At 43.8% G+C, this 57,671-nt stretch carries 51 protein-coding genes and 2 pseudogenes (1 of these 53 running past the window's edge); 31 read left to right on the top strand and 22 right to left on the bottom strand.

Translation table 11 applies throughout. From position 1 onward, the window contains the following. The 3 genes from cobQ to F6K51_RS12985 form a co-directional block, all read left to right on the top strand. On the top strand, positions 1 to 446 hold the final stretch of the coding sequence (cobQ, locus tag F6K51_RS12995; protein ID WP_075895506.1) for a cobyric acid synthase CobQ. 1,045 nt of this gene lie to the left of the window's left edge; the window shows 446 of its 1,491 coding nt (coding positions 1,046-1,491); the start codon falls outside the window, past its left edge; the stop codon is at positions 444 to 446. A gap of 159 nt (positions 447 to 605) precedes the next feature. Further along, positions 606 to 845 (top strand): 2Fe-2S iron-sulfur cluster-binding protein, encoded by a 240-nt coding sequence (locus tag F6K51_RS12990; RefSeq protein WP_293020856.1) that lies wholly within the window; start codon positions 606 to 608, stop codon positions 843 to 845. A gap of 82 nt (positions 846 to 927) precedes the next feature. Further along, positions 928 to 1,140: a hypothetical protein gene (locus F6K51_RS12985; protein ID WP_293020855.1), complete on the top strand. Its 213-nt coding sequence runs from the start codon at positions 928 to 930 to the stop codon at positions 1,138 to 1,140. Here the strand turns inward: F6K51_RS12985 and mnmA are convergent. After that, positions 1,115 to 2,203 carry a tRNA 2-thiouridine(34) synthase MnmA gene (gene mnmA, locus F6K51_RS12980; protein WP_293020877.1) on the bottom strand — a complete coding sequence of 363 codons (1,089 nt, stop codon included), beginning with the start codon at positions 2,201 to 2,203 and terminating at the stop codon, positions 1,115 to 1,117. The genes F6K51_RS12985 and mnmA overlap by 26 nt on opposite strands. Positions 2,204 to 2,367: 164 nt before the next feature. On the opposite strand from mnmA, the gene F6K51_RS12975 reads away from it, so the two are divergent. The 3 genes from F6K51_RS12975 (at position 2,368) to queF (ending at position 3,673) form a co-directional block, all read left to right on the top strand. Continuing rightward, positions 2,368 to 2,733, top strand: a complete 366-nt coding sequence (locus F6K51_RS12975; RefSeq protein ID WP_293020854.1) for a hypothetical protein — start codon at positions 2,368 to 2,370, stop codon at positions 2,731 to 2,733. 83 nt (positions 2,734 to 2,816) lie between these two features. Continuing rightward, entirely contained in the window at positions 2,817 to 3,239 is a 423-nt protein-coding gene (locus tag F6K51_RS12970) for a hypothetical protein (protein WP_075895512.1), read from the top strand. Positions 3,240 to 3,253: 14 nt separating this feature from the next. Beyond that, the gene (queF, locus tag F6K51_RS12965; protein ID WP_075895514.1) at positions 3,254 to 3,673 is read left to right on the top strand and encodes a preQ(1) synthase; all 420 of its coding nucleotides are present in this window, start codon (positions 3,254 to 3,256) and stop codon (positions 3,671 to 3,673) included. A 76-nt stretch (positions 3,674 to 3,749) separates the two neighbouring features. Here the strand turns inward: queF and F6K51_RS12960 are convergent, their stop codons facing one another. Next, positions 3,750 to 4,517, bottom strand: coding sequence for a WecB/TagA/CpsF family glycosyltransferase (locus F6K51_RS12960; RefSeq protein WP_293020853.1), 768 nt, complete (start codon positions 4,515 to 4,517; stop codon positions 3,750 to 3,752). Positions 4,518 to 5,761: 1,244 nt separating this feature from the next. On the opposite strand from F6K51_RS12960, the gene F6K51_RS12955 reads away from it, so the two are divergent. The 10 genes from F6K51_RS12955 to F6K51_RS12910 all read left to right on the top strand — a co-directional run bounded on the left by F6K51_RS12955 (position 5,762) and on the right by F6K51_RS12910 (position 21,010). Continuing rightward, positions 5,762 to 7,429 carry an alkaline phosphatase family protein gene (locus tag F6K51_RS12955; RefSeq protein WP_293020852.1) on the top strand — a complete coding sequence of 556 codons (1,668 nt, stop codon included), beginning with the start codon at positions 5,762 to 5,764 and terminating at the stop codon, positions 7,427 to 7,429. Between the two features lie 203 nt (positions 7,430 to 7,632). Beyond that, complete coding sequence (locus F6K51_RS12950) at positions 7,633 to 8,694, top strand: polysaccharide biosynthesis/export family protein (protein ID WP_293020851.1); 1,062 nt, start codon at positions 7,633 to 7,635, stop codon at positions 8,692 to 8,694. A gap of 243 nt (positions 8,695 to 8,937) precedes the next feature. Then, a complete protein-coding gene (locus F6K51_RS12945; protein WP_293020850.1) occupies positions 8,938 to 10,467 on the top strand; it encodes a hypothetical protein in 1,530 nt (509 codons plus the stop codon). 75 nt (positions 10,468 to 10,542) lie between these two features. After that, a complete protein-coding gene (locus F6K51_RS12940) occupies positions 10,543 to 11,781 on the top strand; it encodes an O-antigen ligase domain-containing protein (protein WP_293020849.1) in 1,239 nt (412 codons plus the stop codon). 78 nt (positions 11,782 to 11,859) lie between these two features. Further along, entirely contained in the window at positions 11,860 to 12,843 is a 984-nt protein-coding gene (locus tag F6K51_RS12935) for a glycosyltransferase (RefSeq protein ID WP_293020848.1), read from the top strand. A gap of 76 nt (positions 12,844 to 12,919) precedes the next feature. Further along, positions 12,920 to 15,259: an oligosaccharide flippase family protein gene (locus tag F6K51_RS12930; RefSeq protein WP_293020847.1), complete on the top strand. Its 2,340-nt coding sequence runs from the start codon at positions 12,920 to 12,922 to the stop codon at positions 15,257 to 15,259. A gap of 148 nt (positions 15,260 to 15,407) precedes the next feature. Further along, a complete protein-coding gene (locus F6K51_RS12925; RefSeq protein WP_293020846.1) occupies positions 15,408 to 16,421 on the top strand; it encodes a glycosyltransferase family 2 protein in 1,014 nt (337 codons plus the stop codon). 138 nt (positions 16,422 to 16,559) lie between these two features. Next, positions 16,560 to 17,585, top strand: a complete 1,026-nt coding sequence (locus F6K51_RS12920; RefSeq protein ID WP_365939956.1) for a glycosyltransferase family 2 protein — start codon at positions 16,560 to 16,562, stop codon at positions 17,583 to 17,585. Between the two features lie 122 nt (positions 17,586 to 17,707). Continuing rightward, entirely contained in the window at positions 17,708 to 18,496 is a 789-nt protein-coding gene (locus F6K51_RS12915; RefSeq protein ID WP_293020845.1) for an FkbM family methyltransferase, read from the top strand. 165 nt (positions 18,497 to 18,661) lie between these two features. Then, positions 18,662 to 21,010, top strand: coding sequence for a hypothetical protein (locus F6K51_RS12910; protein WP_293020843.1), 2,349 nt, complete (start codon positions 18,662 to 18,664; stop codon positions 21,008 to 21,010). A gap of 268 nt (positions 21,011 to 21,278) precedes the next feature. Here the strand turns inward: F6K51_RS12910 and F6K51_RS12905 are convergent, their stop codons facing one another. The 3 genes from F6K51_RS12905 to dhaK form a co-directional block, all read right to left on the bottom strand. Further along, positions 21,279 to 21,530, bottom strand: coding sequence for a hypothetical protein (locus F6K51_RS12905; RefSeq protein WP_293020842.1), 252 nt, complete (start codon positions 21,528 to 21,530; stop codon positions 21,279 to 21,281). Positions 21,531 to 21,766: 236 nt separating this feature from the next. Further along, positions 21,767 to 22,414, bottom strand: a complete 648-nt coding sequence (gene dhaL / locus F6K51_RS12900; RefSeq protein WP_293020841.1) for a dihydroxyacetone kinase subunit DhaL — start codon at positions 22,412 to 22,414, stop codon at positions 21,767 to 21,769. Positions 22,415 to 22,514: 100 nt separating this feature from the next. Further along, positions 22,515 to 23,588, bottom strand: coding sequence for a dihydroxyacetone kinase subunit DhaK (gene dhaK, locus F6K51_RS12895; protein WP_293020840.1), 1,074 nt, complete (start codon positions 23,586 to 23,588; stop codon positions 22,515 to 22,517). A gap of 413 nt (positions 23,589 to 24,001) precedes the next feature. Between dhaK and F6K51_RS12890 the strand changes: the two genes are divergently transcribed. From F6K51_RS12890 to F6K51_RS12880, 3 genes are all read left to right on the top strand, one after another. Next, a complete protein-coding gene (locus F6K51_RS12890; RefSeq protein ID WP_293020839.1) occupies positions 24,002 to 24,361 on the top strand; it encodes an EF-hand domain-containing protein in 360 nt (119 codons plus the stop codon). Between the two features lie 12 nt (positions 24,362 to 24,373). Next, positions 24,374 to 25,510 carry an arginase family protein gene (locus F6K51_RS12885; RefSeq protein WP_293020875.1) on the top strand — a complete coding sequence of 379 codons (1,137 nt, stop codon included), beginning with the start codon at positions 24,374 to 24,376 and terminating at the stop codon, positions 25,508 to 25,510. Between the two features lie 64 nt (positions 25,511 to 25,574). After that, positions 25,575 to 26,513, top strand: a complete 939-nt coding sequence (locus F6K51_RS12880) for an urea transporter (RefSeq protein WP_293020838.1) — start codon at positions 25,575 to 25,577, stop codon at positions 26,511 to 26,513. Here F6K51_RS12880 and iscB read toward each other — a convergent pair. Then, positions 26,467 to 27,753, bottom strand: a pseudogene (gene iscB, locus F6K51_RS12875) (RNA-guided endonuclease IscB). The gene F6K51_RS12880 and the pseudogene iscB sit on opposite strands and share 47 nt — an antisense overlap. Positions 27,754 to 28,039: 286 nt before the next feature. On the opposite strand from iscB, the gene F6K51_RS12870 reads away from it, so the two are divergent. After that, a complete protein-coding gene (locus F6K51_RS12870; RefSeq protein ID WP_293020837.1) occupies positions 28,040 to 28,246 on the top strand; it encodes a hypothetical protein in 207 nt (68 codons plus the stop codon). Positions 28,247 to 28,557: 311 nt separating this feature from the next. On the opposite strand, the gene F6K51_RS12865 is transcribed toward F6K51_RS12870, so the two are convergent. Both F6K51_RS12865 and F6K51_RS12860 read right to left on the bottom strand, forming a co-directional pair. Beyond that, positions 28,558 to 28,923: a Lin0512 family protein gene (locus F6K51_RS12865; protein ID WP_293020836.1), complete on the bottom strand. Its 366-nt coding sequence runs from the start codon at positions 28,921 to 28,923 to the stop codon at positions 28,558 to 28,560. Then, complete coding sequence (locus F6K51_RS12860) at positions 28,913 to 29,596, bottom strand: class I SAM-dependent methyltransferase (RefSeq protein ID WP_293020835.1); 684 nt, start codon at positions 29,594 to 29,596, stop codon at positions 28,913 to 28,915. Before F6K51_RS12860 ends, F6K51_RS12865 begins: the two co-directional genes overlap by 11 nt. A gap of 213 nt (positions 29,597 to 29,809) precedes the next feature. Here F6K51_RS12860 and F6K51_RS12855 point away from each other — a divergent pair, with 213 nt between their 5' ends. Then, positions 29,810 to 30,001 carry a hypothetical protein gene (locus F6K51_RS12855; RefSeq protein ID WP_293020834.1) on the top strand — a complete coding sequence of 64 codons (192 nt, stop codon included), beginning with the start codon at positions 29,810 to 29,812 and terminating at the stop codon, positions 29,999 to 30,001. Between the two features lie 4 nt (positions 30,002 to 30,005). Here F6K51_RS12855 and ptsP read toward each other — a convergent pair whose 3' ends face one another. Then, positions 30,006 to 32,801 carry a phosphoenolpyruvate--protein phosphotransferase gene (gene ptsP, locus F6K51_RS12850; protein ID WP_293020833.1) on the bottom strand — a complete coding sequence of 932 codons (2,796 nt, stop codon included), beginning with the start codon at positions 32,799 to 32,801 and terminating at the stop codon, positions 30,006 to 30,008. Between the two features lie 372 nt (positions 32,802 to 33,173). Between ptsP and F6K51_RS12845 the strand changes: the two genes are divergently transcribed. Then, positions 33,174 to 33,491, top strand: a complete 318-nt coding sequence (locus F6K51_RS12845) for a hypothetical protein (protein WP_293020832.1) — start codon at positions 33,174 to 33,176, stop codon at positions 33,489 to 33,491. Continuing rightward, a complete protein-coding gene (locus F6K51_RS12840) occupies positions 33,488 to 33,853 on the top strand; it encodes an aspartyl protease (protein ID WP_293020831.1) in 366 nt (121 codons plus the stop codon). The genes F6K51_RS12845 and F6K51_RS12840 overlap by 4 nt, the downstream gene beginning before the upstream one ends. Positions 33,854 to 34,408: 555 nt before the next feature. Here the strand turns inward: F6K51_RS12840 and F6K51_RS12835 are convergent. Then, complete coding sequence (locus F6K51_RS12835) at positions 34,409 to 34,945, bottom strand: GrpB family protein (RefSeq protein WP_293020830.1); 537 nt, start codon at positions 34,943 to 34,945, stop codon at positions 34,409 to 34,411. A 210-nt stretch (positions 34,946 to 35,155) separates the two neighbouring features. On the opposite strand from F6K51_RS12835, the gene acs reads away from it, so the two are divergent. Beyond that, entirely contained in the window at positions 35,156 to 37,126 is a 1,971-nt protein-coding gene (gene acs, locus F6K51_RS12830) for an acetate--CoA ligase (protein WP_293020829.1), read from the top strand. A 142-nt stretch (positions 37,127 to 37,268) separates the two neighbouring features. Here the strand turns inward: acs and F6K51_RS12825 are convergent, their stop codons facing one another. Both F6K51_RS12825 and F6K51_RS12820 read right to left on the bottom strand, forming a co-directional pair. Further along, complete coding sequence (locus tag F6K51_RS12825; RefSeq protein ID WP_293020828.1) at positions 37,269 to 37,967, bottom strand: class I SAM-dependent methyltransferase; 699 nt, start codon at positions 37,965 to 37,967, stop codon at positions 37,269 to 37,271. A 48-nt stretch (positions 37,968 to 38,015) separates the two neighbouring features. Next, positions 38,016 to 39,161 (bottom strand): glycine amidinotransferase, encoded by a 1,146-nt coding sequence (locus F6K51_RS12820; RefSeq protein WP_293020827.1) that lies wholly within the window; start codon positions 39,159 to 39,161, stop codon positions 38,016 to 38,018. A gap of 58 nt (positions 39,162 to 39,219) precedes the next feature. On the opposite strand from F6K51_RS12820, the gene F6K51_RS12815 reads away from it, so the two are divergent. Further along, the gene (locus F6K51_RS12815) at positions 39,220 to 39,651 is read left to right on the top strand and encodes a hypothetical protein (RefSeq protein ID WP_293020826.1); all 432 of its coding nucleotides are present in this window, start codon (positions 39,220 to 39,222) and stop codon (positions 39,649 to 39,651) included. 938 nt (positions 39,652 to 40,589) lie between these two features. Here the strand turns inward: F6K51_RS12815 and F6K51_RS12810 are convergent. From F6K51_RS12810 to F6K51_RS12790, 5 genes and pseudogenes are all read right to left on the bottom strand, one after another. Further along, the gene (locus tag F6K51_RS12810; protein ID WP_365939955.1) at positions 40,590 to 41,063 is read right to left on the bottom strand and encodes an SDR family NAD(P)-dependent oxidoreductase; all 474 of its coding nucleotides are present in this window, start codon (positions 41,061 to 41,063) and stop codon (positions 40,590 to 40,592) included. Between the two features lie 617 nt (positions 41,064 to 41,680). Beyond that, on the bottom strand, positions 41,681 to 42,229 hold the full coding sequence (frr, locus tag F6K51_RS12805; protein ID WP_293020825.1) for a ribosome recycling factor: 549 nt from the start codon (positions 42,227 to 42,229) through the stop codon (positions 41,681 to 41,683). Next, positions 42,216 to 42,944, bottom strand: coding sequence for a UMP kinase (gene pyrH, locus F6K51_RS12800; RefSeq protein ID WP_293020874.1), 729 nt, complete (start codon positions 42,942 to 42,944; stop codon positions 42,216 to 42,218). Before pyrH ends, frr begins: the two co-directional genes overlap by 14 nt. A gap of 121 nt (positions 42,945 to 43,065) precedes the next feature. Then, positions 43,066 to 43,614, bottom strand: a pseudogene (locus F6K51_RS12795) (thioredoxin family protein). Positions 43,615 to 43,722: 108 nt separating this feature from the next. Then, entirely contained in the window at positions 43,723 to 43,944 is a 222-nt protein-coding gene (locus tag F6K51_RS12790; RefSeq protein WP_293020823.1) for a hypothetical protein, read from the bottom strand. Here F6K51_RS12790 and F6K51_RS12785 point away from each other — a divergent pair. Beyond that, on the top strand, positions 43,943 to 44,848 hold the full coding sequence (locus F6K51_RS12785) for an alpha/beta fold hydrolase (protein ID WP_293020822.1): 906 nt from the start codon (positions 43,943 to 43,945) through the stop codon (positions 44,846 to 44,848). The genes F6K51_RS12790 and F6K51_RS12785 overlap by 2 nt on opposite strands. 554 nt (positions 44,849 to 45,402) lie before the next feature. Further along, positions 45,403 to 45,567, top strand: coding sequence for a hypothetical protein (locus tag F6K51_RS12780; RefSeq protein WP_293020821.1), 165 nt, complete (start codon positions 45,403 to 45,405; stop codon positions 45,565 to 45,567). Here the strand turns inward: F6K51_RS12780 and F6K51_RS12775 are convergent. Next, positions 45,544 to 46,371: a DUF6816 family protein gene (locus F6K51_RS12775; protein ID WP_293020820.1), complete on the bottom strand. Its 828-nt coding sequence runs from the start codon at positions 46,369 to 46,371 to the stop codon at positions 45,544 to 45,546. The genes F6K51_RS12780 and F6K51_RS12775 overlap by 24 nt on opposite strands. A 707-nt stretch (positions 46,372 to 47,078) precedes the next feature. Here F6K51_RS12775 and F6K51_RS12770 point away from each other — a divergent pair. After that, positions 47,079 to 50,924 (top strand): CHAT domain-containing protein, encoded by a 3,846-nt coding sequence (locus tag F6K51_RS12770; RefSeq protein ID WP_293020818.1) that lies wholly within the window; start codon positions 47,079 to 47,081, stop codon positions 50,922 to 50,924. A 14-nt stretch (positions 50,925 to 50,938) separates the two neighbouring features. On the opposite strand, the gene F6K51_RS12765 is transcribed toward F6K51_RS12770, so the two are convergent. The 3 genes from F6K51_RS12765 to rpsP all read right to left on the bottom strand — a co-directional run bounded on the left by F6K51_RS12765 (position 50,939) and on the right by rpsP (position 52,745). After that, positions 50,939 to 51,895 carry a PhoH family protein gene (locus F6K51_RS12765; RefSeq protein WP_293020817.1) on the bottom strand — a complete coding sequence of 319 codons (957 nt, stop codon included), beginning with the start codon at positions 51,893 to 51,895 and terminating at the stop codon, positions 50,939 to 50,941. A 210-nt stretch (positions 51,896 to 52,105) separates the two neighbouring features. Beyond that, a complete protein-coding gene (locus tag F6K51_RS12760; RefSeq protein ID WP_075895580.1) occupies positions 52,106 to 52,522 on the bottom strand; it encodes a KH domain-containing protein in 417 nt (138 codons plus the stop codon). Continuing rightward, positions 52,497 to 52,745, bottom strand: a complete 249-nt coding sequence (gene rpsP / locus F6K51_RS12755; RefSeq protein ID WP_071102122.1) for a 30S ribosomal protein S16 — start codon at positions 52,743 to 52,745, stop codon at positions 52,497 to 52,499. The genes F6K51_RS12760 and rpsP overlap by 26 nt, the downstream gene beginning before the upstream one ends. Positions 52,746 to 52,814: 69 nt before the next feature. Here rpsP and F6K51_RS12750 point away from each other — a divergent pair, with 69 nt between their 5' ends. Then, positions 52,815 to 53,174: a hypothetical protein gene (locus tag F6K51_RS12750; protein WP_293020816.1), complete on the top strand. Its 360-nt coding sequence runs from the start codon at positions 52,815 to 52,817 to the stop codon at positions 53,172 to 53,174. Here the strand turns inward: F6K51_RS12750 and ffh are convergent. Further along, on the bottom strand, positions 53,169 to 54,608 hold the full coding sequence (gene ffh / locus F6K51_RS12745; protein WP_293020815.1) for a signal recognition particle protein: 1,440 nt from the start codon (positions 54,606 to 54,608) through the stop codon (positions 53,169 to 53,171). The genes F6K51_RS12750 and ffh overlap by 6 nt on opposite strands. A 226-nt stretch (positions 54,609 to 54,834) precedes the next feature. Between ffh and F6K51_RS12740 the strand changes: the two genes are divergently transcribed. Beyond that, entirely contained in the window at positions 54,835 to 55,764 is a 930-nt protein-coding gene (locus F6K51_RS12740; RefSeq protein ID WP_293020814.1) for an LD-carboxypeptidase, read from the top strand. A gap of 346 nt (positions 55,765 to 56,110) precedes the next feature. Beyond that, a complete protein-coding gene (gene hemE / locus F6K51_RS12735; protein ID WP_293020813.1) occupies positions 56,111 to 57,172 on the top strand; it encodes a uroporphyrinogen decarboxylase in 1,062 nt (353 codons plus the stop codon). Positions 57,173 to 57,671: the final 499 nt, after the last annotated feature.

Here is a 57,671-nt window from a genome sequence, read left to right as displayed (position 1 = left end):
AGGGTAAACAGGGACGTCATCCAGGATTAGGCTTGTTGCCCTTAAAAACCTTGATTACCAGTGGCAAAGTTGCCCGTCAGCGGATGGTGACCTCCAATTATCCCCAAGTTGGCTTACCCATTACCGGTTACGAAATTCATCAGGGGCGTTCGCGACTGCTTGAGGCGGAGATGGGAGATAATAAATCTGCTTATCGAGCGTTATTCGATGACCATGGTTTGGGCATTGTTGACGTGAATCAATCAATTTGGGGCAGCTATCTCCATGGCATGTTTGACAATAGTCCTTGGCGACGTTCCTGGTTGAATCAACTGCGCTCCAGACGAGGGCTACCTTCTCTCCCTACTGGGGTTGTCAACTATCGGGAACAACGAGAAGCGCTTTTGAATTCACTGGCTGATACTATCGAATCTCATCTTGATTTAACCCCGATTTTAAGGTCTTAGACCGTTAACTATCAGATTAGTTTTTTCAAAAGTAAAAAGTAAACTTGAGAAGGGAAAATGGAAACTGGAAAATCGTTAAGGGAAATTATAAATTAAAACTTAAACAATTAACTAAAAAATTAACAATAAAAAACTAACAGATGAAATGACTAATCAAACATGAGTGTAAGCGTTCGCTTTCTACCAGATGATGTGACAGTTGAGGCCGAAGTCGGAGAACCCATCCTTCTAGTGGCTGAACGTGCTGGTGTGTTCATTGCCACAGGTTGCCTGATGGGTTCTTGTCATGCCTGTGAGGTAGACATAGAAAATGGACCGACTGTCTGTTCTTGTATCACTGCTGTACCTGCAGGTTATGAACAGCTGACGATTAATCTCTACTCTGACACGAATTGGTAGTCTATAAATACCATGGCAATTGGCTTTGGTCAAGGTCACTATTAGAATTTAGAATTTAGAATTTAGAATTTAGAATGGTGAATTGGGAATTCTACATTATCAATTCACCATTCTGCATTCTGACAGACAACCTTGGCCAAAAGGCCACGCGCTTCGCAGCAAAGCGGGACGAAGTCCATCGCGTTCAACCTACCCTACACCGAATCGCCTTGGGTTAACAACCTTGAACCTTGGCCTTTGGCCACGCGATCGCGTTCAACCTCCAACCTTCAACCTTCAACCAATTTGCCATTAGCAATTTTCTCTGGTAACTGCTCAATAATGCCACCTCCAAGCACCAGCTCCCCGTCATACAGAACAGCAGCCTGTCCTGGGGTGATGCTGAATTGTGGTTCATCGAACACTAATTTGATCCGATTTCCTTCTAGAGGAATCACATTCACAGGTACAGCAGGTGAGCGATAGCGAACTTGCACAGAAGCTCGAATCGGAACAGTAGGTTCCTGAATCGATACCCAATTGACCCGATGAACCGTACATTCAGGTTGGGTGGCTTGGTGGCGTTCCCCTACAATTACCCGATTCCTGGCTGCATCCAGGGCAATCACATACAAGGGATTGGGAGCAGCTATACCTAGCCCTTTCCGTTGTCCAATGGTGTAGTGGTGAATTCCCTGATGTTGCCCTACCACATTTCCATCCAAGTCCACGATGTCACCTGTGGTTTGGGAAATATACTTGTCCAGGAACTTCTGCATAGAACCGTGGGATTCGATTAAACACAAGTCCTGACTTTCTGGTTTATCAGCAGTCTTGAGATTATACTCAGCAGCAAGGCGTCGCGTTTCTGTTTTCTTCAGTTCTCCCAAAGGAAATAGGGAAGCCGCCAGCAGGTCTTGAGTCAAGTCATACAGGAAGTATGACTGGTCTTTTGTCAAGTCTAGTGCTCGCCGCAATTGATAGCGATCGCATTCGGCATCATAAGTAATCCGGGCATAGTGACCTGTGGCTATTTTATCAATCCCCAATGTCTCATGGGCATAGGTCAGCATCGGACCAAACTTCACTGCCTTGTTGCACTGAGAACAAGGCAGTGGAGTAATCCCCGATTGGTAACCTGACACTAAGTAATCCACAATGTTTTCCTGAAAAACATCGCGACTGTCCACAATATGGTGGGGAATCCCTAATTGTTCACAGATAAACGCTGCATCGACCATTCCCTCAGAGCAGCATTGACCCTTCCCTTTCATTAACCAAAGGGTCAATCCTACAACTTCGTATCCTTTGTGATAGAGGGTGGCGGCAGCTACGGAACTGTCTACCCCACCAGACAAGCCAACGACAACTTTATTCATCAACTCAACAGATTTCTGCCTTAGGGAGGTATTGCATTGTATAGTATTATTGTAGTCCTCCTGACCCTTAAGTCCTTCTACCTTAAGTCGAGTGGGCAAAGTGGGATTTCACTCCTATCCTGGAATCATAGAGTATTAGGATAACTCTGGGAGTATCAGTGTTCATGGCTGGTTTTGGAAATTTGGTTCAAAAAGCGTTTTATCTAGGCGTCGGTATAGCTGCAGCAGCAGGGGAGAGAGCTGGGGGAACCTTGTCCGAAGTGCGAGGTCAAGCTCAGAAACTGGTAGATGAACTGGTAGAAAAAGGGGAGATGACTACCGAGGAAGCCCGTAAACTGGTTGAAGATTTAGTGCAACAGGGGCAACAGCAATCCTCTCAAGCTAACCCTAATGATCCTAAACCTGAGCCGCGCCGGATTGAGATTATTGCTGATGAAGAAGAATCAGCACCACCTGAAGAGCAGAATGTTGACAAACTACGCGAGCAGGTGCAAGCTATGCAAGAAGAATTACGTCGGCTCAAGCGCTAACTTATAGCACTTATCTAGCACTTATAATCAACTTGTCAACAACACTGGTTTAGCACATCATGGTGGTTGAGTAACTATTTACTATGGAAGATGATTGGTCTAAAAGTATTTATGAAACCCTGGAATCAGTGGCTAATATGGTCGATGAGTTCTTCGAGGGTGTCAGTGAGGTGGTTGAGGAGTTTGCCAATGAAGTTGAGGAGTTTGCCAATGAGGTAGACAATGCCATTGGTGCGGAAATTGACCAGTGTTTGCAAGAGATTGTTGAACCGTTTGTTGAGATTTATTTTGACTTTGAGGTTATGGTCAGTGAAACAGACGAGGATTTTCCTGATTCCGTGACACCATCCTCACAGAAACATCCCGCTTGCATAGGTTGCCGTCATTATCACGGTCAAGCCTACGGTGGAAATTTATTAGTCTGCGCTATGCATCCCTATGGTTGGGACACAGAAGATTGTCCTGACTGGGAATCCCATCCTAGAAATTCCTCAAATCGTTTCTAATCCTAGCAAAACCAATGAGTAATTCCTTTACCCAGGAACAAGCATCACCAGAAGTAGACACACCCCAGATTAAATACGGTGAACAGGAGATTGCCCAAGCAAAACTTATTACCTTTCCCAATCCCCGTATCGGTCGTCCCTATCACATAAACATCACCTTACCGGAATTTACTTGCAAGTGCCCGTTTTCTGGTTATCCGGACTTTGCCACGATTTACATCACCTACGTTCCCAATCAACTGGTGGTAGAACTAAAGGCCCTTAAGTTGTATATCAATACATACCGCGATCGCTACATCTCCCATGAAGAGAGTATCAACCAAATTTTAGATGACTTCGTAGCCGCCTGTAACCCGGAAGATGTCACCATCAAGGGGGATTTTAACCCACGGGGTAATGTTCACACCGTTGTAGAAGTGCGACACCAAAAGTAATCGGTACAAAGGTCATAGGTAATCTTGAGGATCCAGTAAACAATTCCGATATAAACGGAAAATATAGCACTTGCGATCAATTCAGATTGACCCTAGGTGGTGGCAACATAGAACTCTTGAGTTTTTGTTTCAACACTAACCAAAGGAAGACCGGAGCATCAAACAGGTATCGCCGCCACAACCGTCGGGGTTCAGATAATAGCCTGTGTAACCATTCCAATCCTACCTCACTCATCCATACAGGCGACCTTGGTTTAGTGCCTGCTTCAAAATCAAGGGTGGCACCTACTGCCATGAAGATTTTAATGTTTGGTAATTGATCTTTGTACTTGTGTATCCACTTTTCTTGTTTAGGCGAACCAACTCCCACAGCTAGTACTGTAGCTCCAGAGTTGTTAACCATTTCTATGATTTCTTGGCATTCAGCTTCATTCTTCTCAAATCCGAATGATGGGGAGTGCGCAGCGATAACAATTTCTCTGCCAACTCTAGCATTGACATTTTCTTGAGCTTGTTTAGCGACTCCTTCTCGTCCACCTAAGAGAAATATTTTAATAGTTTCATTGTTTCTGTGATAATCATAAAAAGCTGGAAAAAAGTCAGATCCAGAAATTTTTTCCTGTATGGGTGACCCCAAGAACCTCGACGCATAATACACAACTTTACTATCACATAATCTATAATCGGCAATTCGATATGCCTTCATGAATTCAGGGTCTTTTTGTAGCTTTACTAAGTGATCGACATTGGGAGTAAAAATAACCCCGCTATCGAGCCGCTTTAAAAGCTCTGACTTTGATATATTATCAATCTCTAAGTTTAGGATTTTGACTATTTCTCTCATGTTTAACCTTTTTACGATGTCTCTCCTAGCTAAGGGATAAGCACTAAAAACAGCCAAGCTTTTCCCAACAATCTTCAGTCTTGGAGCCGAACTCAGTCAATTGGCCATTTACCGATCGGCTAACCAAGTTAGCTTGATACTGTTTCGAGCAAGATTTTATTTGGGAAAGAATAAAATTACATTATCACAGTTTTAGTAATTTTATAGTAGCTCTGAAAAATTATTGGTAAATCCCCTTTTGTCTAGATAGCTGAACCTATAGATCTCCTCTAATTAAACAACAGTAATCCCTTGATGTAGATTACACCAGGGGTTGAAACTATCTCAGGAATTTGACAGAAATCTATTTTGGTATTAGCATTCAACTCTAGTTCACTGTTTTAAGAAGCGATGAATTATCGTTCATGACAGTGTTAATTATTTCACGAAATATTTAATCTAATTGTCACAGCATGAACTAGATCGTATCGAGGGGAGAATTGGTTACTAATCATAACATTCTAGATTAGAGTCAACTCTGATTGAATCAATCAGGCTGTCTGTCTGGGAATGATTCAATTTTCCATCCTCCTAGTAACTTTCGTTCTGCTTAGAGTTTAAAACCCTCAACTAATGTTATCTCTATAATCCTTAGAAAAGGTAGCCTTGTCTAGGCTTTATTTAGGCTTTATTTAAGCTTTATTTAGATGTTATGTATTAGGGAATTAATTTAATTGAAATTACTTGTTTTTACTGTTGCACAAGTCCTCCTTTATGGTTGATTGATGATTAGTTAATGGTGGATTTTACCATTAATATCATAGCCTATAGGCGAGTCCAGGCTAGTATTTTCTCTGAGCTTAATAAAATCTTTAAATAGTCTTCATCGACTCTACATAAATGAGCTAACGATGGTAATTTTTACTGATCGCGAGTCGTTGTGTTGATCAGGTAGTCTTGATCAGGTTTATGCTTTATTTTAAGAAGATTTTTTAGCAGGGAGGAGCTCGCCAGCCGAGTCTGAGAATTAGTCGAGCTAACAAATGCCTCAACTCTTTGCTACTTATAGAATGAGACTAAATAGTGTGATCGATAGCAGTAGTCTTTACAGAAACTTTATAAAAGTCTACTCTAAGATTCATCGATCCTTCAACCTTCATCTATGTGAAGCCGACTATCGTTATTTGTAAGGTTAGATGCTGAGCTAAACTAGGCAAACTAATTAACCTACCAGAAAACTATCCACACATCTACCAACCACAACAATGAGAAACCCAGTAATTGCCATTGGCTTGGATGCTGCCGACCCTGCCTTGATAGAGCAATGGATATCTCAAGGGCATCTGAAAAATCTGCGTCGCTTACGAGAACAGGGATCTTACGGACGTCTAAAGACATACGAATACTACCGGGCTGAGACTCCGTGGACAACATTCCTCACTGGTTGTACTCCTGAGCAAACAGGGTACTGGGCACCTCTGAAAATTAAGGAAGGCACTTACGAAGTAGAAGACATTCAAGCCTACGACTTTGCTGAGTATCAACCCTTCTATGCCTTGGGAGATGACTATCGGGTGGCAGTCTTTGATATACCTCAAGCTCCCCTGTCCAATCAGGTCAATGGGTTGCAAGTCCTTGCTTGGGGAGCTCACTCTCCTCAGACTCCCAGTCATTCCATACCCAAATCCTTGCTACAGGATTTGATTGATAAGCATGGTGAGCATCCTGTCTTACGCAAAGACCATGCCAGTATTATGGATGTGGAAGCACTCAAGGGTCTTCAGGCACAACTGGAGATTGGTATCGCCCGCCGGGGTGCCATTTGTCAAGACTTGTTGCAGCAGATGCCGTGGGATTTCTTCTTAACAATCTTTGGTGAAACCCATACTGCAGGGCATTACTTCTGGCACCTGAGTCAGCAGGATCATCCTCTCTACCCATCTGTAGGTGCTAAATGCCCTGGAGATCCCGTGTTAGAAATTTTTGAAGCTATTGACGAAGCCATTGGTGGAATTTTGAGCAAAGCCCCGGATAATGCCCAGGTCGTAGTATTTGCTGCCCATGGTATGGGGTCTAACGTCATGGATCTACCGAGTATGTTGTTCCTGCCAGAATTTCTCTATCGCTGGAGTTTCCCAGGTAAATATGGCATTGGTCGTGGCAACTATGGTCAACCCCCAGAACCCCTAGTCAATGATGCCAGGGCGAAAAAGGGTTGGATGGGGAAAGTGTGGAGCCTCAAGCATGAATCGAATCCACTCAAAGGTTTTTTAAGACGTCAACTCCCTACCAAACTTTTCAATCCTATCGCACCCTTGTTTGGTTCCACTCCTGGACCAGATCTCATTTCTCCGTTCAAGATGCAGGCAGAATCCGATCCATTCTTTTTCCAGAGTCCATCGTGGTACCAACCCTGCTGGCCTCAGATGAAAGCATTCGCGCTGCCTAGTTATTCGGAAGGATATATCAGGATTAATCTCCAGGGAAGGGAACCTCACGGTATTGTCCCCCCTGATCAGTACGATGCTGTATGTGAGGAATTGACTCAAAAACTTTACCAGCTTAAAGATGCTCGCACTGGGGAACCAATGGTGAAGGAAATTATCCGCACCCGCCAATCGGCAACTGAAACTGGTCCGAAATTACCTGATGGTGACTTAGTCGTGATCTGGCAAGAAAAATATGCCACTGACGTAGTAGATAGTCCCGATATTGGACGCATTGGTCCAGTTCCCTTTAATCGTACTGGTTCTCACCGCTCTGATGGCTTTTTGGTGATTCAAGGACAAGATATTGAGCCAGGTTCTAGTTTACCAGCTGGTCATTCTCTAGATTTAGCCCCCACTATTCTGAATTTGATGGGAGCGCCGATTCCTGACTATTTTCAAGGTAAGCCCCTCTCGGCAATTAAAGAAACTGTTGTGGCTGGTTAACTGAAAATTAACTAGTGACTAATTTTAATTAGTCGCAAAGGGAATTGAGTGTTTTCTGTTCAGTGTTTTTTGTTGAATGTTGTTGAGTGTTGATCGTAAGTCAACACTCAAACACTCACCGAAACCCCCCTATACTAAGTGTTATCACGTGTTATCACTAAGTAATAGCACTAAGTAATAGTTGTGAACCCAGAGATTCTTCAATGTCCATTCTCAAGTTTTGGATAGCAGGGTTAATTACTACCGTAGCAGCAATAGGTGTATCCGTTCCCAGTTGGGCTCTACCACTGTCTCCTGGCGATCGCCTTAGACTCTTTGTGGCTGGCGAAGAAGAAATCCCGGAAGCTGAACGCTTCAGTGCCACCTATGAAGTTAATCTGGATGGTTACATAAAATTCCCCTACCTAGACCCGATACTGGCAGCGGGTCGAGAAGTATCAGAAATCGAGCAAGACCTAGTCAAGGCTTTGCTGGAAGGGGGCTTTTTTCATGCTGATTTCCTCAAAGTCAGCATTCAACTCTTTGAGTGGGCTCCAATTCAGGTAACTGTGGGAGGAGCTGTTTTTGAACCTGGTCGGGTTTTGATTAATGATACGGATTCTAAAGGTCGAGACTTACCGGCATCGATTGCTACTGTCTCAGGAGACTATCCTCCAGAACGCTACCTAACCTTTGCCATTTTAACGGCTGGCGGCATCAAACCAAATGCCAACATTGAACAGGTGCGCTTGGTTCGGGGTGAGCAGGAACAGGTAATTGATTTATCTGGTGTGTTCACCGGATCACCAGTGGAGGATATTCCCTTGATTGCTGGAGACCAAATCATTGTTCCGACTCGGGAGTTGCCTCAATATTATCTAGCCAGACCTTCCCAGCTGACTCCCTCAACTATTCCTGTGTTTATCTCCAATCTCACTAATCCCAATAATGGACGTGACCTTAGAATCCAGGAAGTTGAATATGGCTCCCGTCTATCTCAAGCTGTAATTGCTGCTAGTTGTGTTGGAGGCACAGAAAGCACAAATGCAGATCGCCGTGCTCTGTTACTGCAAACTGACCGTACTACTGGGGAAACCCTGGCAATAGAACGTTCTGTAGAGGACTTGGTGAAGAAGCCTAATGATGACCAAGTTAATCCAGTGCTGATGCCAAGAGATAGTGTCGCTTGCTATGATTCAACGGTCACTAATGTCAAAAGTGTTTTTGACTTTATTGGGGATATCTTCAATCCCATTCGGATTATTAAAGACATATTTATACCATAATTCATATTTAGGATAGCTCAAATGTTATAATTAATGCATCTATCACAAGTTATAAGCTCACGAGATCTGACTCTTCATCAGGGGTGTATTGGCTACGGGTTTAAGCCATTGCTTGATAGTGGGGTAAAACTCTCTGCCAAGTCTTTCATAATAGAACAAAATATCAAAAATCATAACTTAAGACTACAACTTAAGACTACAACTTAAGACTACAAATGTGGATTTGCCAGGTGAGATGCTCCAATGACTACTAATTATAAGACCATAGCCCCATATCCCTATGAAAAATCAAATCTCATGCCTCTACGTTGGCTATTTTACTTGTGTTTGGGGATATCCGTTAATGCCGGAATTTGGGGCTTAACATTTTTTTATTTGAAATCAGCTCAGCCAACTTATACCAGTACATGGGCAGTATCACTTCCTGTCTCAGGCTCATCCACCAGAATTAATATCCCAGAATTAGGGGGAGCGAGTTCAGATGTTAGGTCACCATTTGGCGATCGCTCCCATGACCCGAGGGAAAAGATGAAATTCATTGCGGAAAGTAAGCCGGTGCTTAAGGATGCTGCCAGTATACTGAACATGTCCTCTCAAGAGCTGGGCAAGCCTAGGGTCAAAATAGTAGACAATTCAACTATGATGGCCTTTGAAATCAAAGGAGACTCTGCTGAGGAAGCCCAACAGAAAGGTTTTGCTATGCACCAGGCTTTCCAGGAGAGACTTGAACAACTTAGGCAAGAAGAAGTAGTAGAAAATCAGCTACCAATTCAAGCTGATTTGGAGGCAGCTAAGAAAAATTTAGCAGATATTCAGAGACGTCTGTCTGAACACAAAGCTAGAACTGGATTGAACTCGAAAGAACAAGTTAACCAGCTATCATCCACTATAGAAGCCTTACGACAACAACAAATCGATTTGTTAGCCCAAGGGCGAGAAGCAAAAGCCAATCTCAGCAACCTCTCAGCTAATCTAAAGTTGTCATCTGGGCAAGCTGCTGATGCTTTTGTACTTAAGGCTGACCAGATATTTCAGCAAACCCTAAGGGAATACAGTCAGGCTACGGCAGCCCTGACGGTTTTGAGTTCCAAATACGGTTCCAAGCATCCATCTGTAGTAGACGAAAAGAGCAAGCAAGAAAGTGCTAAAGCAGCTTTGCTAGAGCGTAGTCAATCTCTGTTAGGTCGCCCCATGTCTTTGGCAATTATCGACCAGCTCAGTGTTAACTCTGGGCCTGAAACTGGTTCTTCCAGGGAAAATTTGCTGCGCCAAATTGTTGAGGTGGAAGCACGGCAAGAGGGTGTGGAAGCTAGAGCCTGGGTATTAAGCAACCAGATTGCTGAGCTGGAAGCCAAACTCAGACAAATGAGCCAGGATGCCTTGAGGATGGAGATCCTAGAACGCAATATGCGCATTGCGGAAACTATCTATGCTTCAACCTTAACTCAATCAGCGATTGGTCGATTCAACCAATCCCTTTCCTATCCCCAAGTTCAGCTGCTAGCTGAACCAAGCTTACCCCCAGACGCGATAGCACCGAAAAAGTCATCGGCTTTACTTGGTGCAGCAGCTGGTTCCTTGTTAATTAGTGCAGGACTATTTTTACTCTGGTTACGTCCCCATTTGCAAGGTAAATCACAGCCCTCAATCTACAACAAAGTAGAATCGTTTAACTCTGATGTTCCACCCTTACGTTCTCAACCATTAAATAATAGCTTGACAACATCTAATAGCTTAACATCGCCAATAGGAAACCAAAGAAAAGATTTTTGATGCAACTAATCCATTTTTTATCAAGCTAGACATCATAGACTGGCACCAGTAACCTAAGCCATTAGGCAGGCTTTAATGAAACCGCAAAACTTTGAAGAAAAAGTAGTTTTCTATTATATAATTTCCACCTACTTATTATTTGTTTTAGGTGCACAGTTTGTTTTTGCCCCAGCCTTAGCTTGGCTGCTAACCTTTTATCTAATTAAAAAGCTTTGGCAGCAAACATCAGATACTCCACCGGAAGAAAGGATTCGGATTCCGATTGGAGTCTGGGTCTGGATTGTTTGCATATCATTCATTGGCTTAGCCTTAGTTATGGGTCATTTAGATTGGGGTTTCTCAACTGTTAAAACTATAAAATCCTTTATTAACTCCTTTTTGAGAACTTGGGCGCTTCTGGCCTTATTTCCTTTAATTGGTTCCCTCAACATCCGACCACAAATAATCTATAGAGCAATTTCTATCCTTTCTCTACAAACTCTGATCTTGGTACCACTTACCTATGGGTTAAGTCTGACTGGGTTAGAGATGCCCTTGTATACTAGCAGCCTCATGGCAAAAATTGGGGGTAACAGTGAGCGTTACTATGCCATCAGTCCTTACGTGATAAAAAGTGGTGAAACACGCCTTTTCTTATTTGCGCCTTGGGCTCCAGCATTAGCATTTGCCTGTAACGTACACTTTTTCCTTAGTAGTAGAGACCCGGACATAAAGTGGCGTTTTATTGGCATGATTGGCTGTGCTGCTGCAATTGTGGGTTCAGTATCCCGGATGGGGATAATCTGCTTAGTCGGTATACCAATACTGGTAACATTTTTGGTCAATCTAACCGAACCCGCCATGCAAATTACGGCAGGAATAGGCAGTTTTCTTGGTGGTCTATTTGGTCCCCAACTGCTGATGATAGCTAGAAACTTGAAAGACTCTTTTTCCAGTCAAAGATCTGCTTCTTCGCGGGTTAGATCGGCCTTAGCCAGGCTTTCTCACCGTAAGTGGGAAGAAGATGCACCGATTTGGGGTCATGCCATTATAGTGGGGAAAGGCCCTGATGTTGTCGCTAAAATGCCTATTGGAAGCCACCACACTTGGTATGGTGTTTTATATACTCATGGAATCGTCGGGTTTATGGGAATCTTAATTCCTATAGTCTATACTTTTATAGAGCTTTTAATTAAAGCTCAAAGGAGTAAACTTGCCACAACAGCACTAACAATACTATTAATTTGTATCCTGTTCTCGTTTGGGGAAAATATAGAAACATTAGCTTACCTATACTGGCCTGGTTTGGTTGTAGTAGGAATGGCACTAAAATAAAAATGCTCAAAGGGTTTGTCTAGACCTCTTGTGGTAAATTACCATAGTATAATTTTATACATCAAAATGATAATCGCTATGCCCACCATATCTGTAATAGTTCCAGTTTATAACGGAGAAAAAACTATATTAGAAACGATCCAATCGATTCAAGCACAAACGTTTTCAGATTTTGAATTAATTATTATTAATGACGGCTCCACTGATGCCACATTAGATGTAATCAGTACAGTCAACGATCCTCGATTACAAGTGTTTTCCTATGAAAATGGTGGATTACCAGTGGCTCGTAATCGTGGCATTAGTCGCTCTAGGGGCGAGTTTATTACGTTTATAGATGCTGATGATTTATGGAAACCTGATAAATTGGAGCTACAGTTAGCAGCACTGCAAAAAAATCCTGAAGCTGGAGTGGCTTACAGTTGGACTGCCTTTATAGATGATAATAGCAAATTTTTGTTTGCTTGGCAACCACTTTATTGGGAGGGGAATGTTTATCCCCAATTACTAATTCGTAACTTCATATCCAGTGGTTCCAATATCATGGTAAAGCGGAAGTATATTGAAGCCGCTGGAGAATTTGACCCATGCCTAAAATCAGTTGAAGATTGGGATTATTACCTCAGGCTAGCAGCTTTATGTCCTTTTGTACTGGTTCCTAAATACCAAATTCTCTACCGTCGCTCTTCCCAGTCAATGACCTCTAAAGTGGATGTGATGGAGAAGGCGAACCTAATTGTAATTGAAAGAGCCTTCAAGGCAGCTCCACCAGAACTTAAGTCTCTTAAAAATAAGAGTTTAGCAAATGCCTATCGTTATCTTGGTAAGCAGTGTATAGCTAATGCTTTTGATGATGAAGGAGTAAAGCTAGCTAGTCAAAAACTCAGCTATTCCATAAAGCTTTATCCCAAATTTTTGCTAAGCAAGGAAACTATCCGTATAATTTTAAAACTATTAATTCTTAAACTTATGCCTAAAAAAATAGCTGGACATTTAATCGAAATCATCGGCAAAAAAATGCCGCTGGTATCTGTTGATAATCAAATTATTTCAGAGCACTAACTACCACTAAAATTTTACAGATATCAGTTTCGACAGATATCAATCATCACAAGGATGGCAGCATGGGAGATCCACTGTGAACATTGTCAAAACAATTGGGAGTACCATCAAGAATAAACTAGGTAACAGTAGCACTTTTACTCGCAATCTTGGTTGGATGGGAGTGGCCCAGGCATTTATTCGGGTTTCCCGCTTAGGTGCAACGTTTATTTTGCCACGCTTCTTAACTCCCCATGACTTTGGATTAGCTGCACTGGTTCTGACGACCTATGAATATTCACAAACAGTAACGCGGATCGGTGTTCATTCTAGGATTATACAGGCGGAAGCCGATGAGCTAGAAGACATTTGTAATAGTGCTTATTGGTTAAATTGGGTACTTTTTGGAAGTCTATTCGTTTGCCAGTGTATTGCTGCTTTTCCAGTTGCGTGGTTTTATAAGGATAACCAACTTATTTTACCCATTTGTCTATTAGCATTTAACTTTTTGATTGCTCCTTTAGGGGCAGTACAGTCAGCACTAATTCAAAGGGATAATCGAATTCAGATAACGGCTACTGCTCGCGCTATAAGATATGCCACCGCCAATATTTTAACCGCTGTCTTTGCTGTTCTTCATATGGGAATGTGGGCGATAATACTTCCCATACTAATAGCTAGCCCTATAGAATTTATTACATATCTTTTCAAACATCCCTGGCGGAAAACTGGATCTTTCACAACCAAATACTGGGGTAAAATTTTTAGCTTTGGAATCAATTTCCTGGGGATTGAACTTTTAAAGACTCTCAGGGAAACTCTCGACTATCTTATCATTGGTCGCTTTATAGGAATTGACCTATTAGGTGTTTACTACTTTGCTTATAATGCTGGCTTGGGAATTAGCTTAACTATAGTCCAATCGATTACTACTGCTTTATACCCTGCCCTATGTGAAGTACGGACAAACTTATCGAAATTTAAGCAAACATACTTTAACAGTCTGAAGACGATTGGAAAAGTGATTGTTGGTTTTGTTGCTTTACAATCAATTCTAGTTCCGTTGTATATCCCCATTATGGTTGGGGAAAAAATTCATACGGACGGCTGGAGTATGGTTGTTCCCATCGTCATTTTAGTTTGCTTATCAGCAATTCCTAGACCCTTTGATATTGCTGGTTTTCAGCTTTTAGCAGCCATTGATAAACCGCAGATTGGCTTGCTCTGGAATGTCTTATTTACCATGATATTTTCCTGTAGTCTACTGATAGCAGTGAAATGGGGAATCATCACTGTCGCTGTATCGGTTTTACTCGTTCATGCCCTTTTAATTCCCTTATTTGTGGTTTGGTCTGCTAGGTATGTCTTTGGTAAACCTGAAACCTCTCCTGTCACCTTAGAGCATACTTTACTCCAATCTCATACTATACTCCAATCTCACGATGAGACTGATACTGATCAGTTTTATGTCAGCCAATGGACTTTATCCTTAGCCAGTAGTGGGACATTCCCTAACACTCAGGTTTATGAATTTCGTGATGCTGACAGTAATAACAGTAATAACAGTAATAGTAGTGCAGGCTTAAGCGATCGCATTGATGATCCCAGAAAACACCTGAAGTTGATAGCTGAAAGTGTGACGGTTTTAGAAGAAGCGGCAAAGCAGCTCAATATATCTGTAGATAGCTTAGATAAGCCTTCGATTCAACTAATCGATAACTCTACAATGATGGTTTTTGAAATCTCAGGAGTCACCCCTGAGGAAGCGCAACGGAGAGCCTTCGCTATTAATCAGGCGTTTAACACAAGACTGGAACAACTCAGAAAGCAAGAAATTGCTCAACAAGAAAAAACTATCCCAGTGTATATAAAATCAGCCGAAAACGATCTAGAAAAAGCACAGCAACGCCTAGCTGAAAAAACGGCTAACATAGGATTACCCTTAAACCAGCTCTTAGAGACAATAGAAGCACTACGGCGCAAAAAGATTGAATTACGGCGCAAAAAGATTGAATTGCTGGCTGAACTAGTTAGCACTCAGTCTGATCATAGTCATTCTACCAATCCTCAGATGATGAATCCTGTTCACCATCAGCCTCAAGCTAGCTTATTCCAAGATTATCCGCCCTTAGAAATAGATGATATTAAACCACAACTACAAGGTAGTGAAGACAAGGCCAGGGATCTAGAGTTTCAGATTTCTCAGCTTGAAGTAAAACTTAGCAAAATGTCCCAAGATGCCTTGACTCTGGAAATTCTAGAGCGAGATTTACGCATTGCGCAAACCGTCTATTCCTCTGTTTTAAGCCAATGGAAAATAGTTAAGTCAGACTCATCTATTATGTATTATCCCCAACTGCAATTGGTAGCGGGTCCCACCTTACCTACCAGATCACAAATGCCAGACAATCTAGTACAATTGGGCAAAAAATTGTGATCAGTTCCTGGGAATATGATAGTGCTCAGGAAGCAATTTTTAGTCGTCAGTTGTCAGTTTCAACTATTTATATCTTTTTTTTTATGATTTTTTGGTAAGTAAAAAAAATAAATCAAAACTATTTATCTTTAAAACCAGTGTTCAAACAATGAAACATGTTTCTGTCATTATTCCAGTCTACGGAGTTGAAAACTATATTGCAGCAGCGGTGCAGTCTGTTCTGGAGCAGACCTATACCAACTTTGAAGTGCTCATTATTGACGATGAATCCCCAGACAGTAGTATAAAAATTTGTCAAGAATTCTCGGATCAGCGACTTAAGATTATTCATCAAACTAATCGGGGACTTGCTGGAGCGCGAAATACAGGAATTCGCCATGCCAAAGGAGATTATTTAGCGTTTTTAGATGGAGACGACTTGTGGTTGCCTCAGAAACTGGAAAGACATATTGAACACTTAGAAAACTTCCCAGATATCGGGATTAGTTTTAGCCGTTCTGCTTTGATTGATGAAGCTGGAAATTTTATGGGTGCCTATCTAATGCCTAAGCTCAGTAATATTACTATATCTGATTTGTTTCGAGAGAGTCCGATCGGGAACGGTTCGGCTGCTGTAGTTCGTCGGGAACTCTTTGATACAATTAAGTATCAGGATAATGTTTACGGCCCTACAGAAGATTATTACTTTGATGAAAACTTTCGTCGTGCTGAAGATATTGAATGTTGGCTTCGCATCGCTATTCAAACTGACTGGAAAATTGAGGGAATACCTGAAGCACTAACCCTGTATCGCATTAATACACAAGGGTTGTCAGCCAATCTCTTCAAGCAGTTCGAGTCCTTGGAACAAATGATTGAAAAAACCCGTTCCTATGCTCCCACAGTGACCAGCCGATGGGAAAACATTTCTAGGGCTTACCACTTGCGGTACTTGGCTAGGAGTGCGGTTCGTCTTAAAGTAGGTTCAGATGCTGTGACATTTATACATCGCTCATTATCCAATCACTGGCGTATCCTACTAGAACAGCCACGGCGAACAATCTTAACCTTAATAGCCGCTTATATACTTTGGTTATTACCAAAGTATATATATGCTCAAATTGAATTGCTTGTCTCTAAGCTGCTCAAAAAGGTTAAAAAACAGCCTCTTCTCCAAAACTAGTACCGCTGCGCGGAATTCAAAATTAAAAATTAAAAATTAAAAACCCTTATAGAGTAAGATTATTCGATAAGGGTTTCCCTAGTTGGGAATCCTATATTTATTTACGTTGTAATTTCCTACCATGGTAAAATAATTTCAATGTTTGAGTATATGAAAAAAGTATCGGTAATTATTCCAGTATATAAGGTTGAAAACTACATAGCAGCTACAGTAGAATCTGTGCTCGCCCAAACCTATGAAAATTTTGAGTTGCTACTCATTGATGATGGTTCTCCTGACAACAGTATCGACATCTGTAAACAAATTAATGATCCGAGAATTAAAATTATTCGTCAGGATAATCAAGGAGTATCAGCGGCTAGAAACACTGGGATTCGCCATGCTCAAGGAAAGTATATCGCTTTATTAGATGGAGACGACCTCTGGGTTCCAGAAAAGCTAGAAAAGCATGTTTTTCATCTAGAAACATCACCCCATGTAGGCGTCAGTTTTAGCTATTCTGCCTTCATTGATGAAACAGGAACTCCGTTAGGAATCTATCAAATAGCCAAAACTAAAGATATAACTACAGATTATATCATGTGTCGTAATCCCATTGGGAATGGTTCAACACCAGTGATTCGGCAAGAAGTGTTTGAAGCAATTCGATACCGAGAGGATCAGGCTGCGGAGGATGCTTATTTTGATCCTAAATTACACAATGTCGAAGACGTGGAATGTTGGCTGCGCATGGCGATTAAAACTGATTGGCACATGGAAGGTTTGCCAGAGCCGCTGACTTTATATCGTATTCATTCACAAGGGCATTCAGCTAGTATACTCAAGCATATAAACTCTCTAGAAAAGGTGATTGAGAAAACACGTGCCTATGCTCCAGAGGTAATTGCTGAATGTGAAAACCCAGCCCGCGCCTATTATTTACGGTTTGGTGCTCGACGTGCACTCAGCATCAACGAAGGCTTGATGGCAACAGAATTGTTTAATAAGGCTTTAGCGACTTACTGGCGTATTTTGCTAGAGGAACCCCTTCGTACTCTGTTGACGGGGGCTGCTGCTTATTTGCTCCGACTTTTACCTAAAACTATTTACCAGCACATGGAAGCTGTGGCTTTAAAAACCACAGGAGCTTCACAAAAGCGCCGAATTTCTCAGGAGCAAGCTTAGTATTTGATAGGGTGCTTTACAAACACTTTGTCAAGCTTGTGTAAAACTTTGTTTATAAAACTCCTCAACCCCCATTATTTTCGGCTAGAAATTAAAAGTTAGGGTTTATACGCAGCTAAACAATGAATCTACCTTTAACGATAAAAAATAACCTGAAAGAGTTATTGATTGGCACAGCGTTTGAGACTGTGGCAAGAAGTATTGTTGATTTGATCAAGCCTCCTAGCCAAAAGATCCTGACCAGCCGGCAAGATGACACCTATGTCTATCAGATTATGAAGCGGATTTTAGACAAATCCTCAAACTGTATCGATGTGGGTGGCAACATGGGGAGTGTGTTGACAAAAATATGCCAACTGGCTCCCCTCGGTGAGCACTATGCTTTCGAGCCGCTGCCCCGGCTGGCTACTCGGCTGCAAAAACGATTCCCAAAGGTTGATGTTAGGCAAATTGCCTTGAGTGATTTAGAGGGAGAAAGCACCTTCTGGCATGTTGTTGATGCCCCAGCACTCAGTGGTCTAAAACAAAGAGACTACAGCTATTGGGGCTATAACAATACTCAAACAGAATCCATTGCCATCAAAACTCAAAAACTTGATGACATCCTTCAAGCTGACTTCAAGGTTAATTTCATTAAGGTAGATGTAGAAGGAGCAGAGTTTCAGGTTTTCAAAGGTGCTACCCGAACCTTAAAAACTCATAAGCCTTACCTAGTCTTTGAATTTGGTCATAGTGGCATGTTTGATTATAAAACAACCCCAGGTATGATGTATAATTTGCTAGTAAACCAGTGTGGTTTGAATATTTTTAAACTTAACAGTTGGCTAGAGGGGTTAGCTCCACTCAGTGAGACGGAATTTACAATAATCTGTGAAGAAGACTCTGCTTGGAATTTCTTGGCCACGCCTTAGCAATAGCTATAAAACACAGGAGCATTGTGTAGGATTTAGGAAAAACTGGGTAACAAATCCTATAAATCCCTATAAATCGCTATAAATAGTACGGTTGGTTATTAAAGTACTCTACTAGTAGAGTTACTGGGGAAGTCTTGTCCTAGTTGCTGATCTATTATTTCTATGATTGACTTGCTTGCGATCGCACTCAGGGTGCTTTTAGGCTTATTTATTTTTGCGATTGGGCTAACCCTTGCTAAGTGGATTGCCAATCACCCGATTCGAGCTATTACCCAACCAAACCCTTGGTTTAGACAAAGGGTTACTCTAGGAGTGATGATCCTGACTAGTTTGATGATGCTCGGGTCAATTGTATTGGTCACTGATATCGTTAAGGTAAATTCAGGACACGCTGAGGTAGTTAGCTCTCGGAAATACCAGAACAACATCCGCCTCGGAACAACTAATGTAGCGATTGGAGGTGGTGGTTATGTCACTGGTGTTTACCTCCATCCACTGGAGAAAGACTTAGTTTATATTCGGACTGATGTTGGTGGCTTCTATCGTTGGGATGAGGGGAAGCAACTTTGGATTCCCCTGACAGAACACTTTCCCCTCTCTCAGAGTAATTACTATGGAGGAGAAGCACTGGCTGTTGATCCCAATGATCCAACTATTGTCTATATTGCGGCTGGAAAATATCCCTGGGCTGAACCAGGAACACTATTTAAATCTACCGATAAAGGACAAACTTGGACAAAGTTGAACCTAGACCTCAAGATGGGGGCTAACCACAAGAAAAAATGGCTAGGAGAGAGACTAGCCGTTGATCCGTTCAATTCCAATATTATCCTCTTCGGCTCTAGAGAAGATGGACTCTGGAAATCATCGGATGCTGGTGCAACCTGGGAAAACGTCACCTCTTTTGCAGGTAAACCAGATAACAAAATTGGTATTACAGCTATTGTCTTTGATAAACAGGTACCGGGCTTAGTGTATGCTTCTCCCTATGGAGATGGCATCTACAAATCTACTGACTCTGGGGTCAGCTGGACTCAGGTAGCTGGTAGCCCAAAAACAGTCAATCGCATGGCTGTGGGAAACAAGAATATCCTCTACGTCACCAGTACCAGTAATCCTGGAGTCCACAAGTATGCCAATGGTGTCTGGAAAACCATGAAACCAGGGGGATCTAATCGCATTTTTGGTACGCTCAGTGTGAATCCTGCTAATCGTGAGGATATCTTAGTTGCCCTAAACCGCACACAAAAAACTAAATTCTACCGTTCCCTGGATGGCGGCGCTACCTGGAAACAGCAGCTGACTTCTACTAACAACACTATTCCCTGGTGGCCGAAGATATTTTTTGCCAATCATATGGCAGCTATGGAGTTTGACCCGAAAGTACCGGGAAGAGTTTGGTTTACGGATTGGTACGGTGTATGGCGGACAGATGATCTTAATGCTAATCCCGTTGTTTGGACTAACTATGCCGCTGGACACGAGGAAGTGGTTCCGTTCACTCTGGTTTCACCACCCCGTGGTCCGATACTGGTAAGTGGGGTGGCGGATGTGGATGGTTTCTACCATAACCAAGGATTAGATACTTACCCGTCTCAACGACTTGGTCTGGGGGAACCTGGTAAGTCATTCCAGGATACCTATAGTATTGCTTACTGTGAAACTAAACCCTTGCAGATGGTTCGGGTTGGTGGTAACCGCTGGAATTCAACCTATACTGGAGCCACTTCCACCGATGGTGGTCTGACATGGCAACAGTTTGCTTCATTTCCAGACAATACGATGCCAATGCGGGTCGCTATGTCTGCTACTAACCCTAATTTATTTGTTGTGACAGTTAGTCAAGGTCAGCCCCTGCGCACTACGGATGGAGGGCTGACCTGGCAAAAGGTTTCAGGATTACCCAATGGTCCCGGTGGTCCATGGAATTGGTCTCAATCTTTAGCGGCAGACCCTGTAGATGGCAATACGTTTTATTACTATGCCAAAGGCAAAGTCTATCGTTCCAATGATGGCGGCTCATCCTTTCAAATTGTGAATGATTCACTTCGCAATGAAGGTTGGCATTCCCTGAAAACGGTGCCAGGGGTTAAGGGCGAAATTTGGCTGAGTCTAGACCGCAAGGGTTTTTATCGCTCTACCGATGGCGGTAAGTCATTCGTGAAGCTGCCTTCAGTAACCAGAGCTCACCTATTTGCTTTTGGTAAAGCACCCCAGGGCAGCGACACTCCAGCACTATATATTTATGGCAATATTGATGGAAATTTTCCCAATCTCGAAAATGGGGTTAGGAATCGGGAAGCTAGAGGAAGCTTAGCAAGCTCAGCCAAAAGCAGTGCTGAAGAACCAGGAATATTCCAGTCCCTTGACATGGGACGCACGTGGAGACGGATGGGCGATCGCTCCCGACCAATTGGCAATATACCTAGTGTGATGGAGGCGAGTAAGCAGGAGTTTGGACTTGTTTTTATTGGTACCAATGGTAGGGGAATATACTACGGATCACAATAGGGTTAATTTTGATTGATTGCCTCAGATTTTTATAAAATTTTCCTTGTAATTCGGGTAATCCTTATTGAATAGGGCATACACTAAATTACTGACTTGTTTCGTGTTAATCAGGGAATAAAACTATGGCACTCCTGCAATTTTTAATCATTAGCGCCATTTGTATGGTGTTAATCAAGTTTGTTGCTTCTTGGTTTGGGTATGGCAACATACCGATACTGAATAAATTGGTGACAATTATTCTCAGCGTCTTCGTGACCTTTGAAATTATTCAGCTGGTGCAAGCCATGATTATCAAATTTGGTTGAGGGCTGTTCGCCCTTGGCGTTCCCCTAGGGTCGGTTGAGGGAGGGTTGTTCGCCCTTGGCGTTCCCGTAGGGTAGGTTGAAGGTTGAAGGTTGTTCGCCCTTGGCGTTCCCGTAGGGTAGGTTGAAGGTTGAAGGTTGTTCGCCTTTGGCGTTCCCGTAGGGTAGGTTGAAGGTTGTTCGCCTTTGGCGTTCCCGTAGGGTAGGTTGACCTTCAATAAGATGCGATCGCTTAAATTATTAATAAGTTACTAAAGTTAAAAGTTGACTAGAGCGTTTCTCCTACTTATGAGGTAAAGTCAATTTTCTTACCCCTACTCCCTACTCCCTACTCCCTATTTCCTACTCCCTACTCCCTACTCCCTATTCCCTACTCCCTACTCCCTACTCCCTACTCCCTACTCCCTACTCCCTACTCCCTATTCCCTACTCCCTACTCCCTACTCCCTACTCCCTATTCCCTACTCCCTGTATTACCCGTTTCTAGCAGTGTCTGGAAAATCAAATAGGCTGAAGTAGCACCAGGGTCTTGATGTCCAGCACTGCGCTCCCCTAAATAACTGGCTCGTCCCTTCTTAGCCACCAACGGAATAGTATTTTTCATCCCTTCTTCTGCTGCGTTGACGGCCTGTTGCAAGGCTTCTAGCATACTGTCTCCTTGATCTACAGCTTGTGCAAAGGCATTGGCTGCGGGTGATAGAGCATCTAACATGGTCTTATCTCCCAAGTTGGCTTTGCCTCGCTGGACGACTCCCTCCACTGCTGCTTGGAATAGTTTGACCATATCCTCTTTTGTCAGTTCTTGCTTTCCTGCTACTGCTGCACTTGAGCGCAAGAACAGGGTGCCATAAAGTGGTCCACTGGCACCTCCGACACTGGAAATTAGAGTCATGCTGACGGTTTTGAGAATACTGCCAATGTCTTTATCTGCCACTTTAGGAAGCTGAGTGATCACCTTTTGAAAGCCACGATTCATATTGATACCGTGGTCAGCATCACCAATAGCAGCATCAAGTTCGGTTAGATAGTCCTTGTTTTGTTCTAGTACAGTAGCGACTGCTTGTAACCACTGTAGAATTTGATGTTTAGTTATCGTTACCATAGTGGCATAGTGGGTCAGGGGGTGAGAGCCTCAGGGTAGCAATGAGCAATTAGCAATTAGCTAAGCTTTACGATACTGATGCTCCCAGATATCATATTAATCATAGTCCCCAACGCAGGGCTGGTGTCTTGACTGGTGCATCCCAGAATTTAATTAGCTCATCGTTCATTTTGAGTAGGGTAATCGAGCAGCCTTGCATTTCTAGAGAGGTAATATAAGGACCAATCAGACTACGCACGATTTCTAGTCCCTTTTGTTCACAGATTTGGGCTAATTTGCGATACACAATGTACAGTTCCGACAGGGGAGTACCACCCATGCTATTCACGAATGCCAGAATGCGATCGCTTTTCTGAAAAGGGGGGTCAGTTATTTCTAACTCTGTCCATTCTGCTTTATCTTCATCCCACTCTCGCACTTTGCGGCTATAGGCAGAATCTTCAAGAATCGATAGCGCTAGCATTTCAGTTATCTCATCTGCTGATTTGAGGCAGATTCGTTTTCTTCCCGGTTCCCCGTGAATGCCAATCCCAAATTCTATTTCTGCTTCCCCCAAGTCAAACATGGGACTCCCCTTAGCAGGAGGGGTGCAGGATGTCAATGCCATACCCATGCTGCGTCCATTACCATTAACCTGGCGACAGAGATTAGCCAGTTGTTTGAGGTCATAACCAGCAGCAGCAGCAGCGCCACAGATTTTCTCGGCTAATAATGTCGTCCCTACCCCGCGCCTGCCTTGAGTATAGAGGCTATCTTTAACCGCTACATCATCATCAATTAGGATATTGAGCACTCGGATGCCTTCTGAGATAGCTAATTCCGCAGCTAACTCAAAATTCATGACGTCACCGCTATAGTTTTTGACAATATTAAGAACCCCTGCACCACTGTTGACTATTTTGGCAGCTTCTAGCATTTGGTCGGGGGTGGGAGAGGTAAACACTTCACCGGGACAGGCGGCATCTAACATTCCGGCACCCACAAAGCCCCCGTGCAAGGGTTCATGACCACTACCACCACCGGAAATAATCGCTACTTTATTTAATATTGGAGCATCAGCACGGTAGATCAAGGGGGGGTCAAGATTAATTTTGAGCAGGTCAGGATGGGCTACAGCCATGCCTTCTAGGCTTTCTCTGACAACATTATCGGGATGGTTGATTAATTTTTTCATGATTGATATCAGTGGTAATGGGTCATGGGTAATTGGTGATGGGTAATTGCCCCAACTTCCCCTTCTACCAATACTGCCATCCCTTACACCCGTTACTCATCTGTTGCCCGATCTTCTATCTATCAAAAGTCTAAAGCAATGCCTATTCTCACTCCCACAACGAGATAAATAAGCATTGCTTAATGATTCAACGCCCTTTTGTTGAAACTACAATTTGTTTTGGCTTGGAAATATAGCCCTGCGCTATAGCACTATATTTCAGGAGTGCGATCGCAAAAAAACTATATCCCTAGTTCAGTCATGCCCTGTTCATACAACCTTTAAGCAATAATGATGCCATGGTTCAACCCAAATGGTAGTATAATCCCGATCCGAATTTTCCACAATAGGGTAACAGATGAGGAGATTCAACCATGACCATAACCAAACCAATGTCATCTCAACGATATGCAGAATTTGACCAGGTCTTCCAGTTGTTTGATGCCAATGGTGATGGATTCATCAGTCGTCAGGAGATCATCGATGCTCTAGAGATTCTGGGACAAGGCATTTCCCTTCAAGACCGAACCAATCTTTTCAATCTGCTCAACAAAGATGATGTTGTGACACGGGAGGCCTTTATGGAGTGGATGGTAAACCGCCAAGATCTCGATATTAGGGCTGATCTACGACAGGTGTTTGAACTGATTGATGTTGATGGTAGTGGCAAGTTATCGATTGACGAATTCACCCAGATTATCCGTTGCTTCAACACGACCGTAACTGATTCATAAATTGCTGCCTTGGTGAGAAAAGCTGATTTAAATGGAGATGGCGAAATTGATTTTGAAGAGTTTATTGCCACTCAGACTTATGAATCGGCTCTGAAGATTTCGATCGCAGGCTTACGCAGTTTCAAAAAGATTTTACTTCAGTACCAAAAAGTCGAAAAATTTTCCTCAATTGCGCTGATTGAAGTTGATTCGGAATTAGGAGCGGGAACGCGCGGTCAATCCATGGGAACTGCTGCTTTGAGAGAAGCTGCCATCCAAAAACAGGCGGCACGGATGCATGCTCACAATGGTGTGTTGAGTCTGGATAGTTTACGAGTACAAACAGAAAATTGGGCAGATGCTCTGGGACACAAACATCAGTACGCCAAGTATATTCACAAGCTATACCAAGTGCTGAGCCGAACCACCGATGTAGTCGCCCAAACCCTAAAGGAGGGGCTGTTTCCAGTGGTACTCGGTGGCGATCATTCAACGGCAGCAGGGATAATCGCCGGAATCAAAAAAGCCTTTCCGAATCATCGCCTGGGAGTGGTTTGGATTGATGCCCATGCTGATATTCACTCTCCCTATACGACTCCATCGGGAAATATGCATGGGATGCCTGTGGCGATGGCGACTGCCACTGATAATCTGGCCAAGCAAATCAATGAGCTTGACTCAGACACGGTAAAACTCTGGAACCTGTGTCAAAAATTAGGGCTGGCAGATAGCGCGAATTTTAGCATTGAGGATTTGGTGTATGTCGCGGTACGAGATACGGAAGAGGCGGAAGACCACTTGATTGAAACACACCAAATCCTAAACATGACCAGTGAGCACGTTCGTACCTTGGGTGCGGATGTCGTTGCCCAACGGTGTTTAGAGAAGCTAGAAGGGGTGGATCTGATTTACGTTACCTTTGACGTCGATAGTATGGACTCGACAATTTGTATGGGAACGGGAACCCCAGCTCCAAATGGGATTTTTGTCAAGGAAGCCTGTCTGCTCAACGAAACCTTGGTTAAAGATCCACGGGTGTGTTGTTGGGAAATCTGTGAAATTAATCCCCTGCTCGATACCCTCAACACCATGGTGGAAAACTCCCTGGGCATTTTTGAAACTGTAGTGGATGCCATTGCCAATCGCCTAGAAGTAACACCGAAAGCATAAGAATGAATATAGATGAATATAGAGGTTTTTAGCCTAATATTGAAAACCGCTATCTTGTTCAACTATGATTAAACCTTCTATTCCCCCAGCTACCCCTGACCCCTCACCGCTCCATGAACTAATTGCCAACCTAGTACTTTTCAAACCCCATCGGACTAAGCTATTTCCCTGGTTGCTACCTGGTGCAGGCACATTGCCATCTCTCAATCAACGCTTAGCCGATCAACCTCTGTGGGATTTTTTGAATTACAACTTGCGTGGCATTGGCCAGGTGATCTTTGTCAACAACCCCCTCAGTGGCTTATTGATTCTGATAGCACTGTTTATTGAGTCACCTTGGGTAGGGGTGATGAGTGTAGTGGGTGTGGTGGCTTCAACCGTAACTGCCATCTTCCTTGATCTTAATCGCGATAGTCTTCGCAACGGTATTTTTGGCTATAACGGGATTTTAGTCGGAGCAGCACTTGCTACGTTTGGGGCATCCGGGAATGGTAACTGGAATCCCCTCTGGATCATCGCTGCTATCATCTTTTCTGCTCTTACCACTCTGCTGATCAAGACCGTCGGAGTCTGGTTTGCCAGCAAGCTGAAATTTCCCCCCCTAACCTTGCCCTTTATTGCGGCAACGCTGTTATTTCTGGTGATTGCCCTCTCGATGCCTCAAGCAGTTTATAGCTTGGGGCCCACGCCCACTCCCCCACCTATGTTGGAAGCGATCAATTGGTCGCAATTTGCCACCTCGGTGCCGATTGGGTTTGGGCAGGTGTTTTTAATGGACAAGTTTGTGGCTGGGGTGCTGGTCTTGGCCGCAGTTGCCTGGTGTACACCGATTGGGGCAGCTGTGGGATTATTGGGGGGAGTATTCGGTACCCTGGCGGCGCTAATAGTAGGTATCCGTTCTGACACCATCTCGGCTGGACGTAATAGGAGGACTACTCCCAGGCAGTTTTCGGCAATCATCGGCAAAAGCCATAAGTATAACCGTCCTTTCTGTGAACTCTGAGTAAATTCTTGAGGTGCAAGTTTATCGCCTTTTTTCCGGGAACTGTGTAATTAAAGGAGTTACCTTTACTCCTGGGGTTAACTCTTCCAAACTCCCCCGTCAAAAGGTTTTTAGCTATATCGCCACTGGACCACCCCTTAATAGGCTTCAACGGGTTGTACCTAATGGGGTAGCCATATTTGTTCAGTGCAGCTTTCTGCCTTCCTCCTTGTCCTTTGCAGGTAACCAACAGTGGTTGAGATGTCTTTAACACCAAAGTTTTGATATCTCCAACACAAGCGGCATCAATCCAATGCTGCTTAGGTAGTCCCAACCTATTTCGGTTATATTTTGTCTGAGCACCCGTGCCAGTGACTACAGGTTTTATTTCTTTAAGTACCTTCACTATCTTGTTCCGAGTCGCATTTACCGCTGCTGCATCCCTTAATGGTTGTTTTGCCTTGTTTTTGATTTTTTGAAGTAGACTTGGCTTCTTTTTCAGAAACTCCTCTACGGGTTTATTTCCTTTGCGTTGATTGCATTTTTCACAGGCCAGACAAAGATTCCCAATTCGGTCGCTTCCACCTTTAGACTTTGGGGAAATATGCTCTATCTGTAAAGGGACATTTTCTTGGCCACAGTAACTACATTCCCTTCCCCATTTTTATAACAAATATTCTCTAACTTCGTAGCCAGCTAATTCCCCTTGTTGGTACTCAATACCACTAATCTCAGGGTTCTGCATTTTTTGGGTATCAAACTTAACTCTTTCAATCCAGATCTGATTGACTGGACAGAACTTGATCAGTCGTTTCACCCAGGTTTCAGTGGTCAAGACCCTGTGCTCCAAGCTAGGAGCAATCCAACCCTTCGGACGTCTGCGATTAAGAAACCTTGGTTTTCTATAGCGGGTATTGCGATTACGTCTTCCACGCCTAACGGCACTTCTGGATTCTAGTTTTTTCTTTATTAATCCTCCCCTGTGCTCTAGTTCCATAGCCCAAACAACTTGATCGTCTTGAACTAAGGCAAACCCAGTGGTTTTACTTCCCGGATCTATTTTGATTTGACAGAATGAGATAGTCGGATTCGCGTTCGCGCAGCGTCGGCTTTGCCGAATCGCAGTCTTAAGGATGATCGTAAATGGATACATTCTAAAAACAGCAGCTTTTCCTCTGTCTAGCAAGCGGCGAGCTTTCTTTGGGTGGACAGGATTTAATGGTTGTTTGTTCGTGTCAATAACAAATACGTAATTTTGCATTTTTAGTGCATCTCAAATCGGTTATGTTTTCCGAGTGCTTCGCACACGCTTGCGCGAACGGCAATGTTGTAATAGCTTGTCGTGTCAACCACACATTTTGCCTTCAACTTAATAGTTGACGATAGAGCTGGAAGCTGGAGGTCACTCCCAGGTATCATGACTAAAACAACGTAGGAAACTAATCCTTAGCCTGCAACCTAGCTAAATAACTTCCGAGTTTTGCCGGAAATTACCAAGGCTTTTACTAGGTGAGTTTGGTGAATTGTTATTGCGTCAGCAACGATTGATGTCTCACTATCAGGACTTCATCACTTATTTTATACCAATTGATGCTAATCAGGATGATGCTATCAGTATCGATGAAATGAATTTAGCTTTTGTTAGTGTAGGTGAATCACCCCTTAGTGTACAGGAAGTGAACTTTTTATATGGTCGCATGAATGGAGAAGCGATGACCTGGAATCGCTTTATTGAAGTTTTATTGGTGACTTGATCGACAGGGGTTGGTGAATGTAAGCATACAGCGGTTTGCAATTCAGTTAGGTACAAATTTCTGGATTTTAGGGAACAGGGAACAGGGAACAGGGAAGAGAGAAGAGGGAACTTCGGATCAGGTAAAACAATCCTGACCTGATCGTTATGCAAACCGCCGTATGCTGATAGCTGATAGCTGATAGCTGATAGCTGATAGCTGATAACTGATAGCTGATAACTGATAGCTGATAGCTGATAGCTGATAGCTGATAGCTGATAGCTGATAGCTGTTCGCGTAGCGTGCGCGTAGCGCTTAAGCTGATAGCTTAGCTAATCACTATCGACTAAAACAGTAACCGCTGCAACAGCAATCAGCATCTCATCATTTTTATCATTAAGTTCTGGAATCGCCCTGCCTTGAACTACCATTCCACCGGACTCAAGGGATAGAGTTTTCTGACCGAAAGGGAGTACAGCCAGTACTTCATCTTCCCGGACTTGCTCTGGGTAAGGCACGGCGACTTGAACTTCAACTATCATTTGATTGGGATGCTCTAAACCAGCTACTTCCCAAACACCAGGCAAGGCATTGTGAGCAATAGCGTTGCGTACAGCTCTTGCTGCTGCTACGGTTGGGTCTTGACCGTGTTGGTCTACTCCCATTCCCATTTCAATAATTAAGCGTTTACGAACCATGACGAGTATATTGAATGCGTAACCGTTGAATCGGATCATCCTCTGATTCTGGGACAGTATCACGATGAATTTCGACTAAGCCCAATTCCTGAAAGTAAGCTAGTTCTGTATCCGACAACGGCCAAGGGGGACCATCTGGTTCAGTGTCGCTATCCCGAAACCGAGTAATTACTAAGAGGGTTCCTCCTGGGGCAACTAAGGATGCGATCGCATTCATAACAGTTGACCGGACCTTCAGGGGTAAGGCTTGGATATTACGGCATTCAAAGACAAAATCAAATTTGTGATGCCATGCTGGATCTAAGGCGAATAAATCCGCCACTTGGTACTTGACCTGGGAATCGGGAAATCGGTTTTGGCACCATGCGATCGCAGTCGGGGAAATATCAAAGGCAGTTACTTGGAAACCCTGCTGCGCCAACGCTTCCGCATCATCCCCTAACCCACAACCAACTACTAGGGCAGAGCGACCCGACCCTTGGGGTGTATTATGCTCTAACCAATCCTGTAGATAGGGATGGGGTGTATTACGCGCCCAAGGTATTTGCCCCGAATCCCCATTCGCTTCGGAATATAAAACGTCAAACCATTGAGATGGATTATCTTGGCGAATTGATTCCAATGCCAAAAGTTTGACCTTCTGCTGTAGTCCTTGTGGTTGTTGCTCGAACATAGGTCTGGGTTTGGTAGTGCTTCCTAAGTTTAACTGTTCCAATCTCAATCCCCATCTTGTCAGGCAGATCAGCATACCAGTAACAACTTACCAATTAAGCCATTTGGCTGATTTTTGCAATGAGGGGTGACACCCCTCATTTACTCAGGTATATTTGAAATATAAGATGCACCCTGATGATCGAGAGAGTCAGTAACACGGCTCTCTTTTTTTTTGCCTGTTGCCTGTTGCCTGTTGCCTGTTGCCTGTTGCCTTTTGCCTTTTGCCTTGCCCGTAGCGCTGTATCACTCCTGCCAAGACTCAAACCGACCTGGCAAAAGTACTTTTCTGATAGTGTTCACGTCAATTCTTGTCCACTGTTCCCTGTTCCCTGTTCCCTGTTCCCGACTTCTGCAAGAAGTCTAATATATTATTGTCTAACCGCAAGAGCCGAATCTAGCTGCAACGCTTCACCAGCAAGCATCTCGGCCTGGTTGATACTCAACTGTGTAATAACTGAAATCACAGTAGCGATCGCAGGTGGATTCACACTCAACTCATCCACCCCTAACCCTAATAAAATCGGTATCCCTACTGGATTCGATGCCAACTGACCACAGACACTAACTGTAATCCCTGCTTGATGAGCAACGCTTACCGTTTGGTGAATCATCCGTAGCACAGCCGGTTCAAGGGCATCAGCTAGCTTCGCCACCTTGGGATTAGTACGGTCAGCGGCCATTACATATTGACTCAAATCATTAGTACCAATGCTGAAAAAGTCCACTTCAGCCGCTAACTGATCAGCCATGGTTACTGCTGCCGGGACTTCTACCATAATCCCCACTGGCATCTGTTCATTAAAACTATACCCTTCTTGGCGCAACTCGGCTTTAGCCTCTGCTAGGATTTCCTTAGCAGCCCGTACCTCTTGTACTGAGGAAACCATGGGAAACATCACCTTAATGTTGTGTCCATAACTCCCTCGTAGAATCGCCCGCAGTTGGATTTTGAGCATCTCTGGACAATCCAAACTCTGACGAATTCCCCGCCATCCTAGGAAAGGGTTAGGCTCTGGGGTGTGCGGAGCAGAGGGAGCATCAGAGGAAGCTAGATTCAGGAAGGGAATGGGCTTGTCACCGCCAATATCTAAAGTACGAATCGTTAGGGGATGGGTACCCATAATTTCCGCAATGGCTTGATAGGTTGCCAACTGCTCTTCTTCCATCGGAATAGTTAAGCGTTCCAGATAAAGAAACTCGGTCCTAAGTAAACCTATCCCTTGAGCACCACAATCGAGAGCCAATTTAGCATCAGCCTCTCCCAAAACATTTGCCATCAAGGGAATTGTGTGTCCATCTTGAGTAATGACCTCCCTAGGTAATTCATCCTTACTGTTGCTCTGTAGCTGTAATTCTTGCTTTTGTTCCTCAGAAGGCTCTACCCAAATTTGACCGGTTGTCCCATCCATGGCCAACTCCGTACCAGCTGGCAACGACAACAGATCCTGACCAACACCAACCACCATCGGTATACCGAGCATATTGGCGATCAGGGCACTATGGGCTGTAGCACTTCCACTAGCGCAACAGATACCTAGGACTTGGATCGGATTTAGTTGCGCGACCTCAGAGGGGGTTAAATCAGCAGCAACCAGAATACCAGGCTCAGTAAACTCTATAGGACTTACGAAGTTTAGTTGGTTTTGCCCCCCTGCCCCCCAATTTTTCGGTGCGACCCGTGGCGAATTTAATTCGCCAACGGAAAGCGCACCGGGAGGGGTAATGATGTCAAAGTCCCCCAGAATTGGGGGATTTAGGGGGCATTTGCGTAAGTCCTGATCTAGACAGGTTTCTTTCCTATTCGTCAGTAATCGCAACACTCGCCAGCCGACATCGATCACATCATTTCCCCGAGCTTGCATGTAGGAGTCTTCCAGAGTTTGGTAATTTGCTACGGTTTCATCGATCACAGTTTTCCAAGCCGCCCCTGCTGATAGATGCTGGTCAACTATAATCTGATAAGCTCTATTAACTAGGGCTGGATCTTCTAAGTAGAGCAAGTGAGCCTGAAAAATATCTGCCTGATCGTTAGTAACAGTATTGATCAGGTGTTGAAGTTGCTGTTGTGCTGTTTTAATAGCAAGTTGTAGGGTTTCCCACTCCGCTTGAGGATTATCTGTTTGCTCTTCAATAATGTCTGGAAGTTTGGGTTGGTAGACAATAACCGCTCCGATAGCAATCCCAGCAGCAGCGGGAATTCCAACTAACCTATCAAGTGTGACGGATGAAGGGTCAAGGGATCGGTTACTGGAAGGGTTAGAGTCTTGGTTGATGTCTTCTTTTGGTTTATCTAGTTTTTCGCCAAAATTGTTATCTACTAGCTGCTGCAACGCTATCAAGGCTAATTCGGAATCTTCTCCTACTGCTTTGATGACTATTTCATCTCCCTGTTGGATACCTAAAAGCATCACATTATTAATGCTTTTTCCATTAACTATATTGCTAGTTTTGGTGATATTTTGTAGGGTTATTTCACAGTTAAACCGATTAGCTGTAGTAACAAATTGAGCAGCAGGACGAGCATGAATTCCCTGTTGATTCTGGACAGTAAGATGGATTTCTTTGGTTGTAGAAGCTGGGATTGTAGACTCTTTAAAATTGGAGGTTGATTTATTCTCAGTACTATCAGTACTATAGGACTTAGGAAGTTTAGTTGGTTTTGCCCCCCTAACCCCCCAAATCTGGGGGGCACTATTCTCAAAGTCCCCCAAGTTTGGGGGATTTAGGGGGCAATGGGTAAGTTGTGTACTATCAACAACTGATAACTGAGAGGCTTTAGCAGTTAAGGCTGATCTAGCTTCAGCAATAACTTGGTCGATATCAGCACCAGCCGCAGCTTGGACAACCGCTGCGATCGCACCTTCCACTAATGGCGCTTCGCACAATCTTACCTTGGGTTTCTGCTCTTCATCCAGAAACTCCAGTGCCATTTCCGCACTCAGCACGGCACTGCCTAGATCCATCAATACCACTACCCCAGCATCGGAGTAAACAGACTCAATGGCAGCTTGGACTTGCAGCACATCGGTACCAAAGGGATTTTCTGGGTCATCCATACCAGCTGCGATCGCAATCGGTACCGATGTCTGAACCATCTGTTGAGCTAATTCCTTGACCCCAGCGGCTAGCTTAGCACTGTGGGAGATAATCACAATTCCAATCATAAGGTATATAAGCGCGTTTGTATCTGGGTTGTGAACATACTCCCAAAGGCAAGAGGCAAGAGGCAAGAGGCAAAAGGGAAGGCATTGCTGATTAATAGAATGATGGAAAGTAACTGAGGAGTACGCAAATAATCCTAATGGCTGGTGTTATTATGCCCGGTGTTTGTTTGACAGGGGTGAAAATCAGGGAGCGGCTGAAGCTATTCAGAAAGCTGATCATCTATGCTCGAATAATTGGCTAGTTTATGGGGCCTTATATAAGATTTTGAACAAGTCACCCCTTATCCCTTTCTTAGCAAGAAAGGGATAAATAACCTGAGGGGGGATATTCTTGTTATTATAAACCTATCTACAGCGTTTTGTATAACTAAAATGACACCATCATCTTCCCATCACACTGTAAGGCGAGGACGGGTTTTTCCGGAGAAACGACTGTCTCCTGAAGAAAAAGCCAGAATTAAAGCAGAAGATGCAGTGTTTTATAAGCGTTGTCGAGAGGTCTTTGAGCGAGTACAACCAGAATTGATTCAAGAGCATTATGATTGGTTTATTATTATTGAACCTGATAGTGGGGAGTATTTTATCGATGAAGATAAAAAGGTAGCACTTTCCAAATCCCGTTCTAAACATCCAGGTAAAAAGTGTATTATTATGCAAATTAATGAAACGGGAACTTGTGGCAGAATATGATCCAAGGTGAATTTAATAGTCGAGGGGAGTTATTTTTTGAAATTGGCTTGATGTCTGCTGATGGGGAGGTTTTTCCCGTTATGGCACTGTTAGATACAGGGTTTACAGGTTGGTTAGCTATTGATAATCAAGATGCTGAGAGTTTAGGGTGGGTGCGTAATAATGAACCACAGGATATGCAAACAGCCCAGGGAGAAGCACGGTTTAATTTATATGAGGGAAAGGTGGTTATTGAGGAAGAGGAGTTTACGGTTGAAGTGTTAGGAGGAGATGAACTGGTAAATAGTCTTTTAGGTGTTTTGTGGTTACGAACAAAGCGTTTAGTTGTAGATTTTCCTATGGGAGTGTTAACCCTAGGATAAGCGATTGGCCTATGGCCACGCTACGCGAACACACCTGACAAGATAAGCGATCGCACTTGGTTAACGCACCCGACAAGATAGGCGATCGCACTGGTTTAACACCAGTCGTCGCTGTTACCCTCCGACTCCTGGTCACTTGCGCCATCTGGCGATTATGGATTTCTTGTTGGAGGATTTTGAGACAATTCCTAAACCGTTATTGGAGCGATTGTTATCGAAGGAGGTCAGAATGAAGAATTTATAATGAAGAATTTATAATGAAGAATTTATAATGAAGAATTTATAATGAAGAATGAAGAATTTATAATGAAGAATTTATAATGAAGAATTTATAATGAAGAATAAAGAATTTATAATGTAGAATGAAGAATTTATAATGTAGAATGAAGAATTTATAATGTAGAATGAAGAATGTAGAATTAAAAATGGTGAAGGCAGAATGGTGAAGGCAGAAGGCAGAAGCCAGAAGCCAGAAGCCAGAAGCCAGAATTCTAAATTCCCAATTCTTAATTCTTAATTCTTAATTCTTAATTCTCAATTCTTAATTCTCAATTCTTAATTCTTAATTCTTAATTCTCTACGCCACTCTGCTGCTTTTCGATCCATCTCTTTGATGAACCAATCTTTTCCATCCATATACGATTCAATATTGTCTGGATATTTATTAGCAAGTTTTCGCTTAATTTCACCGTATTTATGGGCATCCTTAGGATGGGCAATCATATAATCTCGAAAGGCTAAGTGACGCTCTACCTGTAGCGAATTAAGCTCAAACATATGAACATGATGTGTTCTGATTCCTATTTGATTATGTTTGCGGAAATAACGACGACCTGGTATGCCGTATTCACCCATTCCTTCATAGCCTATTGTGTCCATCCCTGAACTATTTTCATCTACTTTGGTAATGTCTTTGACCTCAACCAAAATATCAATAATCGGTTTAGCGTCTAGTTCTGGAATAGATGTACTCCCAATATGGTGTACAGCAACTAAGTTGTCGCCGACGGCAAGAGCAATCTGCTTGGATTCACGCTCAAATTCATCTGGCCACTTCGGGTCATGGGGAACAACTTCAACTTTTCTTGACATAACTACAGCAGTTTGAAATTGGGTGAGGTACTTACTAGCAGTTGGTTTGAGGGAGCAGGAAGCAGGGAGTAAGGAGGAGTAGTAACAAACCAGAAATTAAAGAAATCCAACAATCTGCCCAACTGGGTAACCTGTTAAGTATGGTTTGATTAGACTTAACCTTGGCTAGGTCTAGACTACCTACTTAGATCTAAGTAATTTACTATAACTATGTCACAACCGACTATAGAATCAATCCTTCAAGAAGAACGGCTGTTCCCGCCACCAGCTGACTTTGCCGAGAATGCCCAGATTAAGAGCATGGCGGAGTATCAGCAACTTTATGAACAAGCCAAAGCTGACCCCGAAGGGTTTTGGGCCCAGCTTGCCGAACAAGAACTAGACTGGTTTCAAAAGTGGGATACCGTATTAGATTGGCAACCTCCCTTTGCCAAGTGGTTTGTTGGTGGGAAGATTAATATTTCTTACAACTGTCTTGACAGACACCTCACTACCTGGCGTCGGAATAAAGCTGCCCTGATTTGGGAAGGGGAACCGGGAGACTCCCGCACCCTAACCTATGCCCAGTTACACCGGGAAGTTTGCCAGATGGCAAATGTGATCAAACAACTGGGAGTGAAAAAAGGCGATCGCGTTGGCATTTATATGCCCATGATTCCCGAAGCTGCTATTGCCATGCTGGCCTGTGCTAGAATTGGTGCTCCCCACACGGTTGTTTTTGGTGGCTTTAGTGCTGAAGCCCTCAAAGACCGACTGGTAGATGCTCAAGCTAAATTAGTAATTACTGCTGATGGGGGCTGGCGCAAAGACAAGATTGTTCCTCTCAAGATCCAAGTTGATAAAGCCTTAGAGAATAATGGCGCACCTACAGTAGAAAACGTCCTAGTGGTAGAACGCACCAAGCAAGGGATTGACATGGAACCAGAACGAGACCACTGGTGGCATGACTTGCAACCGGGAGCATCTGCGGATTGTCCAGCGGAACCCATGGATAGTGAAGATATGCTCTTCATTCTCTACACTAGCGGTACCACAGGTAAACCGAAAGGGGTTGTTCACACTACTGGTGGCTATAACCTCTACACCCACATGACTACCAAGTGGACCTTTGACCTCAAAGAGACCGATGTCTACTGGTGTACTGCTGATGTCGGCTGGATTACCGGACACAGTTACATTGTCTATGGTCCATTGTCCAATGGTGCTACTAGCCTCATGTACGAAGGGGCTCCCCGTCCTTCCAATCCCGGTTGCTTGTGGGATGTAGTAGAAAAATATGGAGTCACTATCTTCTACACTGCTCCCACTGCTATTCGTGCCTTTATTAAGATGGGAGACCAGCATCCCAACGCCCGTGATTTATCGTCCCTACGTATCCTAGGAACTGTGGGTGAACCGATTAACCCAGAAGCCTGGATGTGGTACCATCGGGTGATTGGAGGAGAACGTTGTCCCATTGTCGATACTTGGTGGCAAACTGAAACCGGTGGCTTCATGCTCACCCCCTTACCCGGTGCTACTCCCACTAAACCCGGTTCCGCTACCTTCCCCTTCCCAGGCATTATTGCTGATATTGTAGATTTAGACGGCAATCCAGTTGGAGAGAATGACGGTGGTTATTTAGTGATCAAACATCCTTGGCCAAGTATGATCCGTACTGTCTATGGGGATGATGACCGTTTCCGCCGCACCTATTGGGAACACATTCAACCAAAAGATGGCCAATACTTCTATTTTGCTGGAGATGGTGCCAGAAAAGACTCCAATGGCTATTTCTGGGTTATGGGTCGTGTCGATGATGTGTTGAATATCTCTGGTCACCGCTTAGGAACCATGGAAGTGGAGTCAGCACTGGTTTCTCATCCTTCTGTAGCTGAAGCCGCCGTAGTCGGTAAACCTGATGAGGTAAAAGGGGAAGATGTCTTTGCCTTTGTGACCTTAGAAGGGACTTATAGCGCTAGTGACGAACTCAAGCAAGAACTAAAGCAGCACGTGGTCAAAGAAATTGGTGCGATCGCACGTCCTGGTGACATTCGCTTTACTGATGCTTTGCCCAAGACTCGTTCCGGAAAGATTATGCGACGGCTATTGCGATCGCTAGCTGCAGGTCAAGAGGTTGCTGGAGATACGTCCACTTTAGAAGACCGCAGTGTTTTGGATAAGTTACGGGAAGAGGCTTGAAAACCAGGCTTCACGTAAATAGTCAGCTATCAGCCATCAGCTTATGGGTTACCTCACAGGCTAGAAGCCTGTGCCACGCTACTTGAGGTGCTTTTGAATCAAATTAGCTGACGGCTGACTGCTGACTGCTGAATGCTTACACTTACTCTTTTACAATAATCGGAATCATGGCTGTCTTATGTTGAAAGTATAAGCAATCAGTAGGTGGATAAACTTTGAAGATGATGATACCTTTAATATCCTTTTCTGGAACACCTGCTTCAATAAGATAAGGAACTTGAGTTTCATTGAAAAGAGCTTCCCAGGAATCGTATCTATTCTTGAGAACTCCTGTTGACGTCAAATTACAATAGCTTAAAATTCCACCCTTCTTAAGCAGGGGATAAACCTTTTTGATAAATGGAAATTGGTGGGTGTGTTGTTCATCTGCATTCAAAGGATAAGTATCATAGAAAATACCATCAAATGATTGATCACTAAATGATTCTAATACATCACATGCTAAGCCCAAGATAGGGGTTACTTTATTAACTGCACTGTTTTGGAAATCAATCAATCGTTTAAAAACATCGTCATTGGCTTCTATAATCACATGTTCTTCTGGAGCATAAGACTGAATAGCATGAGCCGATATTCCCAAGCCAAAGCCACATTCTAAGATCCGACCACCATGGCGAGTGACTAACGCCGCAAAAGCCCCCATATAAGGGGTTTCCCAACGTTCCATAACCGGATGTCCTTCGATCACCAATTTTTCATCGGTTAGGACTTCTTTTTGAGCAGACCATCGTTGGGGATCCGCGCTTGTTTTTAACCCTTGATAACCGCTTTCAAAATTCATAGTCTTGACGTCTTGACACTCTTAACTGGTAATTACTATTGTTAGTTTCTAACCACAAATCGGTTGATAGTTTAAATTTGGAAAATAATCTTCACACCCACCTTTTCGGCGAATGTCCCAAGTTGCACAATGAAAAGACCCCCCAAATTCAAAGACATGTCTAAAGGGTAAAGGAAAAACCTCAAATCCATGCTTATCCAACAATTCTTGGAGAGGTTTTTCTCTTTCCTCACAGATAACCTTTGTCGGTGATATACTCAGAACATTCATTGACAACCACTTACTGGACTGGCAAAACATTGGCATTTCATCATTCGAGCAAGTCGGTTGAGGAACTGTGATAAACTCCCAGCCATTGTCTTTAAATATCTTCTCCTCCTCTTCCCGTATAGGTCTTTCAGGGTTTGTCAAAATAAGACCTGGTCGCAAAGGAACAAACGTACAGTCAATGTGTGAGGGGAAAAAATCAAGGGGAAAATGAACAGGGTGAACCCGAAATCCTCTTGGTTCTAGGTGCTTTTTTAACCACCGAATTCCTGTTCTATTTGTTGTCATCGATTCCTGAACTAATATATCCTTTCCTAATCGGCTACAGTCAGCTGCATCAAAAATAACTTCATCTTGTGTAATACAAAATTCAAAATCATGCATACGCTTAAATCTTTCTTCTAAAGACAGCTCCCAGAAATTCTCTAGATACATACTATCCTGCATAGTCGGTTTAGGCGCAGCATTCCAAATCATATGGTCGTCTTTATTCCAATATTCATAGACTAATTTCCGGTAAGGTAAGTATTCAAAAAATCTTGCTCTCTTCGACATAGTCGCTTCCAGTATTTCATTACCAAAGGTAATCATGACATCCCGAGGACAGACTCCACAGTATTGATTAGCAACTTCAAAGTAAGGGGTTTTTATAGATTTTGTAAAATCAAATTTTTCTGGTCTTATTACTATCACATCGTGGTCTTTTAATAAATAAGCCAGTCCATTTAATTCCTCATTAGCTTTTTCAAGGACTTTAGGGTCTTTAGGTCCACTGGGGAAAGGAATGATTTCCGCTAAATTCTGATCTCTTAATTTCGGATGATTCCCTGGTTCTTTTGGTTCAAAGCTAGCGTAGTCTGCAATTCCTACCACCATTTCTTCCAATTCATCCCATTCATTCCAGGAATTAACAATTTTTTCCGACATTTCTGATCTCCTTATCTATAACGTACTAGCTAAATTTTGCGCGTTGCCTAAATGCGGAATGATTTTAATAGTTTTGTATAATGGGCATCTTGCGTGGAACTGGCATCTTGCCAGTTTCAATCTGTGGAATGGGCATCTTGCGTGGAACTGGCATCTTGCCAGTTTCAATCTGTGGAATGGGCATCTTGCTGGTTCCAATCTGTGGAATAGGCATCTTGCTGGTTCCAATCTGTGGAACTGGCATCTTGCTGGTTCCAATCTGTGGAATAGGCATCTTGCTGGTTCCAATCTGTGGAATGGGCATCTTGCTGGTTCCAATCTGTGGAACTGGCATCTTGCCAGTTTCAATCTGTGGAATGGGCATCTTGCTGGTTCCAATCTGTGGAATAGGCATCTTGCCTGTCCCTTGATCTCTTGGGGCGGGCAGGATGCCCACTCTACTCCTATTCATTCCAAGATTCCGCAACGCCAAGTTTTGGGCGTTGGATAAATGCGCGATAATGTTAATAGTTTTTAGGCGCGCTTTCCAGTGGCCGGGTTCCCCGGCCTTGGGTCGCACCTGTGGAATGGGCATCTTGCCGTGGAATGGGCATCTTGCGTGGAACTGGCATCTTGCCAGTTTCATGCTTATTTTCGGTTCAAATAGCTTTTAGGAGAAGCACCCCTAAAAAATACAGATGATGCTGTTATCAAAGTTTAAATCCATAACAGCTGACAGAGTTTCCCTTCAGCCACGGCAAAAATCAAATTGAGTATAAGTAGAGTACCTACAAATACAGAATCAATTTTTTGACATTTATCATTTGAATTTAAAACAACTTTTTTTATTTTTAAGAACAGGTTAAAACAGATCATCACAAATTTGCTTGCACTTTTCAAGCAAATTTACATTTTTTTACAAAATGCTCAATTTATTTCTAGATTTTCTTAATATTATATATAGTTGATTGTAAAACATAATAAGTAGTCAACTTGATACGATATGACTAGTATTTTTATTGATAGATGATAGTCAACCGTTAACTGTCAACTATCAATAAAAATCGCAAAAACTCGTTCACGTAACACATTTATTATTCTTAAATAAATTTTTTATACAATTACTTGACAAAACACCAATTTATATCACCTCAAATCCCAGCACCCTAACCCAAGATAAATAACAAGACCATTTCACCAAAAAGACTGACCACGAATAAATTCATGGTGTCGCCGTTAATGCCCTAACTAATAGGTGCACCATTTCGCCCCTCCCAAACTGATGCGCGATGATTTGTCATCACCAGGACTTACGCAACCTATCTATTTCTAGGGTGCGTAAGTCCTGTTCATATCAAAAAAATTAATCATGAAATTTGTCTTTTAAAGCTTGATCAAACCCTTGATCAAACCTTTGTATACTAGACCTAAAGAAGCCAAAATCTCAAACTATTCTCGAAAATCCTTTTCTGTGGCCTGTTGTCTATTTTCTCTTTCTCCAAAACCTTTACTTCTAGACAGAGGAGCTGCAATCCGTAACACCTTCTCCAGTAATGAAGGAAAGAAACGCTGACACCACACAGCTAAATGACTTTGCCATCCCACTAAAATTTCCGATGAGTTTTTCTCCAGTTTGGAAACTAACACCTTAGCGACTTGTTGGGGAGTCATCGGCAACACCCAGCGAAACAACTGTAATCCTCGCGCCATATCAGTATCTGTTAACGATGGCAGTAAAGCGATTACCCGGATATTTTCTCGCGCTAACTCTCCCCGTAACGCTTGAGTAAAACCAACAATCCCAAATTTGGTAGCGGAATAGCTTGCCATCGTCGGTGCTGCCACCTTACCCATCAAACTAGAAACATTCACAATAGTGCCTTCTCGTCGTGCTGCCATGCGTCGCCCAATTAAACGAGTCATCGTGTACATACCCATTAAATTCGTGGCGATTTCTTCCTGAGGTGCGACCCGTGGCGAATTTAATTCGCCAAGGTCAAGCGCACCTAAAAATTTTGCAGTTTGGATTCTAGAAAAGGAGCTTGATGAGCAACGCCTACACTAACAACAGCAACTCTCAACTGCAATATTTATTAACATAAACCTATTGTTTTTTACATTTATATACGAAAAATTAATACATCGATTAGGATGAATCAGTCAGTCAATATTGCTTAAATCCCTTGCCAAATCGAGCATTGAGTCATTTTATGCCTGAATCTTATTTTTTTGTTCAACAATAAAAAATATGAGAAAATTAACAAAGTGTTCAGGTAGATTGAAAAATTCCGCTCATCCTAGACTTGGCTAGTCGTGGCATGAGCGGGTCATTTGGTTCAAGTAGATTAAAAATATCCGCTCATCCTAGACCTGGCTAGTCGTGGGATGAGCGGGTCATTTTCCAATCAGTATCAAATAACTAGTAAGTACACAAGTACAACAATTACACACAACTGTGAATGCCGATAGAGGGAAGAGTTGCCAAAATGAACTCACCCCCCACCGAGAATAGCATTACACAGTAGCATTACATAGTAGCATTACACAGTCATGATGTCTTTTTCTTTAGCCGCGAACACTTCATCAACTTTTTTTGTGTATTTATTCGTCAACTTCTGAATCTCCTCCTGCAAATCCCGTGACTCATCCTCAGAGATTTCCTTATTTTTTTCCTCTTTTCGGACAGAGTCAACGCCATCACGACGGATATTGCGAATCGATACTCGACCTTCCTCCGCAAACTTACTTGCCATTTTGACAAATTCTTTACGACGCTCGCTAGTGAGTGGAGGAATATTTAACCGCACAACTTCACCATTGTTGTTCGGAGGCAAATCCAGATCCGAAAGAGTAATGGCTTTCTCGATCTGGCTCAGCATACTTTTGTCGTAAGGTTGGATGGTGATTGTACTAGCGTCTGGCGTGTTGATATTAGCCAAAGATTTCAGGGGGGTTGGGGTACCATAGTACTCAACCATCACCCGATCCAATAGACTAGTACTGGCGCGACCCGTTCTAATGGTATTGAACGCCCGTTGAGTGGCCTCAACAGCTTTCTGCATACTGGTTTCGACATCAGCTAATTTCACAGGAACCTCCCACTATTGTTCCAACAGTTTCTCCCATAACAGCGCGGTGAATATTACCCCGCACCCTTAGATCAAATACCATAATTGGGAGGTTATTCTCTTTACATAATGCGATCGCAGTACTATCCATCACCCGCAAATCCTGACTTAGGACATGGCTGTAAGTCAGGCTCTGATACCGTCGGGCATTAGGATTCAGGTTAGGATCACAATCATAAATACCATCAACTTTAGTTGCCTTAAATATTACCTCAGCATCGATTTCTGCCGCTCGTAAAGCAGCCGTAGTGTCAGTGGTAAAGAATGGATTACCACTACCTGCACCAAAAATTACCACTCGTCCTTTTTCCAGGTGGCGAATGGCACGACGCCTGATATAGGGTTCTGCCACTTCCTGCATTTCGATTGCAGTTTGCACCCGTGTCGGGATATCGTTTCGTTCTAGAGCATCTTGCAAAGTCAAGGCATTCATCACTGTCGCAATCATACCGATATAGTCAGCAGTTGCCCGATCCATCCCCCCCGCTGCAGCTTTGAGTCCGCGAAAGATATTGCCACCACCGACAACGATTGCCATTTGAACACCTTCATTCAAAACGGCAGCGACTTCAGCTGCTATTTCCTGAACCACTTCCGGTGAGATGCCGTAGCCCAAATTGCCCATCAAGGCTTCACCGCTCAATTTTAGTAAAACCCTTTGGTATTTTATCCCCATGCCACGACTCTTTGTTATGAAATTGTTATCCACATCAAGATAACAGTCAAATTTGTCATTCGTCATGGGTCATAGCTGATCGCTGATCCCTGGTCGCTCATTTTTAATCCCAGCTTAAGGATTATCGCCACTGAATAGGACTACCAGTTACCTTAGTTGATTGTGGTGAAATGTCTTGCCCTGCTAAAAGAGACGCGATCGCACTGTGTAAGTAATCGGCTTGTACTGCGTCACCATCTTTTGGATTATCATCAATCTATCCATTATAGCATACAATTCCATTATTGTCAATTAAAAATGCCTCAGTGGTTTTCTGGGCACCAAAGCTGTGAGCTACATCTTGAGTTGGATCCCAAAGGTAAGGAAAATTCAATTGCTGATCTTGGCAGAACTGCTTCATCTCCTCAAAACTCTCTGCGGGGTACTGATAAACATCATTGGCATTAATGCCCACTAGGGTAAAACCTTGATGTTCAAACTGGTCTTGAATGTGTTTGAGTCTTGGGATGTAGCAATTGACATAGGGGCAGTTGTTGCCTAAGAAAATAACTCCCACTCCTGAGAAATGTTCTAAGTAACGGCAGAGATGGTGAACCTGCTCATCAGTTCCCGGCAATTCAAAATCCGGAGCATAACTGCCAATGGTGATGATGATGTTTTCTATAGTCATGGGTGATGGGTGATAGGTGATGGGTGATGGGTCAACCCCCTTTAGCATGGAAGCTTTGCTTAAGGGGAGATGATGCGATCGCCAATTAGCTCATAGACGAATTTAGCATCAAGGGTAAATTTCCCGACCCAATTCTACATCGAGCCTATTGACCTGCTCAGAATCTAAAAGAGCTTCTGGAGCATTTTGGCAACCTCTACCATAGGTTGTCGTGGCTGAATAGGCAATCCGTAAAATCACCACTCCTGCAGCTGACGATTTACCAGAGTTAGCCGAGTTTGTTACACAATGTAAAGGTAAATATGGCATAACTTGGGATTTTTTGAGCATGTCCTCCTCTTTCACAGCCCCAATCAGGGATCAGATTGAAACAAAAACCTGGATGTGGCAGGGCTTTTCGATTGGGTATAAAGCTTACGGTAATTCTGGACCAGCTGTGGTGATGGTGCATGGCTTTGGGGCATCTTCCGGACATTGGCGCAAGACCTTGCCAGTGTTGGGGGAAACCTGCCGATGTTATGCCATTGATTTGATTGGCTTTGGCGCTTCAGCTAAACCAACTCCTGGTATAGAGATAGACTATACCTTTGAAACCTGGGGGCAACAAATTGCGGATTTCTGTCGGGAGGTGGTTGGTGGTCCGGCATTTTTAGTCGGAAACTCTATTGGTTGTATTGCCCTAATGCAAACCGCTGTAGATAATCCAGAGCTAGCCAAAGGAGTCGCCCTGCTCAACTTTTCTCTACGACTACTCCATGAGCGTAAACGGGCTGAACTCCCTTGGTATCAGCGTCTTGGCGCACCAGTACTTCAACGATTCTTAAAAATTAAGTGGGTTGGCCAGTATTTTTTTAGTCAGCTGGCTAAGCCTAAAGTAGTGCGTAATATTCTGTTGCAAGCCTACTGTCGTCCAGAAGCCGTAACTGATGAACTGGTTGATCTAATCATGGCACCAGCAGCTGATCCCGGTGCAGCTGATGTTTTTATTGCCTTTACTAGCTATTCTCAAGGACCACTACCAGAAGACCTGATCCCAATTTTGCCTTGTCCTGCCATCATACTATGGGGCACCGAAGACCCTTGGGAACCCATTGACTTAGGACGAGAATTAGCGAAATTCCCGACGGTAGAAAAGTTTATTCCTTTAGAAGGTTTGGGCCATTGTCCCCAAGATGAAGCACCAGAGATAGTCAACCCGATTTTGCTCAATTGGATTGGGGAAAATCAGGTTTAAGGTTACCCAGTTTAAGGTTACACAGTTGAAGGTTGAAGGTTGAAGGTTAGTGGGTTGAAGGTTGAAGGTTAGTGGGTTGAAGGTTAGTGGGTTGAAGGTTGAAGGTTAGTGGGTTGAAGGTTGAAGGTTAGTGGGTTGAAGGTTGAAAGTTTAAGGTTTAAGGTTGAAGGTTAGTGGGTTGAAGGTTGAAAGTTTAAGGTTTAAGGTTGAAGGTTAGTGGGTTGAAGGTTGTTCGCGTAGCGTGGCCGAAAGGCCAAGGTTTAAGGTTTAAGGTTGAAGGTTTAAGGTTTAAAGTTTAAGGTTTAAAGTTTAAGGTTGAAGGTTGAAGGTTACCCAGTTACAATCGCGATCGCAAATCCCCCAACACCTTCCCAACGCCACTAGTACTCTTAACCCAACACCTAACCCCTAAAACCATTACCGTAACATTCAACGGTCAACCCTTTAACAACCTTGGCCTTTGGCCACGCTACGCGAACAAACGTCAACCCTTTAACAACCTTGGCCTTTGGCCACGCTACGCGAACAACCGGTTAACCTTCAAGGGGTTAACCTTGGCCAAAAGGCCACGCTACGCGAACAACTTTCAACCTTGGCCAAAAGGCCACGCTACGCGAACAACTTTCAACCTTCAACCTGTTAACCTTAAACCCTTTAACAACCTTGGCCAAAAGGCCACGCTACGCGAACAACCTTCAACCGTCCTTGACTGCTACTAGCTCTAATCGATAGCGATAGAGAGCCACAGGTTTTTCCAAGGCTTTAAAGTAATCGGGGTCTTGTGGTGACAGATAAACTGCTGTGACTTGGTCAGCCTTAATCATCGGACTAGGTGATTTATAGAACTGATATGCTGTTGTGGTTTCTACTTCGTTGAAAAAAGGTCGGCGAGTACCGCGAAAGACTTGGTTGACAACTTCTGTGGCAATAAACTGATCCGGAGCTGGTATTTCAGAAGCGCGACCAGTAATCACTGAAACTAGTTGGCTCCCGGTGCGCAGAAGGGTAACCTGACGATTAGGGGAATTGGGGTCTACTTTGACAGCTCTAATTATGGGATCGCCTAGGTAAGCCCTAGCAATATTCAACCCATTGAACGCTCGGTCAGCAACCACGTCTTCAGCAACCACCTCTGAGGTAGGTTTTAATACTGATAGATTTTTTCTATAACGTCTAGTTCTAAAGGGAATAAACCAATCCCCAAGTCCTGAGCTTGATTTCCCAACTTGTTGAAACCGCACCAGAAAACTAATGGGCTCCTTGAGATGACTGCGATTACCTTCAAATCCTGGGGTGACTATTTCTGGTGCTAGAGGTGCTATCTGCTCGATCAGAGTGCTGGTAACTTTCCAAGTCCCCTTGATCCAAGTGGGATATACCAAATCCCCCGTCGCCGCTGTGACTGGCGGTTTGCTTTTCCAATCGGGAAACTGACCTAAACGCTGAGCTAACTCTCCTGCCTGAGCCTCACCACCAACCAGGAGCAAGGTTAACACCAGACATAATCCCAAAATTCTTCTCACACCACAATTCCTCTCACCTTAGACTTGTAAGCTATCTTGCCGGTAAGGCAGGTCACCCCATCTAAGCGGTGAATCAAAGCAAGAGGGGAGTGCTGACCATTACCATTTTAACTTTGGGTGTCTGCGCTGTCGGTGTTTCCACTGAGATATCCTGTTATATATCCTTTAGCCTAATCCAGGGCTAACTGTCAACTAGAGTTCACTCTCGCGAAAACTGTCCAAAATCTGTAGAGTTCTTGATAATCGATGATTTCACTTACTTTTACTTCAATTACTGGTAATTAAAAATTAATCTTACCAGCTTACCATAGAAAGCTTGAAACTATGTGGCTATATCAAAAAGATTTAGTTAAGTTAATATAAATTAACCGGAACAAAGTTAATCAGTAATGTTAATAATAAAAGTGTATATATAATACTAGTGTATATACTTATATCTTAATAAAGGCTTCAAGATTTCAGTTAAGGTCACCAGCCTGATGTTTACCAAACCCTGACTCATAGTACTATTCCCCTCAGTATTGTGATTCAGTGTAATTCAGTGTGATTCAGTGTGATTCAGTGTGATTCACTCCTAAGCAGCTGATACCCCAGGGTGCATCTGACCTCAGCTTAAAAACAGACGTATTAGGAAATTGCTAATCTCATCCTGTAGTTGACTAATGCATTTTGGAATTCAGGATAGCCGATTAAAAACGATATTACCCATGAGCCAAATCAAATTAGCTGTGAGTCAAATCAGCCAGTCCCTGGCAGCCGTATCTTTGTTGGTAGCCCATATTGGTGTCATGCCAACTCAAGCCCAGCCCATTCAAGCCGATGGTAGCACTCCGACCCAAGTCACCCTCGATGGCAATCAATTTGACATTGATGGTGGCATCCGCTCTGAAGATAATCTCTTTCACAGCTTTCAGGAGTTTGGTCTAGACCAAGACCAAATTGCTAACTTCCTATCTCAACCGGATATACAAAACATTCTGAGTCGGGTCACCGGTGGTAATGCTTCTGTGATCAACGGTCTAATAAAAATCACAGGGGAGGGCAACCCTAGCCTGTTTTTAATGAACCCAGCAGGGATAATTTTTGGTGCTAATGCCCAGCTGAATGTCCCCGCTTCATTCACCGCAACTACGGCGACTAGGATTGGCTTTGGTGATGACAATTGGTTTAATGCCTTTAGTGCCAATGAGTACTCTACCTTAGTCGGTACACCCAGTGCCTTTGCGTTTGATACATCCGAGACACCGGGACTAATTTTTAATGAGGGTATAGAAATCCTAGAAGGAAATAACCTGACTTTAATCGGTGGTACTGTCATCAACACCAATCAACTGGAGCTTCCAGAAGGAACAATTACTATAGCTGCTGTGCCTGGGGAAAGTTTGGTAAAAATTAGCCAGCCAGGAAGTTTGCTGAATTTGGAAGTTGAACCCCTAACCTCAAATCCCTCCACACCAGAACAATCTTTTACACCGCTCTCTTTACCGAAGCTATTAACCGGGGATGGTGTCAGTCATGCCACAGAATTCACGGATAATGGTGATGACACCGTGACCTTGACTAGTTCTGGCATCACTATAGCGCCTGGGGATGTAACTGTTAAGGACCTAACAGCACCAAGGGCAATCCTGTCTGCTAATAATAACTTGACTCTCAAGGAAAGCCAGCTATCTAGCACCGGGGACTTAAGCCTATTGGCCAAGAATACGGTACTGATCAGGGACACAACAGATAATTCCTTCCAAGCTGTAGCAGGAGGAAACCTCAAGATTCAGGGGGATGGGGGCATTGATATCCTAGCACTGAAGAATCCCAACACCCGCTTCCAGAGTGGTGGCAACTTGACATTGGTCAGCGATGGCAATATCTCTACAGATGCTCACTTTGCCAGTGGCGGTAATTTCTCAATTGAGAATTTAGCTGGTCAACCAGGTAACTTTTTTAGCGTCCAAGACCCAATTATCACTGCTGACGGAGATGTTAGGTTTGGGAATTACACAGGCTCTTCTCTTAAAGTAGAGTCCACAGGCAATATTGAAGGTGGCAATATCAAAATCACTGCACCAGATACTGGGCTAGCAGATTTAGACCCAGATTCAGCTTCAGAGATTGGCCAATCAGATATTAATATTTTAAGAAGTAGCCGTGCCGTGATTTTAAGGGCGGGTTTGAATAAAGATGAATTGAGCAATCAAGTTGCGGTAAATTCTGGAGATGCTTCATCTCAAGTTACCGACAATTCTGGAGATGCTTCATCAGGCAGTATCACTATTGGTAATATCGACACCAGTGTTAATACTAATGATGATGCTCTTGTAATTGAAGGTAATGCTGGTCCTGTAATCTTATCTGCTCAAGGTGACATTATTTTTCGCAATATAAATAGTGATGTTATAAATGATGTTACCCAAATAAGAACCACAGAAAGAAATGGTAATAATTCTGGTAATGTATTTTTGGAAACTAAAAATGGCTCTATTAAGATAGAGGGAGAAAAACTCGATATCAACACTGAGGTTTCAGGGGGTGGTAATGCTGGGAAAGTAACGTTTCAGGTTCCAAATTTAGATAATCTCGTAGATATTATCGACTCGGATAAGTTGAAGATCACGACAAGAGCTCGGGGTAGTGGTGATGCTGGTGATGTAGAGTTTGTTAGTCAGGAAGAGTTCAGCCCAGAGCAGGAAATAAAAATAAGAGATCAAATCCCGGAAGATATAGATTTGCAGGCTTCCGTTGAAGAGAGGGATGGGAATTTGAATATTAGGCTTTCCCCCACAGATACTAATACAAAAGAGGAAACAAACCAACAAAACGACACAAACCAACAAAACGAAACAAACCAACAAAACGAAACAGACCTTATAGAAGAAACCGACCTTATAGACAATCGTGAACCCGACCTTATAGACAATCCTGAAACCGACCCTGAACCTAACCTTAAGCCTATCTTGGACGAAGGTGATGGAATTGTTAAAGACAAACCCTCTGACACAAGGGAGTCCAACACTAGAAACAATGGTGACCAGCCTGTCGTTTCCACTCCTGGCAAGACTATAAGTGACACCCAAGAGCCCTCTAGCTCAGACCCTGGTAGTTCAGACCCTGGTAGTTCAGACCCTGGTAGTTCAGACGCTAGTAGTTTAGGACCTGGTAGTTCAGAACCTGGAACCCCTACTAATTCATCTCAATCAAATTCCCCAACTGAGGAGGTTTCACCTGAAACTGACCCAGTTTATTTAATTGAAGAAGCCTTCACCAAAGAATATCAGTCACACTTTCAGCGATCGTTCAAGACCAAAATCAACACTCAGAATGATGTCCGCAATCGGACTCGGGAGCTTGAGAGGGAGACAGGGCTAAAGACTGCGGTGATTTACGTCAGTTTTGTCGAAAACTCTAGTACCTTACCAGGCACTCGATGTCAAAGTCCCTCAATCCCTGTTTCCAAAATCGACCGACGGTTTGGTTACCGACTCTCTGAGGTGCCTCAAGCACCAGAGCGTTGCTTACCAAAACCAAACGACCAGCTGGAACTGTTGGTGATCACCGCTGAAGGTAATCCAATTCTGCGGCGAATCAATGGTGCCAGTCGTGATCAAGTCCTAGCTGTGACTAATAGATTTCAGCGATCGCTTAGCAATCCCGACAGCTTGGATGCCAAAGCCCACCATTACCCAGCTGAGCAAATTTATCAATGGATCATAGGGCCCTTGGAGAAGGACTTAAATAACCGCAAGATTCAGAGCCTAATATTTGCTATGGATGAGGGTTTGCGCTCCCTACCTATAGCAGCTATCTACGATGGGCAACAATATCTGGTTGAGAAATATGGTGTTAACTTGGTGCCTAGTCTGAGCTTAACCTATTCTCGTCACACAGATGTGAGACCCTTCCGGGTTCTGGCAATGGGAGCATCGAAATTTCCTTATCAACAGCCTTTGCCTGGGGTAGAAGTGGAGTTAACCACCATCACTGAAAAACTGTGGAAAGGTCGCTCTTTTCTCAACGAAGCCTTTACTCTGGACAATTTAAGGGCTCAACGACAACAGCAGCAATATGGGATCATTCACCTAGCCACCCATGCAGAGTTCAACTCGGGAACTCCTAACGATTCCTACATTCAGATGTGGAACTACAAACTAAGGCTGTATGAAATGCAAAATCTGCTTTATGAGCCATCGGTAGAGTTGTTGGTACTCAGTGCTTGTCGAACTGCTTTGGGCAATCGAGAAGCGGAGTTGGGTTTTGCTGGGTCAGCCTTTCAGGCAGGAGTTGACTCGACTTTGGCAACCCTTTGGTATGTCAGTGATCAAGGTGCTCTGGGGCTGACTACTGAGTTTTACCGTCAGTTGAGAAAGACATCGAGTAAAAGTGAAGCTTTGCGACAGGCACAGTTAGCGATGATTCAAGGCAATGTGCGTATCGAGAATAATCAGTTATATGGCTCGGGCAAGAACATCTCGTTACCGCCAGAATTGTCAGGAGCAGGAAAACAAAGCTTTTCTCATCCCTACTATTGGGCTGCTTTTACCCTAGTTGGAGATCCGTAGTGAATACCAATTATTCACTGCTCATAATTTTGATAAGCAGTAACAATCCTCTGAACGAGGGGATTACGGACAACATCCTTATTGGTGAGTTCGCAGAAAGCAATACCTTCTACAGATCTTAAAATTTTTAGGGTTACCGCTAATCCTGAGGGTTGGTTGCTAGATAAATCGGTCTGGGTGAGATCACCAGTGACTACCATCCGAGAACGTGAACCCAAACGAGTCAAAACCATTTTCATCTGGGCTGGTGTGGTATTCTGAGCTTCATCAATAATCACGAAGGCATTATTGAGGGTGCGACCTCGCATATACGCTAGGGGAGCCACTTCAATAATGCCCCGTTCCATTAAATTGGCAGTCTTCTCTGTATCAATCAGTTCATGGAGAGCATCATAAAGGGGGCGCAAATAGGGATTAATTTTCTGCTGCAAGTCTCCTGGTAAAAAGCCAAGTTTTTCACCAGCTTCTACCGCTGGTCGTGTCAGAATCAGCCGTTCATATTGATTATTTAGTAACGCCTGAGCGGCGATTACCACAGCTAGGAAAGTTTTGCCAGTGCCTGCTGGTCCCACACAGAAGGTGAGGTCATGGCTTAGTACAGCTTTGATATACTGCCGTTGCCGGAAGGTTTTAGCTCGGATTACCTCACCCCGGCGAGTATGAGCCAGCACATCTTGATGTAAATCTTGTAATTCATCCTGTCGCTTAGTATCTAAGGCATGAATTGCAGTTTGGATGTCTACTCCTGTAATCCTTTTACCTTCGATCCAATAAATTTTAAGCGATCGCACTAGGGATGATACCCGCTCCACCTGTTTCTGGGTGCCAGAAATCAATAACTCTTGCCCTCGCAGCACCAGATGCGCACCGGTTTGCCGTGATAGGGTTTTCAGGTTTTCTTCCTGGTCTCCAACCAAGGCGATTGCACTTTCTGGGCTGGGTAGCTCAATTGTTTTGGATACTTCACTCAAGGTTTATCAACTACAGGCTTGCTGTCTCAACTATCGAAGTTAACTGGTAACTTAAAGTAACTTAATAGACAACTCAATCTACCAATCTTGACCAATCTTCAAGGTTTCCTGCCATTGGTAATGAGAGGTACAGCAGCCGGATGTTCTTCACCCCCTTTTCTCCATTGTCCTCTCATTACCCAAACCTTCAAAACTATTGCAATAGAGAACTTAGGAGGGAAATCTTGGAGTTACTCTAGGTCTGGCAACTCGGCGAGGTAAATTTCTTCTGACAATGGTTCTACGACTAGGGCCATTGTCTCGACGAGGGCTACTACCTGAGCCTGAGCCTTCATAGATATCCAAATAAACAGTTTGGCCAGCAGCTTGGGCTGCTGCTTTAATTACTGTCCGAATCGCTTGAATATTGCGACCACCCCGACCGAAAACTCGCCCTTTATCCTCTCCATTAAAAGCTAGTCGAATCCAGACACGCTCTTTCCCATTTGATTTCTCACAGTCTACGCTGAGGGAGTCTGGTGATTCCAAGAACGGCTCGATTAAAAATCTCACCAGTGCTGAATAATCTGGGTCATCATCTCTAACAGAAGCAGATAGGATTTCAGGTACGGATTTGTTCAAAAACATTAGCTTTTTGCAAGATATTACGCACGGTTTGTGTTGGCTGAGCTCCATTTTTGAGCCACTTCACTATTGCTGGTACATTCAGCCTCGTTTCATCATTTCTTGGATTATAGAATCCCAGTTCTTCTAGAGGACGCCCATCACGGCGTGCACTGCTGGGAATTGCCACTATTCGATAGCTTACTTCACGCTTTTTACCGAATCGTTTTAATCTGATTTTGATCATTGTACCTAATTAATTCACCTGTTTGATTTTAAGCGATCTTTGGGGGTTTGAAAGTGAACAGGTTGAATTGTGAAGATTGTAACTGACTCAGCAGGCAAGCCGCTACCTGTTCACAATCTTCTCAGCTACCCTACTGCGCACGCCTCAGGGAACGGGCTAACCTTCAGGCTAACCTTCTTCTGTGTCACCTTTTACCGCGTTACCTTCTACCAGCTAACCTACCCTATGGGAACGCCAAAGGCGAACAACAGGCTAACCTACCCTACACCGAACGCCAAAGGCGAACAACAGGCTAACCTTCAGCGTAACCTTGGCCAAAAGGCCACGCTACGCGAACAACTTTCTAACCTTGGCCAAAAGGCCACGCTACGCGAACAACCTTCTAACCTTCTACTGGCTAACCTTCTACTGGCTAACCTTCTACTATAATTGCCCAAATCCCTTCTTCTTCTTAGCTTTTTTCTTTTTCTTGCCAGAGCCACTACCACGCCAACCAGGTAGATTACGAGGATTTCCACCACCCATACCACCTAACATACCACCTAACCCCCCCATGGCTGGCATCTGACCTTGACCCATTTGCTGCATGAGCGATCGCATTCTGGTAAATTCACTCACCAGACCCCTGACGTCTTTTTCCGTATGACCAGAACCTTGGGCAATGCGGCGGCGGCGGCTCGGAGAGCTAGCTAATAAATCTGGGTTACGACGCTCCTCAGAGGTCATGGAGCTAATCATAGCTTCGGACTGCTTGAGCTTGGTTTCCCCTTGTTGAAGTTGAGAAGAACTGAGTTTGCCCATCCCTGGAACTAGTTTCATCAAGCCACCAAGGGATCCCATGTTCTTTAATAGGCGCATCTGCTTCAAGAAATCGCTGAAGTCAAATTTTGCTTCCAGCATTTTCTGTTGCATCTGTTCAGCATCAGCGATGTCAATCTCTTCCTGGGCTTTCTCAACCAAGGTCAGTACATCCCCCATACCCAGAATCCGGGATGCCATGCGGTCTGGATAAAATGGTTGTAGTGCCTCGACCTTTTCCCCAACCCCAACAAATTTAATCGGCTGACCTGAAATTTGCCTGACTGAAAGGGCAGCACCACCACGACTATCCCCATCAAGTTTGGAGAGAATTGCCCCAGTAATGCCGATTTGCTCATGGAAGGTGCGGGTCAGGGTTGCTGCTTCCTGACCAGTCATGGCATCTACCACTAGTAGGGTATCGTGGGGTTGGACGGTTTCTTTGATGCGGGAGAGTTCTCCCATCATCTCTTGGTCGATTTGCAGTCGTCCCGCTGTATCGATAATTACCGTATCGATAGCCATTGCTTTTGCCCGTTCTACCCCTTGACGAGCAATGTCTACTGGGTCAGCTTCTGTACCTAACTCAAACACAGGTACATCAATTTGTTGACCGAGGGTGACTAATTGATCAATGGCTGCGGGTCGATACACGTCTGTAGCCACTAGCAAACAGCTACGTTCTTGCTTACGCAGATGTAAAGCGAGTTTTGCACTAGCCGTAGTTTTACCAGTACCTTGTAGACCAGCCATTAGCACAACTGTTGGTGGGGTGTCTGCTTGGGCTAGGGGAATATTGGTTTCCCCCATCACTTGCACCAGTTCGTCGTAGACTATTTTGATGAACTGCTGGTCAGGGCGAACACCTGATATGACTTCACTGCCTTGTGCTTTCGCTTCTACTCCAGCAACGAAATCTTTGACTACTTGTAGGTTGACGTCTGCTGATAAGAGGGCGCGACGCACTTCTTTTAGGGCGTCTTGGATGTTAGAACTAGAGATCTTGTCCTGACCCCGTAGTTTTTTCCAAGCATCTTCTAAGCGTTCGGCGAGAGCATCAAACATACGTCAATTGTCAATTGTGATGGTTTTGTTTTTATGGTTACTTTACTGAGTCGCCAGAGTTTTGATATACCACACCTCTTAGCTACACACCTTACTAGCATAGCGCTTTTGGGGATTTTAGTTCAATCTGGTTGGTAAGCATTTAGCCCTGGGCTATTCGTGAAATTTCTTGAAATGGTTAAAATCAAGGCATGACTTAAGAGCTACTGCGGAATTCGGTGAGCGCGTGAATCAACTTTCTGTGCAGAAGATTAGGGCTAGTGTTTCTGTATGCCAACTTCCACCACCCTTAAAACCGCCAGATGTATTGCGGGTAATTGTTCCGAGTGGAACCTTGCGTGAGGTTGATGCTTTCAATCGGGGGATTGAGATTTGGCGAGCACGTGGCTACCATGTTCAATTACCACACAACTGGAACGCTAGGGAAGGTTACCTAGCTGGGACTGATAGTCAGCGACGCCAACAGTTGCTCGAAGCGTGTCTTGACCCCAAATGTCGCGGCATTCTCTGTGCTAGAGGAGGTTATGGTAGCGCTAGACTTCTGGAAGACTGGACATGGCCAGAACAGTTGAAGTGGTTGATTGGTTTTTCTGATATTACTGCTTTACTGTGGAGTCTTGGTCAGATAGGGGTTTCCGGTGTTCATGGTCCGTTATTGACTACTATTGCTGGTGAACCGGAATGGTCACTCAATCGATTGTTTGATTGGGTGGAAGGACGACCCATAGCTCCCTTGAAAGGGGTTGGTTGGGGAGGTGGTAAGGTTTCTGGTGTGTTGCTACCAGCTAATCTTACGGTCGCTACTCATCTGCTCGGTACACCCCTACAACCTTCATTATCAGGAGTTATTCTTGCTCTCGAAGATGTCACCGAGGCTCCCTACCGCATTGACCGGATGTTGACTCAGTGGCGCATGAGTGGTGCAATGGCCGGGGTGAAAGGTATTGCCTTAGGGCGGTTTAGCCGTTGTGCTCCTCCCAAGGATGTTCCTAGCTGGAGTGTGGAGGAAGTGTTGCGCGATCGCATTTGGGATCTGGGTATACCGGTTGTCTCTGACTTGCCTTTTGGTCACGATGGGGTTAACGCTGCCCTTCCTGTCGGACAGCTGGTTGAACTAGATGCTGAGGCCGGGAGCTTGAGTTGGGTTGGAGGTTAGCAGGTTAGCAGGTTAGCAGGTTAGCAGGTTAGCAGGTTAGCAGGTTAGCAGGTTGCAGGTTGGAGGTTAGCAGGTTGGAGGTTAGCAGGTTGGAGGTTAGCAAGTTAGCAGGTTAGCAGGTTGTTCGCGTAGCGTGGCCTATTGGCCAAGCTGGAAAGGTTGTTATTCCCTTTGTTTCCATCACCTTTTAACGTTCGCGTAGCGTGGCCTTTTGGCCAAGGCACTACCTTCGATTGTAACTTATTATTAACACTTTTTTAATCTTCTCAAATCAGGAGAGTAAACGGAATACCAGCATGATAAGCTGACAAATACACTTAAAAAAGTATAATAGGATAGATGCCATATGGCTGGGTCAACCCAGGTTCCTTATTTGTTGAGGGCGGCTCGTGGTGAGAAGTTAGAGCGCCCCCCTGTGTGGATGATGCGACAGGCAGGTCGTTATATGAAGGTTTATCGCGATTTACGGGATAAGTATCCGAGTTTTCGCGAGCGCTCCGAAAACCCAGACATCGCGATTGAGATTTCTCTACAACCCTGGAAAGCGTTTAGACCAGATGGAGTGATTTTGTTCTCAGATATATTAACTCCATTGCCAGGGATTGGTATCGATTTTGATATAGTCGAAAGTAAAGGGCCAATCATTAACCAACCGATCCGTACCCAGGAACAAATTGACCAGCTACATCTGTTGGATTTAGAGAAATTTGGGTTTATCCGGAAAATTTTGAAGGCGCTACGGGACGAAGTGGGCAATGACGCAGCAGTGCTGGGCTTTGTCGGTGCTCCCTGGACTTTGGGCGCTTATGCCATTGAGGGTAAAAGTTCTAAAAATTACTCCATCATTAAAGGGATGGCCTTCTCACAACCAGCTATGCTACACCAATTCTTGGGTAAGCTAGCTGATGCGATCGCTATCTATGTCCGTTACCAAATCAATAGCGGTGCTCAGGTAATACAAATGTTTGACTCTTGGGCAGGTGAACTGAGTCCCCAAGACTACGAAACCTTTGCCTTACCCTATCAGCAGCGAGTAGTAAAGCAGGTTAAAGCCACTCACCCAGATACCCCCTTCATTCTCTATATCAGTGGTAGCGCTGGAGTGCTTGAACGCATGGGACAGTCGGGGGTTGATATGGTCAGCGTAGACTGGACCGTAGACATGGCAGAAGCTAGAGCAAGATTGGGTGATAAGATGAAAGTTCAGGGCAATATCGACCCAGGAGTGCTGTTTGGGTCACAAGCTTTTATCCGCGATCGCATTGTCGATACTATTCGCAAAGCTGGCAACGAAGGTCATATCTTAAATCTCGGTCATGGTGTTTTACCCGGAACTCCAGAAGATAACGTTAGATTCTTCTTTGAAACTGCCAAACAGGCAGATCAATTAATGGCTGTTCATGCATAATAGTCGATAACACAACAGAGAGTAGCAATCTAGTACATGATTAGCGTTACGCATGGGTAACATACCCGCATGTTTTCAACAAAACTCCTCTGGGAATGTGGTACAATGCCCCTATGCAATAACCAAGCAATAACAGTATTAGGCTTGACATCCAGATAATCTTCTACAAGAGTGGGTAGCCTGTGAAAAGGTAACTGAGTAAAGCCATCAGTTTTAAATCTCCCGAAAATAACGGAGTAGAGTAACAAAGTTGTCACCTCAAATTCAATATTAGGTTGGGTTCCAGCCGATTTGAAGCCTGTGGATAGGGTGCTGCCGACAGTCCTAGTTGAACAAAATGTCTCGCGCAGTCCCCACCTATAATCTTCGATTTAGGTGGGGTTAGCGAGACCAACAAAAAACACTACCTTTTCTTATTCTTTTGGCAATTCTAGATTAATCATATTTGTGTTAATATAATTTAATAGCCTCTAGAGTGGGGTGTGACTAGACCATGGGT

It is taken from the genome of Moorena sp. SIO3I8 (assembly GCF_010692325.1).
GTDB lineage: Bacteria > Cyanobacteriota > Cyanobacteriia > Cyanobacteriales > Coleofasciculaceae > Moorena.
The sequence above is the reverse complement of the archived record's forward strand: the minus strand, read 5'-3'. Positions and strand labels throughout refer to the sequence as shown.

Excerpts from the sequence above, each read along its gene's own strand:
- F6K51_RS12815 (WP_293020826.1), top strand. The coding sequence starts at position 39,220 with ATGATTTTAATAGTTTTGTATAATGGGCATCTTGCGTGGAACTGGCAT.
- F6K51_RS12860 (WP_293020835.1), bottom strand. The coding sequence starts at position 29,596 with ATGTTCGAGCAACAACCACAAGGACTACAGCAGAAGGTCAAACTTTTG.
- F6K51_RS12915 (WP_293020845.1), top strand. The coding sequence starts at position 17,708 with ATGAATCTACCTTTAACGATAAAAAATAACCTGAAAGAGTTATTGATT.
- F6K51_RS12975 (WP_293020854.1), top strand. The coding sequence starts at position 2,368 with ATGGCTGGTTTTGGAAATTTGGTTCAAAAAGCGTTTTATCTAGGCGTC.
- queF (WP_075895514.1), top strand. The coding sequence starts at position 3,254 with ATGAGTAATTCCTTTACCCAGGAACAAGCATCACCAGAAGTAGACACA.
- F6K51_RS12940 (WP_293020849.1), top strand. The coding sequence starts at position 10,543 with ATGAAACCGCAAAACTTTGAAGAAAAAGTAGTTTTCTATTATATAATT.
- F6K51_RS12945 (WP_293020850.1), top strand. The coding sequence starts at position 8,938 with ATGACTACTAATTATAAGACCATAGCCCCATATCCCTATGAAAAATCA.
- F6K51_RS12960 (WP_293020853.1), bottom strand. The coding sequence starts at position 4,517 with ATGAGAGAAATAGTCAAAATCCTAAACTTAGAGATTGATAATATATCA.
- F6K51_RS12990 (WP_293020856.1), top strand. The coding sequence starts at position 606 with ATGAGTGTAAGCGTTCGCTTTCTACCAGATGATGTGACAGTTGAGGCC.
- F6K51_RS12880 (WP_293020838.1), top strand. The coding sequence starts at position 25,575 with ATGATTAAACCTTCTATTCCCCCAGCTACCCCTGACCCCTCACCGCTC.
- F6K51_RS12920 (WP_365939956.1), top strand. The coding sequence starts at position 16,560 with ATGTTTGAGTATATGAAAAAAGTATCGGTAATTATTCCAGTATATAAG.
- mnmA (WP_293020877.1), bottom strand. The coding sequence starts at position 2,203 with ATGAATAAAGTTGTCGTTGGCTTGTCTGGTGGGGTAGACAGTTCCGTA.
- F6K51_RS12835 (WP_293020830.1), bottom strand. The coding sequence starts at position 34,945 with ATGTCAAGAAAAGTTGAAGTTGTTCCCCATGACCCGAAGTGGCCAGAT.
- F6K51_RS12820 (WP_293020827.1), bottom strand. The coding sequence starts at position 39,161 with ATGTCGGAAAAAATTGTTAATTCCTGGAATGAATGGGATGAATTGGAA.
- F6K51_RS12785 (WP_293020822.1), top strand. The coding sequence starts at position 43,943 with ATGTCCTCCTCTTTCACAGCCCCAATCAGGGATCAGATTGAAACAAAA.
- F6K51_RS12810 (WP_365939955.1), bottom strand. The coding sequence starts at position 41,063 with ATGACTCGTTTAATTGGGCGACGCATGGCAGCACGACGAGAAGGCACT.
- dhaL (WP_293020841.1), bottom strand. The coding sequence starts at position 22,414 with ATGGTAACGATAACTAAACATCAAATTCTACAGTGGTTACAAGCAGTC.
- acs (WP_293020829.1), top strand. The coding sequence starts at position 35,156 with ATGTCACAACCGACTATAGAATCAATCCTTCAAGAAGAACGGCTGTTC.
- F6K51_RS12890 (WP_293020839.1), top strand. The coding sequence starts at position 24,002 with ATGACCATAACCAAACCAATGTCATCTCAACGATATGCAGAATTTGAC.
- F6K51_RS12950 (WP_293020851.1), top strand. The coding sequence starts at position 7,633 with ATGTCCATTCTCAAGTTTTGGATAGCAGGGTTAATTACTACCGTAGCA.
- F6K51_RS12760 (WP_075895580.1), bottom strand. The coding sequence starts at position 52,522 with ATGTTTTTGAACAAATCCGTACCTGAAATCCTATCTGCTTCTGTTAGA.
- F6K51_RS12840 (WP_293020831.1), top strand. The coding sequence starts at position 33,488 with ATGATCCAAGGTGAATTTAATAGTCGAGGGGAGTTATTTTTTGAAATT.
- F6K51_RS12925 (WP_293020846.1), top strand. The coding sequence starts at position 15,408 with ATGAAACATGTTTCTGTCATTATTCCAGTCTACGGAGTTGAAAACTAT.
- F6K51_RS12970 (WP_075895512.1), top strand. The coding sequence starts at position 2,817 with ATGGAAGATGATTGGTCTAAAAGTATTTATGAAACCCTGGAATCAGTG.
- F6K51_RS12870 (WP_293020837.1), top strand. The coding sequence starts at position 28,040 with ATGTCTCACTATCAGGACTTCATCACTTATTTTATACCAATTGATGCT.
- pyrH (WP_293020874.1), bottom strand. The coding sequence starts at position 42,944 with ATGGGGATAAAATACCAAAGGGTTTTACTAAAATTGAGCGGTGAAGCC.
- hemE (WP_293020813.1), top strand. The coding sequence starts at position 56,111 with ATGGCTGGGTCAACCCAGGTTCCTTATTTGTTGAGGGCGGCTCGTGGT.
- F6K51_RS12935 (WP_293020848.1), top strand. The coding sequence starts at position 11,860 with ATGCCCACCATATCTGTAATAGTTCCAGTTTATAACGGAGAAAAAACT.
- ptsP (WP_293020833.1), bottom strand. The coding sequence starts at position 32,801 with ATGATTGGAATTGTGATTATCTCCCACAGTGCTAAGCTAGCCGCTGGG.
- ffh (WP_293020815.1), bottom strand. The coding sequence starts at position 54,608 with ATGTTTGATGCTCTCGCCGAACGCTTAGAAGATGCTTGGAAAAAACTA.
- rpsP (WP_071102122.1), bottom strand. The coding sequence starts at position 52,745 with ATGATCAAAATCAGATTAAAACGATTCGGTAAAAAGCGTGAAGTAAGC.
- F6K51_RS12825 (WP_293020828.1), bottom strand. The coding sequence starts at position 37,967 with ATGAATTTTGAAAGCGGTTATCAAGGGTTAAAAACAAGCGCGGATCCC.
- F6K51_RS12770 (WP_293020818.1), top strand. The coding sequence starts at position 47,079 with ATGAGCCAAATCAAATTAGCTGTGAGTCAAATCAGCCAGTCCCTGGCA.
- F6K51_RS12845 (WP_293020832.1), top strand. The coding sequence starts at position 33,174 with ATGACACCATCATCTTCCCATCACACTGTAAGGCGAGGACGGGTTTTT.
- F6K51_RS12955 (WP_293020852.1), top strand. The coding sequence starts at position 5,762 with ATGAGAAACCCAGTAATTGCCATTGGCTTGGATGCTGCCGACCCTGCC.
- F6K51_RS12790 (WP_293020823.1), bottom strand. The coding sequence starts at position 43,944 with ATGCTCAAAAAATCCCAAGTTATGCCATATTTACCTTTACATTGTGTA.
- F6K51_RS12910 (WP_293020843.1), top strand. The coding sequence starts at position 18,662 with ATGATTGACTTGCTTGCGATCGCACTCAGGGTGCTTTTAGGCTTATTT.
- dhaK (WP_293020840.1), bottom strand. The coding sequence starts at position 23,588 with ATGAAAAAATTAATCAACCATCCCGATAATGTTGTCAGAGAAAGCCTA.
- F6K51_RS12865 (WP_293020836.1), bottom strand. The coding sequence starts at position 28,923 with ATGGTTCGTAAACGCTTAATTATTGAAATGGGAATGGGAGTAGACCAA.